Here is a 54,399-nt window from a genome sequence, read left to right on the forward strand (position 1 = left end):
TCCCCCCCCCCCCCGGCCCGGGGCGGCCCGGGGGGGGGGGGGGGGGCGCGGGGGGGGGGGGGGGGGGGCGCCCCGGGGGGGGGGGGGGGGGGGGGGCGGGCCCGGGGCGCGCCCCCCCCCCCCCCCCCGCCCCTCGCGTGGCCTAGACGGCGAACTCGACCGGCAGGCTGTCCAGCCGGGACTCCCACGTGGAGGCGGTCGAGCCGAGTTCCTCCGGCGCCACGGCCAGCCGCAGGCCCGTCAGCCGGTGCAGCAGGACGTTCACACCGACCTCGATGATGGACTGGCCGATGCTCTGCCCGGGGCATTCGTGCGGACCGGAGCTGAAGGCCAGGTGCGACTGGTTGCCCTGGACCGCCACGCCCTCGTCGGGCCGTATCTCCGGGTCGGCGTTGCCCGGGGCGAGACCGAGGAGGAGCAGGTCGCCCTCCTCGATGCCGTGCCCGCCGAGCTCCAGCTCACTGGTGGCGAACCGCCCCGGCAGGACGGCCAGCGGCGGGGTGTTCCACATGACCTCCTCCACCACGGCGGACACGTTCAGCTGACCGCTGATCAGCCCGGACAGCCGCGCGGTGTCGGTCAGGACCAGCTGGAGCACCCTGGCCAGCAGATTGCTGGTCGTGGTGTGGGCGGCGATCAGCACCAGACGCAGATGGCTGACGACCTCGTCCGCGTCCAGCGCCGCCGGGTGTTCAAGGAGGGCGGTGGTGAAGTCCGAGCCCGGCTCGGCCCGCTTGCGTTCGGCGAGTTCGCCCAGGATCTGCATGATGCGGTCGTTGTGCACGAGGGCGCCCTCGCCGCCCTTGAAGACCTGGGCGCACGACTCGATCAGACGGAGCCCGTCCGCCTTGGGAAGGCCCAGGATCCGGGTCAGCACGAGCATCGGCAGGTGCTCGGCGTAGTCGGCCACCAGGTCGGCGCGACCGGCGTCGGCGAACAGGTCGATCTGCTGGTTCGCGAAGTAGGCGGCGTGCCGCCGGATGCCGCGGCTGGAGGCGGCCAGCAGTCCGTCGGTGACCGCGCCGCGCAGCCTGCGGTGCGGCTCTCCGTCCTGGGAGACGCAGTCGGGCCGCCAGCCCAGCATCGGCAGCAGCGGCGAGGTCTCCGCTATCCGGCCCTCGCGCCAGTCCCGCCAGATGCGGGCGTCCCGGCTGAACTGACGGGGGTTGTCCAGCACCCGCCGGTTGTCGCGGTAGCCGAGCACCAGCCAGGCGGGAACGTCACCTTCGAGGAGCACCGGTGCGACGGAGCCGTGCTCCTTGCGCAGCCGCTCGTAGATGGCCTGCGGGTCGGTGGCCGCGTCCGGGCCGTACAGCCGGGTGAGTTCTGGCCCGCCGTGTGCGACGGGGCACCCGCGGGGCGCGTCGGGACCGCTGGGGGTCTGGTCGTTCATCGGGGCTCCAGGGCGACGACGGAGCGGTCCTTCACATGACGTATCAGGGCGATCAGTACGTCACGGCTGGAGGCCCGGTCACGGGCGTCGCAGGCCACGACCGGGATGTGCGGGGGGATGTCCAGGGCGTCCCTGATCTCCTCGACCGGATAGTGCCGGGAGTCCGGGAAGATGTTCAGGGCGACGACGAAGGGGACGTTCTGGCGCTCCATCTCCTCGATCGCCCGGAAACTGGAGGCCAGCCGCCGGGTGTCGACCAGGACGACGGCACCGAGCGCTCCCTTGAACAGGCCGTTCCACAGGAACCAGAACCGCTCCTGGCCCGGGGTGCCGAACAGGTACAGCATCAGGCTGTCGTTGAGGCTGATCTTGCCGAAGTCCAGGCTGACGGTGGTCTCCGTCTTGTCGGCGACCCCGATGAGGTGGTCGTCGGCGGCGCTGGCCTCGGTGAGGGTCTCCTCGGTGGTGAGCGGCTTGATGTCGCTCACCGAGCCGACCAGCGTGGTCTTCCCGGTGCCGAATCCGCCGGCGATCATCACCTTGACCGAGCGGGTCTCCCCGTCGTCCGGCCGGGCGAGCCGGTCAAAGCCGTTCAAGTCCACTGAGTACCTCCTCAAGGAGCGCGAGGTCGGGCCCGCGACGGGCGTCGTGCGCCGGGACGGGGTCACGGGCTTCCACGCGGTCGGCCTCGAGCAGGTCCGTCAGCAGCACCGCGAGAATGTTGAAGGGCAGTCCCAGGTGGGCGCCGAGTTCGGCCACCGACAGCGGTTCGCGGCAGCGCCGGAGGATCTCCTCGTGCTCGTGCTGCAATCCCGGGACGAGGGCGGTGCGGGAGACGATGAGGGTCGCCACGTCGAGGCTCGACGCCGAACCGCCCGGTCCGCTGCGCCCTTTGGTCAGGACGTAGTAGCGCTCCAGACCGGACGGGTCGGCGGGCCGGCGGGGAGCACTCATCCAGAGTGCTCCTCCAGGCGCGGAGAGGTGCCCAGGAGCTCGCCCATCCTGCGGGCCAGGTCCCTCATCTGGTGTCCGAGCAGGCCCTGGTCCAGGCCCTCGCGGGCGAGCACACCGAGGTACGTCTCCACGCCCGCGCGGACGACGAAGAGGTGTCCGCCGTCGACCTCGATCATCGCCAGCCGCAGCTGTCCCCGTTGTCCGGCGGGGCGGGTGAACTGCTCGGCGACCGGCTGGGCCAGCGCCTGGAGACCGGCCACGACCGCGGCGAAGCGGTCCACGTCGTCGGGGTCCTCGGCGCCGAAGGAGGTGATGGCCTTGCCGTCGCTGGAGGCCACGAGCGCGAAGCGGATCTCCGGGATGGACTCCACGAGGTCGCGGAGCGCCCAGCTCACGTCGGTTCCCTGTTGCGTCATGTGGACTAGTCGCTCTCTTCAGTGCGGTGCTCGGTGGACTCGCGGCCGTCGGCCTGGCCGGCCGCCTCCTCGGGCTCGCGGCCGGCGGTGGCGAACGCGGCGAGACCGGCGAACGACGCGTCCGGGGGGATGTCGAAGGCGCTCGCCGCCGTGGTCCGCTCGGCGGGCTCGGCGGGCTGCCGGCGGGGCTCCTCACCGCGTCGGCTGCGGCGCCGGGGCAGTCCGCCGGGCGTGGTGTCCGCCGTCTCCTCGGCCGTCGCCCGCGGGGCCGCTCCCGCGGCGGGGGCGCTCGGGGAGGGCTGCGCCGCCGGTACGGCCGCGGGCAGCGGGCTGAAATACTTGTGCGGGACCACCACGACCACCGAGGTGCCGAGCCAGGGCGAGTCGGCGAAGGTGACGCGGATGCCGTAGCGGCGGGCCAGGATGCCGACGACCCTGAGGCCGATGGTGGCGTCCTCGGTGATGCCGCCGAGACCCGGTCCGGCTCCGGTGCCGGCGAGCGCCTGCTCGGCCTCGTGCTTCTTCTCCTCGCTCAGGCCCTTGCCGGAGTCCTGGATCTCGATGCCGACGCCGTTGGGCACCTCCTTGCCGGAGACGATCACCGGCTCGGTGGGCGGCGAGTAGCGGGCCGCGTTGTCCAGGAGGTGGGCGAAGATCAGCGTGAGGTGGTCCACCAGGCCGCCGTCGACGCCGAGTTCGGGCAGATGGCGTACGTCGACCCGCTGGAACTCCTTGATACGGCCGATGCCGCCGCGGACCACGCTGAGCAGCCGCTGGGGCTCCTGCCACTGCCGGCCGGGACGGTCCGAGCCGCCCAGGACACCGATGCTGGCGGCGAGACAGTCGGCGGGGCCGATCTCCTGATCGAGCTCCATCAGGCCGCGTGCCACGGAGGGCAGCCGGCCGTGCTCACCCTGCATCTCGTGCAGTCGGCCACGGAGCTTGCTGGTCAGCACATGGATACGGTTGCCGATGCTGATCACGGCCTGCTCGGCGGAGGTCGAGCGGTCGAACTCCCGCTCCACACCGATCAGCGAGGTCCTGAGGACCTTGCGCAGCTCGGCCTGGAGCTCGGCGCTCACCTTGGCGCACTGGTTGGTGGCCGGCAACAGGTCGTCGATGGCATCGCCGGCCCGCAACTGCTCAAGCGCCCGCGGGAGTTGCTCGTCGGCGAGCCGGGCGACCGCGGCCAGCTGGTGGGCCAGCTGCTCCTGCCAGATCTCGGCCCGGTCGGCGAGCTGGGACTCGTACGAGGCGGCCTGGTCGGTCAGCCGCTGCTCGTAGGCGCGCGCCTGCTCGGCGAGCTGGGACTCGTAGGCGGCGGACTGTTCGGCGAGCCGGAGGTCCTGGGCGGTGTACTCGGCGGCGAACTTCCGCTCCAGCCCGGCCACATGCTGCTGCCACTGCTGGGAGTGCTCGGCCTGCGAGGTGCGGAAGGACGCCTCGGCGCGCTTCACCTGTCCGCGGGTGCGGATCAGGAGCCGGACGCAGACGGAACTCGCCGCCGTCGCGGCGGCGCCGGCCACGGCCGCGGTGATGCTCTCCGAGCTCATGAACGTGGCGGCAACCGTCCCGCCTCCCAAGGCCAGTGGCATCAGCCACCAGCCGTACCAGGCGACAGGGGCCCGCGCCGCCGGTGGCGGAGTGGCGAGTTCCATCTGCATCCTTCGAAGCAACACAATCGAACAACGGGGGGTGCGCAAGGGGAATCGCACTGAGGAGGACGCGTCACGGGACGACCGATGGTGATCGGGTCAACTCGCGGCGTCGGAGGGGAGCTTATCGGGTTTGAACACCAAAAGATCAACCTCACGGCGCTGCGGAAGTGAGGGTTCCGTCACGCTCAGCCAGCACGCACACATCGACAAATTTCCATACTGACCAGCGCAGTTGTGAAATCGGACGTTGTCGGCGAGTGACAAGCCGGCCCGCCACGCCTGTTCGCCGGTGATAAGCCCTGACGTGTTACTGACGGGTATCGTCGCCGCCGTGTCGAAGAGAGCCGCGATGGTGACCGACGAACCGGGCGGGCCGTTCAAGGCCCTGCCCCCGGGTCTGCACCACCACCTCAGACCGTTCCTCACCGACATCACCGAGGAGGTCGTACGCGCGATCAGAACCGAGATCCCCGAGTACGCGCGCCCCGCCGACGACACGTACATGCAGGCCGTGCGCCGGGGCGTGGACCACGCGTTGCAGGGGTTCCTGGAGCGGATGGCCAAGCCGGACACCGACTGGGAGCCGGTGCAGGAGACCTACCGGCGCATCGGACGCGGGGAGGCGGAGGAGGGGCGCAGCCTCGACTCCTTCCAGTCCGCGCTCAGGCTCGGCGCCCGGGTGACCTGGCGGCGGGTGAACGCGCTCGTCGACGCCGAGCTGCTGCCGCGCAATGTGCTGGGCGCGTTCGGTGAGGCGCTGTTCCTGCACCTGGACGAGATGGCGGCCGCGACGACCGCCGGGTACACGGAGGCGCGGCTGCACGCCGCCGGTGAGCTCCAGCAGCGCCGGACGCGGCTGATCGACCTGCTCACCGCCGATCCGCCCGCCTCGGCCGAGGCCATCGCCGAGCTCGCCCACAGCGCGCGCTGGCCGGTCCCCCGGACCCTGGCGGTGGTCGCGGTCGACCACGGACCACCGACGGAGGGCGGCCCCTTCGCTCCACACCCGGGAACCGGCCCGACCGAGCCACCGGCGAACGGCGACTCCCACGCCGGCCCGCCGGCCACACCACCGCCGAGGGGCGGGCTCCTCGCACCCCCGCCGGAGACGGGCCCGTTCACACCACCGCCGGGCAGAAGAGCCCAGGCAGCCTCGTCAGGAGCCGACCCGGTCGCAGGGTCCGGACGCCCCGGGCCGCCGGAGGAGACAGGCCCCCTCGTACCGCCGTCAGGCGGCAGGTCCCTTACGGCCCTGTCAGGAGGCGACGCGATCGTGCCACCGTCGGTCCGCGGGCCCATCGTGCCGCCGGAGTTCCTCGCCCGGTTCGATGTGCGGCCCGCGGTGCTGATCGTGCCCGATCCCGAGGGTCCCGGCCGGGCCCGGGCCGTCGCCGGAGCGCTCCAGGGCCGGCGCGCGGCGATGGGGCCGACCGTCGCCCTCCAGGACGGGGCACGGTCGCTGCGCTGGGCGGGCGAGGCCCTGGAGCTGACGCGCCGCGGTGTCCTGCCGGACAGCGAACTGGTGCGCTGCCAGGATCATTTGGCCACGCTCCTGCTGCTGCGCGACGACGCCCTGGTCGACGCGATGGCCGAACGCCGGCTGCGGCCGCTGGACCAGGTGCGGCCACCGCAGCGCGAACGGCTCGCGGAGACCCTGCTGAGCTGGCTGAACTGCGGGCACAACGCGAGCGAGGTCGCCGTCCGGCTCGCGGTGCACCCGCAGACGGTGCGCTACCGCATGCGCCAGCTGGACGAGCTGTTCGGTGGTCAACTGCACGATCCGACCGCCCAGTTCGAGATGCAGCTGGCGCTGCGGGCCCTTCAGTTGCGCAACGGCGTCAGCCGGTGAGGACGACGAGCTGCTGGGTGGCCCGGGTCATCGCGACGTAGTGGTCGACCGCTCCCTCGACGCCCTCGCCGAACTTCTCCGGGTCCACCAGGACGACCAGGTCGAACTCGAGTCCCTTCGACAGCTCCGGGGTCAGCGACCGCACCCGGGACGTCGCCCGGAACGCGGGGTCGCCGATGACGCAGGCGATCCCGTCGGCGTGCGCGTCGAGCCAGGTGCCGAGGACCGACTCCAGCTCCGCGACCGCTCCGTGGACGACCGGGACACCACTGCTGCGGATGGAGGTCGGCACGTTGGCGTCCGGGAGCGCGGCCCGGATGACCGGCTCGGCCTCCGCCATGATCTCCTCCGGCGTCCGGTAGTTGATGCTCAGGGAGGCCATCTCGATCCGGTCGAGCCCGATCCGCTCGAGGCGTTCCTGCCACGACTCCGTGAACCCGTGCCTGGCCTGCGCCCGGTCCCCGACGATGGTGAAGCTCCGGGACGGGCACCGCAGCAGCAGCATCTGCCACTCCGCGTCGGTCAGTTCCTGCGCCTCGTCCACGACGATGTGCGCGAACGGGCCCGCGAGCAGATCCGGGTCGGCGGTGACCAGTTCGGACTCGTCGACCAGACTGACCTTGGCGTCTTCACCGCGCAACATCGTCACCAGGCCCTCGCCGTCGTCCCCGTCGGCGCCGGAGTTGGCCACGGCCTCGATCAGACTGTCGACGACCCTCGTCATGTGCTCGCGCTGCACGGCGAGGGTGGCCTTGTGCCGGACCTGGCGCCGGGCCGACTCCGGGTCGCCGAGCCGCTGCCGGGCCGCGTCCAGGAGCGGCAGGTCGGACACCGTCCAGGCCTGCGCCTCGGCGCGCTGGAGGCTGCGCACCTCGTCGGGGGTGAGCCAGGGCGCGCACATCCGCAGGTAGGCGGGTACCGTCCACAGGTCTCCGACGAGGTCGGCCGCTTCGAGCAGCGGCCAGTGACGGTCGAAGGTGGCGCGCAGCTCCCGGTTCTGCCGCAGCGACTTGCGCAGCAGGTCGGGCGACACGTCGCCCTCGTGCTTGTCGATCAGGATGGTGAGCAGTTCCTCCCAGACCTGGTCGCGCGCCTCGTTGTGCGCGGTGCCGGGTTCCGCGGCGTCGAACGCCACCGCCCACTCGTCGGCGCTCAGCGGGATGTCGGACCAGTGGGTGGTGACCGTCATCCCCTTGGCGGGCGGTTCCTCGTAGAACCGGACGGCCTTCTCGATGGCCCCCACCAACTCCGCGGACGACTTCAGCCGGGCCACCTCCGGGTCGGCCTCGATGCCCGCCGTGGCTCCTTCGGCGACGAGGTCGCGCAGGATGCAGGTCTGCACGCCCTCCTCGCCGAGGCTGGGCAGGACGTCGGAGACGTACGACAGATACGGCCGGTGTGGACCGACGAAGAGCACGCCGCCGCGACGGTGCCCGAGGCGGGGGTCGGAGTGCAGGAGGTAGGCGGAGCGGTGCAGGGCGACGACGGTCTTGCCGGTGCCCGGGCCGCCGTCGACGACGAGTGCGCCGCGTGATCCCGCGCGGATGATGGCGTCCTGGTCGGCCTGGATGGTGCCGAGGACGTCCCGCATCCGGGGCGAGCGGTTGCTGCCCAGGCTGGCGATGAAGGCGGACTGGTCGTCGAGCGCGGCGTGGTGCTCCAGCCCGTCGGCGGTGAACACCTCGTCCCAGTAGTCGCTGATCCGGCCGCCGGTCCAGCGGTACCTGCGGCGGCTGGTCAGCCCCATCGGGTTGCCGTGGGTGGCGCCGAAGAACGGCTCGGCGGCCGGCGAGCGCCAGTCGACCAGCAGTCGGCGGCCGGAGCTGTCGGTGAGGCCGAGCCGTCCGACGTAGAGGGGCTCGGGGTCGTCGGCGGAGACCATGTGTCCCAGGCACAGGTCGAGCCCGAAGCGGCGCAGGGTGCGCAGACGGGCGGTGAGCCGGTGGATCTCCGTGTCCCGGTCCATCGCGTGCCGGCCCATGCCGCCGGGTGCCCTGCGCGCGGCGTCGAGCTGTCCGGACACCTCGGCGATGGACTGCTCCAGGCACTCGGCGAGGGCCTCGAAGTGCTGCTCGTCGCCGGCGATCAGCGCCGGGTCGGCCTTGGACGAGAGACGGTCGGGGAGGTCGAACGCGCTGGTGGGCAGGGTGTTCAAATGATCAGCTCCGATATGAGGTCGCGTATGACCATGGTGCACGGCAATGGGTGCGGACCGGCCCGGCGGGCCTGGTGGACGCCCCGGGCGACGCTCGGTCGCGTGGGGTTCAGGCGGAGACGGTGGGCTTTCCCTCGCCGACGCTGTCGAGGATGAGCTTGGCGGCCACCGCCGCCCCGTCGGTGCGGACGGCCTCCCCCACGGCCCGCGCCCGCTCGCGGGTCTCGGGGGCCAGGGCGGTGCCGAGCGCGACGGACAGGGACGCGAAGGTCGGTGTCGGACCGTCGTGTGCCGCGCCGATGCCCAGCTCGGCCACCCGGCCCGCCCAGTACGGCTGGTCCGCGAGCTGGGGCACCAGCACCTGGGGCACGCCGGCCCGGGCGGCCGTCGTGGTGGTGCCCGCGCCTCCGTGGTGCACGACGGCGGCGACCCGGGGGAACAGCGCCTGGTGGTTGGTGTCGCCGACGGCGAAGCAGTCGTCCTGGCCGTCGATCAGGCTCAGGTCGGCCCAGCCACGCCCGAGGAGTACGCGGTGCCCCTGTGCGCGGACCGCGTCGACGGCCACCTGGGCGACGTCCGTCGACTCCCGCATGGGCATGCTGCCGAAGCCCACGAACACCGGCGGTTCACCGGCTTCCAGGAACGCCGACAGGTCGTCCGGCAGCGGGCGTTCGTCCGGCATCGCCCACGCGCCGGTCTGTACGACGTCGAAGTCCGGCGTCTCCTGCCACGGGTCCAGGACGGGGTCCGTGGCCAGCCACGGCCGGTCGCCGATCACATAGTCGCGGACGTCGGCCACCGGGGGCAGGCCGATGGACGCCCGGGTGGCGTTGAGCGCCTCGCCGAACAGCGCGTTGATGTTCTCGGCGTCCAGCTTCCACAGCACCCGGTTGTCGGTCTCGTCCGCCGGCAGTGGCTTGCCCGGATACGCCAGCGGGCGGCGCAGCGGGGAGGGCAGGGTGAGCTGCTGGAAGGTGACGGACACGGCGGGGATGCCGAACTTCTCGGCCACCGACAGCGCGCCGGCCGCGGCCGAGATCATGCCGGTCGCCACCACCAGGTCACACCCTTCGGCCGCCGCGGTGACTCCCTCCAGCTGGCCGGCGAGCACGGCGGCGGCGCGCTGGGGGAGGTTCGCGGCCGACGGCGGCGGCGCCTGGGTGGTCAGGGCACGCGCCGACGGGCCGACTGGCACCAGCGGCACGCCGATCCGGTCCAGCAGCTTGGCGAACTCCTCGTCCGCCGGCGCGCACACCCGTACCTCCGCGCCGAGCGCACGCAGCTCCAGCGCGAGCGCCGCCATCGGCTGGACGTCCCCGCGCGACCCGTACGTCGACAACACAACACGCACGTCGTGACTCCCCGTTCTCCGTTTTCCGGCTTCGAGCGGAGATTCTGCGGTACGGACGGGGCCTTGCCGCAAGCCCCCCGGTGCGCTATATGTTGAACATGGCAAGGAGGGACCACTCCCCTTGCCCTTTCTTTTTGCCGCCTCAGAGCGCCTGCCGCAACGTGACCAACTGCGGTGCGAAACCGCCCCGTTCATAGAAGCGGATCGCGTCGCCATTGGCCGCGTACGCCGTCACCTCGGCCTGCTCGGCCCCCTGTCCCCGAGCCCAGCCGAGGAACTCCGCCACCAGAGCGGCTCCGGCCCGGGCCCGCCGGTGCTCGGGGCGGACGTACATGCTGACCAGGGTCGCGGACCTGACCAGCCGCATCGCCGTGGGCTCGCTGACCGAACCCATCAGGTGTCCCACCACCCGCCCTTGATGGTCCACGACGAGCACGAGGCGCTCGGGGTCCTCCAGGGCCGCCGCGAACGACGCCGCCCCGTGCTCGTGCGGCCAGTCGACATTGATGGTCGTGTCCCGGGTGCCGCCGTCCTCGGCGAAGAGCCCCGCGCTGGAGGCGACCAGTCCCGGTATGTCCTCGGCACGGGCCCGCCGCACCGTCACGTCCTGATCAGTCATGCCCGAAGGCTAGCGGGGGCCACTGACATCCTGGACAGATGTCCAGCTATAGTGGACGCCTGTCCAAGAGACTGAGGGAGATCATGGAAGCGGTCGCGAACGTGCTGGTGGCTCTGGTGGCCGTGCTGCACGCGTACATCCTGGTGATGGAGATGTTCCTGTGGCAGAAGAAGCCGGGGATGTCCTTCCACGGTTTCGACCGGGAGATGGCCAAGGCCACCGCGGCGATGGCCGCCAACCAGGGTCTCTACAACGGATTTCTCGCGGCGGGCCTGGTGTGGGGTCTGATCGCCGCCGACCCGACGGGCTTCCGCGCCCAGGTGTTCTTCCTGTCCTGTGTCATCGTCGCCGGCGTGTACGGAGCGGTCACCGCCAACATCCGCATCCTCGCCGCGCAGGCCCTGCCCGGTGCGCTCGCCCTGGGCGCGGTCCTGCTGGCCCAGTGACCCGCACCGCACCCGAGGACCCGCGCGCGGCACGCACCCGGGCGAAACTCCGCGAGGCGCTGCTCGCGGAGTGCGCCGAGCGTCCGCTCGCGGAGGTCGGCGTGGCCGCGCTGGTACGCCGGGCCGGGGTCGGACGGGCCACGTTCTACGTCCACTACGACGGGCTGGAGGCGCTGGCCGTCGACGCCTGCGCGGACGTCGTACGCGAGGCCGTGGAGGCGCTGCACGCCTGGCGCGGACGACCCGACCCGGTGCACGCGCCGCCCGCGCTCCCGGCGTTCTTCGCCTCGCTCGCCCCGCATGCCCCGCTGTACCGGGCCCTGCTCGGCCCGGGCGGCGGCGGCCCGCTGGGCCTGGTCCTGCACCGGGACCTGCGGGCCTACAGTCTCCGCGAGCGCGAACTCGCGGGTGCCGCCGACGCCCCGCTGGTGGCCTCGGCGGTCGCCGCCACGTTCGCGGGCGTGCTGGCCGACTGGCTGCACGGCCTGCTGGAGGGCGGCCCGGACGACATCGCCGACCAGGTCTGGCAGTTGCTGGTCGCCCTGCACGCCAGCCGCTGACGCCTCACGCGCATGCCATGCCCTCCTTCACTCGCGGCCAGGCCTCCACGCCGTCGGAAGTGCGGACGTAGGCCGTCTTCTTGTCGTCCGTCAGCCACAACTGCCGGTCCCGCAGCCGGTATCCGGTGTCCTTGGCGTCCGCGGGCATGGCGACGTCCCCCTGGTACGGGGCCTCCAGCATCTCGTCGCCGAGCACGCCGTCCGGATCACGGGCGTACAACACCCTGTCCCTGCCCTCGCCCGTGACCAGGAAGTGCGCCTTCTGCCAGTCGCAATGGGCGGAACCCTCCGAGCTGCTGATGACGGTGATCGGCACCCGCTTGCCGTCGCGGTCGGTCCAGACCTCGTAGTCCTTGGAGTCGGTCCAGCTCGCCGGGAACTCGGCCGGGTCGCAGGACGCGCTGGTCTCCGGGCCCCAGCCGGGCCTGTTCTTCCGGTCCTTGGCGACGATCACCGCCACCTTGGTCCGGCCGTCGACGTCGTAGGAGAAGAGGACACGGCCGCCCTCCTCGCGCTCCACCCGGTAGCCCTCGCGCGGTACCTCGGGCTGCTCGATCTCGAAGTAGGCCTCAAGGCCCTCCTCCGGCGTCTCTCCTGCGTCGCCCTCGCTCCACGGTTCGCTGCCGCCCGCCGAGGAGATCTCCCAGTCGCACTCAAGCGCGCGGGCCGCGGCCGCCGTGTCGATGAGCTCGGAGCGGTCGTCCTTCTCCTCGTCCCACGCCTTGATCGGGATGTACAAGGGCCCGCTGTAGGGCGACGGCGGCGGGCTCGCCCCCTCGACGATCAGGTCCCCCTCGGTCCCGCACCCCACCGCGGCCACCGCCACCAGTGCCGTCAGTGCCACGAAGCCTCTGCGCATCCCGCCACACCCCCTGTCCCCCCGAACCGTCCTGGTCCTCCGACGCCGGAGGCCCGGGAAAGGTTCAGTGGGCCGACTGGAACGTGCGCCGGTAGGCCTGCGGCGACACCCCGATCGCCGCGTGCAGATGCTGGCGCAGCGACGCGCCGGTGGCGAAGCCGACCTGGCCGGCGATCTGGTCCACCGGCAGGTCGCTGGACTCCAGCAGATGCCGGGCCCGGGCCACCCGCTGCTGGATCAGCCAGCGGCCGGGGCTGAGCCCGACCTCGTCGTGGAAGCGGCGGGCGAAGGTGCGCAGGCTCATCCGGGCGTGGGCGGCCAGGTCGGTCAGGGTGAGGGGTTCACCGAGCCGGTCCAGGGCCCAGGTGCGGGTCGCCGCCGTGCTCGCGGCGCCCTGTTCGGGGACCGGCCGCTCGATGTACTGCGCCTGGCCGCCGTCGCGGAACGGCGGGACCACACAGCGGCGGGCGACGCAGTTGGCCAGTTCGCTGCCGTGGTCCGTGCGCACCACATGCAGACAGACGTCGACACCGGAGGCCGCTCCGGCCGAGGTGAGGATGCGGCCGTCGTCGACGAAGAGGACGTCCGGGTCGAGGGCGATGTGCGGGAACATCTCCCGGAACCGGTCGGCGAGATGCCAGTGGGTGGTGGCCCTGCGTCCGTCGAGCAGGCCCGCGGCCGCGAGGACGAAGGCGCCGGTGCAGATCGACACGATCCGCGCGTCGGAGGGGATCAGGGCGAGGGCGGACCGCACCTCGTCGGGGAGGTCGGCGGTCACCCGCTCGGCGGAGACGGGTGCGATCACCACCGTGTCGGCGGTGGCCAGCATCTCGGGGCCGTGGTCGACCGTGATCGTGAAGTCGGCGTTGCTGCGTACCGGACGGCCGTCGACCGTGCAGGTCAGCACCTCGTACCGGCCGTCGGCGGCGCCGAAGATCCGACTGGGCATGCCCAGCTCGAAGGGGTACACGCCCTCCAGGGCGAGGACGACGACTCGCTCGACACGCTGCATGGCACGATTCTATCGGAGGTTGGCAATCATGCCATTTTCCGTTCGGGCGGACCCGGGCAGGCTGGTCCACCATGAGCACTGTGAACACCATGCGAGCCATCAGCCAGGAGACTCTCGGCGGACCTGAGGTCCTCGGGGAAGTGGAGCTGCCGCGTCCCGAGCCGCGCACGAACGAGGTACTGGTCCGGGTGCGGGCCGCCGGGGTCAACCCCACCGACTGGAAGCACCGGGCCACCGGCGGCTTCCTGGGTCAGCCGCCCTTCGTGCTGGGCTGGGACGTGTCGGGCGTGGTCGAGGCCGTCGGGATCGGCGTCGCCCGGTTCCAGCCCGGCGACGAGGTCTTCGGCATGCTGTCGTACCCGTACGGCCACGGGTCGCACGCCGAGTACGTCACCGCGCCGGCCCGGACGTTCGCGCACAAGCCGGCCTCGATCGACCACATCGAGGCGGGCGCGCTGCCGCTGGTCTCCCTGACCGCCTGGCAGGCGCTGGTGGAGTACGCCGACGTCCAGCCGGGACAGCGGGTGCTGGTCCATGCCGCGGCCGGCGGGGTCGGGCATGTGGCCGTGCAGATCGCCAAGGCGCGGGGCGCGTATGTGATCGGCACCGCGAGCGCGGGCAAGCACGAGTTCATGCGCGGGCTCGGCGTGGACGAGGCGATCGACTACCGGGAGACGGACTTCGCGCAGGCCGTCAAGGACGTCGACGTCGTGCTCGACACGATCGGCGGCGACACGTCCGTCCGCTCGCTGCGCGTACTGCGCCCGGGCGGGCTCGTGGTCTCGATCCTGCCGGTCGGATCGCAGGAGTTCTTCGAGGAGGCCGAGCGGCTCGGCGTCCGGGCGCTGCGCATGCTGGTCGACGCCTCCCATTCCGGGATGAAGGCGATCGCGGAGCTGGTGGAGGCGGGGAAGCTGCGCCCCGCGATCGCCGGTACCTTCCCGCTGGCCGAGGCCGCCGAGGCGCACAGGCTCGGCGACACCGGCCGGACCACGGGGAAGCTGGTCCTGACGACGGACTGACCGGGGTCAGAAGGTCAGCACGGGCTTGATCGCCTTGCCCGCGCCCATGTCCCGCACCGCCTGGTCGATGTCCGCGAACGGATAGGTGCTGATCAGGCGGTCCAGCGGGAGCCGCCCCGCCTTCACCAGGTCGACCAGGGCGGGGATGAAGGACTGTGTCTCGGCGTCGCCGAGGGTGAGTCCGACGATCCGCTTGCCGCCGAGCAGTCCGTTGACGTCGAGGGCGACCTCGGAGCCGAACGGCGGGGCGCCGACGACGACCAGGGTGCCGCGGGCGCCGAGCGCGTCGACGCCCTGGCGGAGCACGGTGACGTTGCCGGTGGTCTCCACGACGCCGTCCGCGCCCTTTCCTCCGGTGATCGCGGCGAGGGTCTCCGCGAGGTCCTCCGCACCCGCGTTGACGGTGTGGGTGGCACCCAACTCCCTTGCCAGGGAGAGGCGTTCGCCGACGCGGTCGACGGCGACGATCGTGGTGGCGGGGGTGAGGGCGGCGGCCATCACGGCGGACAGGCCGACCGCTCCGGCGCCGAGGACCACGATCGTGCTGCCGGTGACCGGCTTCAGCACGTTCCACACGGCGCCGACGCCGGTCTGTACGCCGCAGCCGAGGGGGGCGATCGACTCCAGCGGCACGTCGGGGTCGACCTTGACGAGGCTGCGCTCGTCGACCAGGGCCTTCTCGGCGAAGGAGGACTGGCCGAAGAAGTGGCCGCCCAGTGGCTCGCCGTCCCGGCTGACGGTGCTGGTGCCGTCGGCCCGGCGGCCGCCGATGAGGTTCAGCGGCAGCCAGGTCGCGCAGTACGCCGGGTGGCCTCCGTTGCAGTTGCCGCACTCGCCGCAGGACGTGAACGACAGCACGACGTGGTCGCCGGGCTCGACGCCGGTGACGGCCGAACCGACGGCCTCGACGACACCGGCGCCCTCGTGCCCGAGGATGCCGGGCAGCGGGAAGGGCAGTCCGCCGCTCGCCACACCGAGGTCCGTGTGACACAGCCCGGTGGCGACCATGCGGACGACGGCCTCGTGCGGCCCGGGCTCGTCCAGTTGGACGTCGGCGAGGGTGAAGGGTGCTCCGCCGGACTCGACGACGGCGGCGCGGGTGGTGATGGGCATCGCGGTAACTCCCTTTGATTTCAAGCGCATTGAGTCGACCGAGAGAGCGGCTCAGTCGAGCGAGACGACGACGGACTTGGTCCTGGTGTAGGAGGCGAGGGCCTCGGGACCGTACTCCCGGCCGAAGCCGGAGTCCTTGACGCCGCCGAAGGGGACCGCGGGGTCGAGCATCGCCCAGTCGTTGACCCAGACGATGCCCGCCTGGAGCTTGTCGGCGATCCGGTGGGCGCGGGCGAGGTTGGTGGTCTGGACGCCCGAAGCCAGGCCGTACGGCGTGGAGTTGGCGAGCCGGATCGCCTCCTCCTCGGAGTCGAAGGGCTGCACGGTGAGGACCGGGCCGAAGATCTCCTCCTGGATCACCCGGGAGTCGTTCGGCAGGTCGGCGATGACGGTGGGCTTGTAGTAGTAGCCGCCGTCCAGATCGAGGCGTTCGCCGCCGCAGACGATACGGCCGCCCTCCTTGCGGGCCAGTTCGACGTACTCCTCGACCTTCTTGAGGTGCTTCTCCCCCGCCATCGGTCCGATGACGGTCTCCGGCTGCCGCGGGTCGCCGAGCGGAACGCCGGGCACGGCCTGTTCCAGGATGCCCAGCAGGGTCTTGTAGACCGAGCGGGCCACCAGCAGTCGCGGGCCGCCCATGCAGAACTGACCGGAGTTGAAGACGAAGCCCTTGATGATCGCGCCGACGGCCTTCTCCAGGTCGGCGTCCTCGAAGACGACGTGGGCCGCGTTGCCGCCCAGCTCCATGGTGACCGGCTTGAGGTTCTCCCCGGCGACGCTCGCGGCGTGCCGGCCGACCGCGGTGGAGCCGGTGAAGGCGATCTTGTCGACGCCGCTGTGGCGGAGGAGGGCCTCGCCGGCGACCGGGCCCGCACCGGTGACGACGTTCACCACACCGTCGGGGACACCTGCCTCCTGGAACAGCTTCGCCATGTAGAGCGCGCTGAGCGGGGTCTCGTCGGCCGGCTTGTGCACGACCGTGTTGCCCGCCGCGAGCGCCGGGGCGATCTTCGAGCCGGCCAGGATCAGCGGGAAGTTGAAGGGCGTGATCGCGGCGACCACTCCGAGCGGCTCGCGCCGGGTGTAGGCGAGGGCGTTCATGGGGGTGTCGCGGTGGGACCCGTGCAGGCCGTGGGCGAGGGCGGCGAAGTGCTCGTAGTCGTTGGCCGCGTTCGTCACGTCGACGGCGTGCGCGAGCGTGATCGGCTTGCCGACGTCGAGGCTCTCCAGACGGGCGATGTCGTCGGCGTTCTCGCGGATCAGTTCCGCGACGCGCTGGAGGATGCGACCGCGTTCCCGACCGCTCATCGCGGACCAGGGGCCTCCGTCGAAGGCCTCGCGCGCGGCCCGCACCGCCGCGTCCACGTCGGCGGCGCCCGCCTCCGCGACGGTGGTGACGACCGCGCCCCGGGACGGGTCCACCACCTCGGTGCGCGCTCCGTCGGCGGCCTCGCGCCACCGTCCCCCGATGAACAGCCGCCCGGGTTCGATCTCGAAGGTGGTCATCACCGCTCCTCAGCTCCATCGCCAAGATTTCAACAAACAGGATTCCTGTTGGTCCGCAGTCTCTTTACAGACAGGATTCCTGTCAATGCTCTAGGCTGAACTCATGCTCGACACCCAGGCGACCAAGGCGGCCCCGTCACTGCTCTACATGGTCAAACAAGTGGAACTGGTGGTCCGTTCCCACCTGGACGAGCTGGTCAAGCCGTCCGGAATCACCGCACTCCAGTACACCGCCCTGACGGTCCTGGAGCGACACGACGGACTGTCGGCGGCACAACTGGCCCGCGACTCGTTCGTCACCGCCCAGTCCATCGCCGATCTCGTACGGTCGCTGGAGAACCGCGGGCTGGTGCGCCGGGAGCGGAATCCGCGCAACCGCCGGGAGCTGCTGATCCTGCTGACCGACGCCGCCCGCGAGCTGCTCGCCCGGCACGAGGAGCCCGTGCGGGAGCTGGAGGAACGGATGGTCCGCGATCTCACGGCGCACCAGACCGAACAGTTCCGCCAGGCGCTGACCCGGGCCTGGCACGCACTTTCCTAAGAGCCCTCGCAATTCACAGACATATGTCAATCGAACATGCTCAAATTCACTCCATCGAGGGTAACTTGCAGTGCGGGGCAAGGATTTGCGCTCACTGAGGACCCGGGGACACGGCTGCGCTCGTACGCTCGCTGCACGACGTCACCCCGGCCCCCGGTGACCTGCGAACCCGCCACTTGAGGAGCTGGTTGGAGGCGATGTCGTCGTGCAGCAGGAACCTGCACCCCTGAGTCGGCATCTGCGTATCCACCAGGACCGGGGACACACGGTGCTGGAGTTCCGCGGCGAGATCGACATCGCGGCGGCGCTGGAGATCATCCCGTCTCTGGACCGGGTGACCGGACGCCACGGCTCCCGGATCGTGATCGACCTCGGACAGGTCGAGTTCTTCGACTGCTCCGGGCTGCGCCTGCTCTACCGCGCCCGCGCCCGGGTCCTGGACCACGGCGGCCAGTTACACCTGGTCTGCGACCATCCCCTGACCCTGCGCATCATGCGGGTCACCGGACTGCACCGGCTGCTGCCCCCGCACGCGACGCTGGACGCGGCCCTGGGACAGTCCGAGGCCGCGTCCGGCTCGCTGTGACGCCGTCTACTTGAGGATCTTGGTGACCTGACCGGCGCCCACGGTCCGCCCGCCCTCCCGGATGGCGAACTTCAGTCCCTCCTCCATGGCGATGGGCTGGATCAGCTGCACGAGCATCGTCGTGTTGTCGCCCGGCATGACCATCTCGGTGCCCTTGGGCAGGGTCACCACACCGGTGACGTCCGTCGTGCGGAAGTAGAACTGCGGGCGGTAGTTGTCGAAGAACGGCGTGTGCCGGCCGCCCTCGTCCTTGGACAGGATGTACGCGCGTGCCTCGAACTCCTTGTGCGGGGTGACCGTGCCCGGCTGGATCACGACCTGTCCGCGCTCCACGTCCTCCCGTTTGATGCCGCGCAGCAGCAGCCCCACGTTCTCCCCCGCCCGGCCCTCGTCGAGGAGCTTGCGGAACATCTCGATGCCGGTGACGGTGGTCTTCGTCTTCTGCTCGTGGATGCCGATGATCTCGACCTCCTTGTTGACGTGCAGGACCCCGCGCTCGATCCGGCCGGTGACGACCGTGCCGCGCCCGGTGATCGTGAAGACGTCCTCGATCGGCATCAGGAACGGCTTGTCCACGTCCCGCTGCGGCTCGGGGACCGCCGTGTCGACCGCGTCCAGCAGTTCGAGCACCGACCGGGTCCACTTCTCGTCGCCCTCCAGCGCCTTGAGCGCGGACACCTGGATCACGGGCACGTCGTCGCCCGGGAACTCGTACTCGGTGAGCAGCTCGCGCACCTCCAGCTCGACGAGTTCGAGGATCTCCTCGTCGTCCACCATGTCCGTCTTGTTCAGGGCGACGACGATGTACGGCACACCGACCTGCCGGGCGAGCAGGACGTGCTCCTTGGTCTGCGGCATCGGCCCGTCGGTGGCCGCGACGACGAGGATCGCGCCGTCCATCTGGGCCGCGCCGGTGATCATGTTCTTGATGTAGTCGGCGTGGCCCGGGCAGTCGACGTGCGCGTAGTGCCGGTGCTCGGTCTGGTACTCGACATGGGCGATCGAGATGGTGATGCCGCGCTGCCGTTCCTCGGGCGCCTTGTCGATCTGGTCGAAGGGCGTGAACGGGTTCAGGTCGGGATACCTGTCGTGCAGCACCTTCGTGATGGCCGCGGTGAGCGTGGTCTTGCCGTGGTCGATGTGCCCGATGGTGCCGATGTTCACATGCGGCTTGGTCCGCTCGAACTTCGCCTTCGCCACTGGGGCCTCCAGGTCACCTGAGTGATACCGGGCGTCGCCCGGCTACCCCTCCATGTCTATTCGCTCCGCGGCGCGTCGAACAGGGCACTGACGGACTCACCGTTGTGAATGCGACGCACGGCCTCGGCGAGCGCGGGCGCGATGGACAGGATCCGCAGCTTCTCCGTGCGCTCCTCCTCGGGCACCGGCACGGTGTTGGTGCAGACGATCTCCAGAACGTCCGGCTGCTCCCCGATCCGCTTGAGCGCGCCCGCCGCGAACAGGCCGTGCGTACAGGCCACCCGGATCGAGCGCGGCTTCAACTCCCGCAGCCGGTCCAGGAGTTCGAGGACGGTGCTGCCCTTGGCGATCTCATCGTCCAGCACGATGACGTCCCGGTCGGTGACCTCGCCGATGACGGAGTTGATGCTGACCCGGTCGTCGGCGAAGCGCTGCTTGGCCCCCGCCGCCACCTGGGCGCCGATCAGCCGGGCGAACGCGGCCGCCTCCTTGGCGTTGCCGAGGTCCGGGGAGACGACAGTGGTGCGGGAGAGGTCGTACTGCTGGAAGTGCGCGGCCAGTTCGCGCAGCGCGTGCAGATGGTCGACCGGCACCGAGAAGAAGCCGTGGACCTGCGGTGAGTGCAGGGTCATGGCGAGCATACGGCCGGCCCCGGCCGCCACCATCAGGTCGGCGACGAGCCGGCCGCCCAGCGAGATGCGCGGGGCGTCCTTCTTGTCGGAGCGGGCGTAGGAGTAGTGCGGCATGACGACGGTGATCCGGCGGGCCGAGGCGCCGCGGGCCGCGTCGCACATCAGCAGCAGCTCGACGAGGTTCTCCTGGACCGGCTTGACCAGCGGCTGGACGAGGAAGACGTCCCGTTCCCGGCAGTTGGCCTGGAGCTGCACCTCCAGACAGTCGTTGGCGAACCGGCTGACCCGGGTGGGGCTCAGGGGTACGCCGAGGTGTGCGCAGACCTCCGCCGCCAGCTCGGGGTGGGCACTACCGCTGAACACGGCGATGTCTCGCACGATCCGCTCCTAGCATGATCACTTCGGGCTGCCGGGGCTCATGCTACTGACCTGGAAATTCGGTTGCGGCCCCGCACCCGGCACCCGCCATGATGGCGACGTCCGTGTTCCCTCACGTCAGGATCACCCGCATGCGCCGACTCCTCGGAATCCCTCAGCCCTTCCACAGGCCCACGGTTCTCGAGGACGCGACCCCGTATGCACACCCTGAACATCGGAATTCTGGCCCACGTCGACGCCGGTAAGACCAGCCTCACCGAGCGGCTGCTGTTCGACCACGGCACGATCGACCGGCTCGGCAGCGTCGACGCCGGTGACACCCGAACGGACGACGGCGCCATCGAGCGGCAGCGTGGCATCACCATCCGCTCCGCGGTCGCCGCGTTCACCGCCGGCGACACACGGATCAACCTCATCGACACCCCCGGGCACTCGGACTTCATCGCCGAGGTCGAACGCGCCCTGGAGGTCCTGGACGGGGCGGTCCTGGTGGTGTCCGCCGTGGAGGGCGTCCAGGCGCAGACCCGCGTCCTGATGCGCACCCTGCGCCGGCTGCGGCTGCCCACGCTCGTCTTCGTCAACAAGGTCGACCGGCCGGGGGCCCGCGCCGAGGCGTTGCTCGACGACATCCGCCGCAAGCTGACCCCGCATGTCGCGCCGCTCAGCGCGATCCAGGGGATCGGTACGCCGGACGCCCGCGTGACGTCTTTGCCCTACGGCGTCGAACTGGCCGAATCCCTGGCCGACGTCGACCCCGGTCTCCTCGCGGCGGTCGTCGACGGCCCCGCGCCCACGCCGGACGATCTGCACAAGGTCCTCGCCGACCGCACCGCCGACGGCTCCTTCCACCCCGTCCTCTTCGGCTCGGCCCTCGGCGGCCAGGGCGTGGCCGACCTGGTCGAGGGCGTGGTCCGGCTGATCCCGCCCGCACCGACGACCGGGGGCTCCGCCCCGCGCGGCACGGTGTTCGCGGTCCGGCCGGGACCCGGCGGCGAGCGCACGGCGTATCTCCGGCTGTACGACGGTGAGGTGACCAAGCGTCAGCGACTGACGTTTCTGCGGCGCGAGGCCGACGGCCGGACCACCGAGGTCTCCGGCCGGGTGACGCACCTCGACGTGATCGGCGGGGACGGTCCGCTCACCGCCGGGAACATCGCGGCGCTGACGGGCCTCGCGAACGTCCGCGTCGGCGACCGGCTCGGCGAACTCACCGAGCGTGCCCCGCACTTCGCGCCTCCGACCCTGGAGACCGAGGTCAGCGCCCGGCACCCGGAGCAGGCGGCCCGGCTGCGCTCCGCCCTCCTCACCCTCGCCGACCAGGATCCGCTGATCCACGCCCGCCCCACCGACACCGGCACCACCGCGCTGCTCCTGTACGGCGAGGTCCAGATGGAGGTGCTGGCGGCGACGCTGGCCCAGGACTTCGGTGTCCAGGCGGACTTCGAGCCGGGCCGGGTGCGGTTTCTGGAGCGGCCGCGGGGGGTCGGTGAGGCCTGCGAGGAGCAGCCGTGGCACGACGGCACCCGCCACTGGGCGACCATCGGGCTGCGGGTGGAGCCGGGAGAGCGCGGCTCCGGCGGGGTGTTCACGTACGAAACCGAGCTCGGCGCGCTCCCCCGGGCCTTCCACTCGGCCATCGAGGAGACGGTCCGCACGAGCATGCGGGCCGGGCTCTTCGGGGCGGCCGTGACGGACTACCGAGTGACCCTCATCCGGTCCGGCTTCGTCGCCCCCGTGAGCACGGCAGCGGACTTCCGCGGACTCACCCCGTACGTGCTGCGCCAGGCCTTGGAGCGGGCGCGGACCCGGCTGTACGAGCCGTATCACGCCTTCGAGGCGGAGGTCCCGCTCGACGCGCTCGCCCCGGTCACCTCCCAACTGGCCGCACTTGGCGCCGAGTTCACAGGGACCACGGGCGGGAGCGCGGCGTGGGTGATCACGGGCGAGCTCGCCGCCCGACGGGTGCGCGAGGCCGAGTTGCGGCTGCCGGGGCTGACGCACGGGGAGGGGGTGTGGTGGTCGCGTCCCTCCGGGGACCGCGAACTTCGGCCCCGGTAGGGCGCGTGGTCACCAGGACACCGGCAGATGCAGCGGGCTGCGCGTCATCTGCCCCACCCGCCACTCGATCGTCTCCGGTGTGAACTCGGCCCGCAGTCCCGGGAAGCGTGCGGCGAGGTGGTGCAGGGCGAGTTCGAGTTCCAGCCGGGCGAGCCAGGCACCGAGGCAGTGGTGGGGGCCGGCGCCGAAGGTGATGCTCGGGGCGGTCAGGGGTGCGGACAGATCGGGCGGGCCCGGCGGGAAGACGTCGGGGTCGCGGCCCGCGGCGTTGGTCTGGAGGGCGACCACACCGCCCGCGGGGATCAGCACCCCGCCGACCTCGACGTCCTCGACGGCACGCCGGATCAGCCCGGGCAGCACCTTCCCCTCGCTGAGGGGGACGGTGCGCAGTAGCTGTTCGGCCGCGACCGCCGCGGACTCCTCGTCGCGGGCGAGCAGGGGCCAGCCGTCCCGTCCGTCGGTGAGGAGGTAGACGACGGCGTTGCCGAGCGAGGTCATGGTGGTCTCATGTCCGGCCACGACCAGCCCGCAGACCAGGGTGATCAGCCGCCGTTCCTCGATCCCCAGTTCGTCGCCGGCCGCCACCAGACCGCTCACCAGGTCGTCGCCCGGTTCCTTGCGCCGCTCGGCGATCAGCCCGGCGGCGAACACGCCGAACTCCGTCATCGCCTCGACCACCTCACCCGCCTGGTGCGCGCCGCCGGACAGGGCGTGGTCGGCCCAGTGCCGGATCCGCTCGCGGTCCACGTGGTCCAGGCCCATCAGCCGGCAGATCACCGACACGGGCAGCGGCCGGGTGAACCCCTCGACGATGTCGGCCGGTTGTGGCTGTGCGGCGAGGTCGTCGAGGAGCGCGGCGACCACCGAGCCCACCCAGGGCCGCCAGCGGGCGATGGCCCGCGGGGTGAACGCCCGCTGGACGGTGCCGCGCAGCAGCTGGTGGGCGGGGCCGTCCTGGTTGAGCAGGCCGTTGGGGTCGTCCAGGAGATTCGGGACGACGAGCAGGGGCGGGGCGTTCGGGGCGTGCAGGGAGCTCCGGTCGAAGCGGGGGTCCATGAGCACCTGACGCACCTCGGCGTACCGGGTCACGAGCCATACGGGGGTGCCGGTGGCGAGGGTGCCGAGCCGGGGCGGCCCGTGCTCGGGGAGGCTGATGCGGTGCATGGGACAGAGCGGCCGGGATGTGCTGTCTGGACTCATCCGGTTCTCCAGAAGCGCCGGTTGGGAAGGCTTTCCACGCTAGTGCGCCGTCCGTGCCTCCGTCAGCGGTGGCAATCGGCCAACGCTGCGGTCTGACAAGGGTTTTGGAGGGCATTCGAACAGCAGGAAGGAGGGCCGTCGCATGACGACTCCCATCAGGCGCATGTCCAAGCGCATGCCGGGCTGGGCGAAGTTGGTGAGCGCCGTCGTACTGGTGCTCATCGTGTTCTTCGCCGGTATCCGGCTGAGCGTGCTCCCGGGCCTCAAGGACCTGTTCGGCACCGAGACCAAGGACCGCTCGGGTCCCGCACTCCTCCAGTCCATCCAGGACCTCAGCCGCTACGACGCCGCCTCCGGCAACTTCCAGGTCGTCGTGGACCTGGAGAAGGACGCCAAGTACCTGCCCGACGCGATCCGCGGCAGCCGCACCCTGTATGTGGGGGCGGGCACCGTCGACGCGTATGTCGACCTCGGCAAGGTGGCCAAGAACGACGTGACGGTCAACGAGGACCGCACGTCCGCCACGCTGCACCTGCCGCACGCGCAGCTCGGCAAGCCCGCCCTGGACGCCGACCGCTCCTACGCGGTGTCCAAGCAGCGGGGCCTCCTCGACCGGCTGGGCGACCTGTTCTCGGACAATCCGAACGGTGAACAGGCCGTGCAGAAGCTCGCGGTGAAGCACATCGGTGACGCGGCCAAGGAGAGCGGGCTGACCAAACGGGCCGAGACCAACACCACCGACATGCTCGAAGGCCTGCTGCGCTCCCTCGGCTTCAAGGAGGTGCGCGTGTCGTTCGGGACCTGAGCGTCTCGTCCGCGAACCGACCCCGGACCCGGCTTCGTGCCCGGCGTGGGCCACCACGCCGGGCACGAAGGAACCGCGGGTGCTCCCGGTCCGCCGGGGGCGTGACCGCATTGTCGGCTCGATCGCGGGTAATCGCCTTACGACGCAGGGAAGTTGAAGACTGGAGGACCGCATGGCCCGTACAGCCTTACGTCCGCGATCCGCGTTCCGCCTGCGCACCGGCAAGGCGGCGCAGAGCGAACCCGGGACCGCCAGGACGGAGTCCGCCAAGTCCGAGACCACCCCCAAACCGAGGCGCAGTCCCCTGGCCTTCCTGCGCCGGCTGGTGGCGATGGTTGCCGCGTTCGCGTTCATGGTGGCGTTCGCCGTCGTGCTGGCGCGGCTCACGCTGGAGCCCTCGCCCGCGTCGGAGGCGCTGACCCACACCAATCTGCGCCCGGGCCGCTCGCTGCGGGCCTATCTCGATCAGCCGGAACTGCGGGACGCCGCCAAGCAGATCGGCGGCAACCTGCTGCTCGGCGTCCCCTTCGGCGTCCTGGTCCCCGTGCTCGCCCCGCGGACCCGGGGGGTCCTGCGGGTGCTCCTGCTGACGGCGGTCGTGATGCTGCTGGTGGAGTTCGCCCAGGGCGCGATGATCACCGGTCGGGCCTTCGACATCGACGACGTCATCCTCAACACCACCGGGGCGCTGATCGGCTACGTCCTGCTGGGGCGGCGGCTGAGCCGGGCGGTGCACCGCTGACGTCAGCGAACGGACAACTGGACGATGGCCGCCGTACCCACCACGACGATGAGTCCGCGCAGGACCGCCGGGTGGAGACGGCGGCCCGCCGCCGCTCCGGCCTGTCCGCCCACGGCGGAACCGACCGCGAGCAGGGCGACGGCCGTCCAGTCGAAGTCGGCGACGGCCAGGAAGAAGAGCGCGGCGACGGTGTTGACGACGGCGACGAGGACGTTCTTGACGGCGTTGAGGCGCTGGAGGCCGTCGTCGAGGCGCAGTCCCATCAGGGAGACGTAGATGATCCCCTGGGCGGCGGCGAAGTAGCCGCCGTAGACGCTGGCCAGCGTCAGTGCGACGATCAGCGGCGGGCCGCCGTCGGCGGGCACGGAGCGGCCCTCGCGGGTACGGCGTTCACGCAGCCGTCGGCCGATCAGGGGCTGGAGGACGACCAGCACCAGCGCGAGGCCCACCAGGGCCGGCACGATCCGCTCGAACGCGGAGGCCGGCAGGGCGAGCAGGAGCGTGGCACCCGTCAGGCCGCCCACCAGGGCACCCGCGCTCCACTTGAGGATGCGTCGGCGCTGGCCGGCGAGTTCCCGTCGGTACCCGACGGCCGCGCTGATCGAACCGGGGATCAGGCCGAGCGCGTTGGAGACCGCGGCCGTGACCGGCGGCAGGCCGACGGCCAGCAGCACCGGGAAGCTGATCAGCGTCCCGGACCCGACGGCGGCGTTGACGGCGCCGGCGCCCAGGCCCGCGGCGAGGACGGCGAGCAGCTCTCCGGGATCTTCCATGAGGGGAGCCTAGAAACCGAACGCTTCGGCGCGGACCGAAACGTCCCGCCCACCCTCGGTCCTAGTGCAGGTGCCAGGTGAACTTGTCTCCGCCCACCCAGCGCACCACGTCCGGGTCGTCGAGGTCGTGGACCGTGATGCCCCACGCGGCGGCGGCCTCCAGGACGTCGGTGACGGCTTTCGCCTCACCGACCACCTCTCCGTCGATCTCCACGATCCGGAACGGCGGTGTACCGGGCTGCACCCCGAGCACCAGGATTCGCGGATTGGAGATGTACGGGCTCGCGATTTCGGTCATGCAATAGAGCGTAGAGCGCATTTCGCAAGAGGGACATGAGAGGGCAAAGGCATCCTTCCGTCCGCCGTGCGAGGCCCGTACGGCTGGGGAACCCTGGAGGAGGAGGTGGCGATGGACCCCGTCGAGGCACTGGACCGGATCGCCTTCCTGCTGGAGCGGTCCCTGGCGCCGACGTACCGTGTGCGCGCCTTCCGTACGGCTGCCCGGGTGCTGGCGGCACTGCCCGAGGGGGAGGTGCGCGAGCGGGCGGAGGCCGGGACGCTGGAGTCGCTCAAGGGGGTCGGGCCGAAGACGGCGAACGTGGTGCGTGAGGCGCTCGCCGGTCAGGTGCCGGGCTATCTGGACAAGCTGGAGGGCGAGGCGCCCGCCGGGCCGGCCGCGGAGGGCGGACAGCGGCTGCGGGCGCTGCTGCGGGGCGACTGCCATGTGCACTCCGACTGGTCGGACGGCGGCAGCCCCATCGAGGAGATGGGCCGGACGGCGGCGGAGCTCGGGCACGAGTGGGCGGTGCTCACCGACCACTCCCCGCGGCTGACCGTGGCCCGCGGGCTGTCCCCGGAGCGGCTGCGGGAGCAGCTGGACGTGGTGGCGGAGCTGAACGCGACCTGGGCGCCCTTCCGGCTGCTCACCGGCATCGAGTGCGACATCCTCGACGACGGTTCGCTCGACCAGGAGGAGGAGCTGCTCGGGCGGCTCGACGTCGTGGTCGTGTCCGTGCACTCCAAGCTGCGCATGGACCCCCGCTCGATGACCCGCCGCATGGTGGCCGCCGTACGCAATCCGCACGCGGACGTCCTCGGGCACTGCACCGGACGGCTGATCACCGGGAAGGGGCGGCCGGAGTCGGAGTTCGACGCCGAGGAGGTGTTCGCCGCGTGCGCCGAGTCGGGCACGGCCGTGGAGATCAACAGCCGGCCCGAGCGGCTCGATCCGCCCCGGCGGCTGCTGCGGCGGGCCGTGGCGGCGGGCGTGCTGTTCTCCGTGGACACCGACGCGCACGCGCCCGGCCAGCTGGACTGGCAGATCCTCGGCTGCGCCCGGGCCGAGGAGTGCCAGGTGCCCGACGAGCGCGTGGTCACCACCTGGTCCCTGGAGGAGCTGCTGGCCTGGACCCGGGAAGGCCGTGTGCCCGCCGGAGTGACCGGTCCCTGACGTGGTACTCGTGCGTTGCGCTGTGCTGTGTGTGCGAGGAGGACGGGCCTATGGAACGCGCGGCCGTGTTCGACGTCGACGGAACCCTGGTCGACACCAACCATCTCCATGTGGCGACCTGGTGGGAGGCGTTCCGCCAAGCGGGTCACCACGTGCCGATGCACGCCATCCACCGGGCGGTGGGCCTCGGCTCCGAGGACCTCGTCGCCCGTCTGATCGGCGAGGACCGGGCCGAGCGGGAGGCGGACGGGCTGAGCTCCGCCCACAAGGCCCTCTACGGCCAGTACTTCGACCGGCTGCCCGCACTGCGCGACGCGGGGCGGCTGCTGCGCCGCCTGGACCACGAGGGCTGGTCGGTGGTGCTGGCGACCTCGGCGGGCGGTGCGGAACTGTCCGCGCTGCGCCGTGCGATCGGCGCCGACGACGTGATCACCGCCACCGCGAGCGCCGACGACGTCACCGAGGGCAAGCCCGCGCCGGAGCCGGTGGAACACGCCCTGGAACTGGCGGGCGTACCGCCCGAACGCGCGGTGTTCGTCGGCGACACCGTGTGGGACATGAAGGCGGGCAGTCGCGCCGGGGTGCGCTGTGTGGGCGTGCTGTGCGGCGGCATCCCGCGCGCGGACCTGGTGGAGGCGGGCGCGGCGGCGATCTACGACGACCCCGCCCAGCTGCTCGCGTCCCTCTCGGAGAGCCCGTTCGCCAGGGTGCCGTCCGAGCGGTGACGCAGATCACGCCATAACGCGACAGGCCGGGGAACACCCAGGGGTGGTTGCCCGTTGAACGACACGTGGGTGTGGATGGGACAGTGTCCCCGGGCCTCACCTTTTGCCCACAGGGACGATCGTTCGGCTGAAGCCCTGTGGAGCCTTTCGCCGAGAGGCGACCGCCATCCGCGCCCACACCCAGGCCGCCCCGACCGTGATTCCCCCGTCCGGTCGGGGCTTTCCTTTGTCCGGGCTCCGCCGCGGAGAGTTCCGCTTGACTTCGAGAGCACTCCAATTCGTAGCGTTCCCGGCATGAGCACTGCACAGCACAAGATCGGATCGGGCTTCGACGCCCGCAGCACCGCCGACGACGTCCTCGCCGGCCTCGACCTCACCGGCAGGCTCGCGGTCGTCACCGGCGGCTACTCGGGGCTCGGCCTGGAGACCACGCGCGCGCTCACCAAGGCGGGCGCCCGGGTCGTCGTACCGGCCCGCCGGCCCGCGGTCGCCCAGGAGGCGGTGGCGGGCATCGACGGCGTCGAGGTGGACGAGCTGGACCTCGGCGACCTGGACAGCGTGCGCGGCTTCGCCGAGCGGTTCCTCGCCTCGGGCCGCCGTATCGACTTCATGATCGACAATGCCGGGATCATGGCCTGTCCGGAGACCCGGGTCGGCCCCGGCTGGGAGGCGCAGTTCGCCACCAACCACCTCGGTCACTTCGCGCTGGTCAACCGGCTGTGGCCGGCGATCGAGAGCGGTGGCGCCCGGGTGGTGTCGGTGTCCTCGCGAGGCCATCACTTCTCCGGCATGCGCTGGGACGACGTCCACTGGCAGCGCGGCGACTACGACAAGTGGCAGGCGTACGGCCAGGCCAAGACCGCGAACGTCCTGTTCGCCGTCCACCTGGACCGGCTCGGCCAGGAGCACGGCGTCCGGGCCTTCTCGCTGCACCCCGGCGGCATCATGACACCCCTTCAGCGGCACCTGCCCAAGGAGGAGATGATCGCGAACGGCTGGATCGACGAGAACGGCAACCCGATCCCCCAGGTCGGCTTCAAGACCCCGGAGGAGGGCGCGGCCACCCAGGTGTGGGCCGCGACCTCGCCCCAGCTCGACGGACTCGGCGGTGTGTACCTGGAGGACTGCGACATCGCCGAGCCCGCCCCGGCCGACGGCGAGCGCAGCGGGGTCAAGGACTGGGCGGTCGACCCGGAGCAGGCAGCCCGCCTGTGGGAGCTGTCGGCGGAACTGACCGGCGTGAACGCGTTCCGCGCCTGAGCCGAGCGCTGCCCGGCCCGGCAGCAGACGCCCCGCTCGCGACGTCGATCGCGGTGCTCACCGTCAGTCGTCGTCCTCCTCCCCCGCGGCCGCGGGGTCGACGTCCTCACCGACGATGTACGTCTCCTTGACCTTCACGTCGGAGACCCCGCGGCCCTCCGGGAAGACCCGTCGCCAGTCGCCGATGACGTGCAACTCGTCGGTGCCCATTGCGCGGACCACCATGAGGCCCTCCTCGTGGGCCTTGTAGGCCTTCATCCAGAGGTTGGCGAAGGCCTGGGAGCGGATGAGGTGCATCCAGTCGGGGCGGTAGAGCTCCCGGTTGTAGTTCGACTCGCCCATGGTGGAGACGAACTTGGAGTACATCGCCTTCACGTACTCCAGCGTCACCTCGTCGTTCTCGGCGATCGCCCGGTCCCGGGCGTCCTTCAGCGCGACCCGGAACTTCTCCAGGAGGCTCTCGGTCGCGCCCGAGGTGAACGACTCGTGGATCTCCGGCGGTTCGCACAGGCCGTACTTCGGACCCGACAGGCGCAGCAGCAGACGCAGGGTCGGTTCGGTGACCCAGAGGGGGCCTGGCTCGTCGCGGTTGCCGATCGGGTTGGGCAGATGGGCGTCGTGGTCCCACGCGGAAGGGGTGATCAGATGGACGCCGGCCCGCCGGCGGTCGTGGTCGAAGCCGGTGGAGTGCTCCAACTGGCCGATCGGCAGATGGGTCTTGAGCGCCGACAGATAGGCGCCGTTGATGTCGAGGGCGGTCACCTCGTGGGCGCCGGAGGGGAGTTCGGTCCGCGCCCACTTGGGGCGGGCCTCCCAGATCCGGTCGGCGCCACGGGCGGACTGCTTGCGCAGGATGTCCGGGATCCACGGGTGCGCCACGACGTCGTAACGACCGCCCTTGCGGGTCTGGTCCAGCAGCGCCATGGCGTCCGGGATGGCCCGCTTGACCAGGGCCGCGGTCGCCGCCTCCAGATCGCCGCTGTGCTTCTCCAGGGCGGCCGCCACCGCGGCACCGATCAGGTCGGGCTCCTGCGAGGCGGTCTGCATACGCCGTCCGACGGGGACGACCCGGACCGACTCGGCGGCGCGCTCACGCCGTGCGGGGGCCGGCTTGCGGCGCTCGGCCGGGGCGGGTTCCTCACGCCGGGGAGGAGCGACCGGGGCCGCCTCCGGCTCCGCGGGCGCCGCCGTACCGCAGTCGGCGGGGTCCAGATGCTGGGGGAAGCCGGCGACCTGGTGCCGGGCGGGCATACCGCACAGGACGCACGGCTGGGGGGCCGAGAGCGCCTCGACCTCGTCCGCCTCACCCGTGTCACCGGTCCCGTCCGAGGACGCGTCGGCGTCGTCGGCGTCCGTCTCCGGCTCTACGACGGGTTCGGCGGCCGCCTCTTTTGTCCGCGCCGCCAGTTTGGCCTGCGCCCCCTCCAGGAAGTACGCGTACTTCTCGCGCACGTCCCCGCTCGGGTCCCGCCCGGCCTCCCAGCCGCCGACGGTGGACGGGCTGACGCCGAGCGCCTGGGCCACCTGGGCACGGGAGAGGTTGAGGCTCTCCCGCAGCTCGCGCCGCACCTCGGCCGGGGGCAGCGGCACCTCCTGGCGGGCGGCGGCCAGCAGCGCGTCGATCGCCTCGAAGTCCGTCATGGGGTCACCGCCGTCGGCCCCGAGGCCCGGCGCCGCCGCACGGGCAGCGTCTCGCAGGCCCGGGTCGGTCCGGCGAGCAGATCGAGCACATCGATGCCGAAGTGCGCGGCGAGCGCGTCGCAGTCGGCCAGGCTCCAGGCGGCGCTGCCGGACTGACGGCGGCTCACCTGCGCCTGGCTCACCCCGAGCGCGACGGCGACCTCCGCCTGCGACTCACCTGTCGCGTGCATCAGCGCGGCGACCGAAGACCTCACACGTTCTCCCAAGGACAGTCCCACCCCGCCAACCCTACCCGGCCCCATGCGTCAACCGTATGAACCATGCTGAGGGCGCAAGACTGCGTTGCATCCTCGCCGCCCGGGTACTCGGTCGACCCCGTCGCGGGGCATGCCCGAAAGGAGCCGAACGTGAGCAGGATCGTTGTCACGGGCGCCACCGGAAACGTCGGCACGAGTGTGGTGCGACTGCTGTCGGAGGATCCGGAGGTCGACTCCGTACTGGGGCTGGCGCGCCGGGTCCCCGAGTGGTCGCCACCGAAGACGCAGTGGTCGGCGGTGGACCTGTCGTCCGAACAGGCGGATCTGGGCAAGGAGTTCGCGGGAGCGGACGCCGTGGTGCATCTGGCCTGGGCCTTCCAGCCGACGCACGACCCGGCGGCGACCTGGCGGACGAACGTGCTGGGCTCCATCCGGGTCTTCGAGGCGGTGGCCGCCGCCGGGGTGCCGGCGCTGGTGCACGCCTCGTCGGTCGGCGCGTACTCCCCGGGCCCGAAGGACGAGGCCGTGGACGAGTCGTGGCCCACGCACGGCTGGCCGGATGCCGCGTACTGCCGGGAGAAGGCGTATCTGGAGCGGACTCTGGACATCTTCGAGCGGGATCACGCCGAGGTGCGGGTGGTGCGGATGCGGCCGGCGTTCCTGTTCAAGCGGGAGTCGGCGAGCGAGCAGCGCCGGATCTTCGGCGGCCGCTTCCTGCCGGGTCCGCTGGCCCGTCCGGAGCTGCTGCCGTTCCTCCCCGACATCCCCGGACTGCGGGTCCAGGCCCTGCACACGGACGACGCGGCCAAGGCGTACCGCCTCGCGATCCACTCCGATCTGCGCGGCGCCTTCAACCTGGCGGCCGAGCCGCCGGTCGACGCGGAGCTGCTCGGCGAGATGCTCGGCACCCGCCGGGTCCGGCTGCCCCGCACCGCGGCCCGCTCGGCGCTCGCCGCCGCCTGGGGACTCCACCTCCTCCCGGCCTCCCCGCATCTCTTCGACGCGGTGCTGCGCCTTCCGCTGATGGACTGCACGCGGGCCCGTACGGAACTGCGCTGGAACCCGGAGCACACGGCGAACGAGGTCCTGGAGGAGTTCCTCAAGGGCTTCCAGCAGGGCGCGGGAGCGAGCACGGAACCGCTGCGGGGGCGGAAGGTGGGCTGACACCGACGCCTGTGCCGTCCAGAGGACGGCACAGGCGCGGGTGCGGGCGGTCGAGCGGAATCAGCCGGTGGGCTCCTGCGGTACCGGCTGTTCGGACTGGGCGCCCGCCTGGCGCGGTGCGCCCTCGCGGCCGGTGCCCGCCTCGTCGGTGTCGGGGACCTCGGTGTCGGGTTCTTCCTTGTCCGCCGCCTCGGGATCGCCGTCCCAGGGGTCCTCACCGTCGCCTGCCTGCTGGTCCGGCATGTCCCGCGGTACGGGTTCGTCGCCGGGGCCCTTGCCTTGGTAGTCGGCCATGGCGTTCTCCCTTCGCGTGGTGGTCCGGGCGACTCGCGAGTACCTCCGCGCCCACCGGCGAAACCTCAGTGCGGAGCCCGCTCCTCCAGCGCGGTGCGCCAGGCCGGGTGCGGTCCCTCGGGCGCGGGCTCGGGGCGGCGGCCGCCGCGGGCGAAGAAGTCGGCCAGCGGGAGGATCGCGGCGCCGACGGTGACCGCGTCGGGGCCGAGCCGGCCGAGGTCGATGGTGACCTTCTCGGCCGGGTGGCGCAGGGCGTAGGAGGAGGCGTGGCGGCGTACGGCGGGCAGGAAGCGGGTGCCGAGCTGGAGGCCGGCCCAGCCGCCGATGAGGATGCGCTCGGGCTGGAAGAGGTTGATCAGGTCCGAGAGGCCGGCGCCCAGGTACTCGGCGGTCTCCTCCAGCACGGCCAGCGCCACCGGGTCGGGCGCACCGCCCTCGGCCGGGTAGGCGGCGGCCAGCATCGCGGTCAGCGCGGTCTCCTCGTCGGCGCCCTCGGGCGGCCGTCCGCCCTCCTCGCGCCAGCGGTCCAGCAGCGACTCGGCGCCCGCGTACGCCTCCAGGCAGCCCAGCGCACCGCACCGGCAACGGCGTCCCCTGACCCGTACCGTCAGATGACCCCATTCGACCGCCCGCCCGTTGTCCACCTCCGGCGTGACGAGACACGCGCCGACGCCGGACCCGAAGAGGACGACGACCGCGTTGCGCGCACCGCGCCCGCCGCCGAACCACATCTCGGCCTGGCCCAGCGTCTTGGCGCCGTTGTCGATGAAGTACCGGACGGTGTCGGGCAGCCGGGAGGTGGAGCGGAGCAGCTCCTCCAGCGGGACCGCGTCCCAGCCGATCGTCTGGCCGTGGACGACGGCGCCCCGGTCCGGGGTGTGCTCGACGATGCCGGGGACGCCGATGCCGACGCCGAGGAGCTGGTCGGGGGCGATGCCGGCGGTGTCGAGCACCTCGGCGACGCCGTCGCGGATGTGGCCGACGATGACCTCGACGTCGTAGCCCTGCCGTGTCAACGGTCGTTCGGCGCGGGCGAGTTCGGTGAGGGTGAGGTCGAACAGCTCGATGCGCACCCGGGTCTCGCCGACGTCGACGCCGATCATGTGCCCGCTGCCGGGCGCCACCCGCAGCAGGGTGCGGGGGCGGCCGCCGTCGGAGTCGACGCTGCCGGCCTCCTCCAGCAGGCCGTCGGCGACCAGGTCGGCGACGACGTTGCTCACCGAGCCGGAGCTCAGGCCGGTCGCCGGGCCGAGCTCGAAGCGGCTGAGAGGGCCGTCGAAGTAGAGCCTTTGCAGCACGGCCGTGCGGTTGGCCCGCCTCAGATCGCGTACCGTGCGCCCGTTCCGCCCCGCCATGTATGGCCCCCTTCGAACCCTGTCCGACCTGCAACATACCGCTGCGGGAGCACTTTCCACGACCCCTTAATTCACGATGTGAACTATGAGAGCTCCGCGATCTCGGTCAATGCGGCGACCAGTTCCGGTGCAACCGCTTCCTGTCGCCAGCGCCGATCCCCCTCGCCCATCTCCCTCGGGACCGTCTCGGCGAGCATGATCAGGTAGAGGTAGGCGCGGTAGAGGGCGTACCGGAGACGGGCCGCCGCGTCGAACTCGGCGCGGCCGCCTTCCTCCCGGTAGCCGGCCAGGAACGCCTCGTCGGTCCTGATGTCGCCCAGCAGCGCGAGGGAGACGAAGTCGGCGAGGGGGTCGCCCCAGAACATGCGCTCGCCGTCGATGAGCCCGCCGATCCGGACGCCCCCGGCCACGCGCTCCACCAGGATGTTGCCGGTCCACAGGTCGAAGTGGACGAGGCTCGGGACGCTCACCTCGTCGAGAGCTCCGTAGGCGGGCCGGAGCGCGTCCGCCACCTCGTCGACGGGGCGGGGCAGTTCGGCGCCGTAGCGGCGGGCGTCGTCGAGGACCGCGTCGAGCATCCCCGTGAACGCGGTCCGCCAGTCGGGGGCGAGCGGGCCGAGGGCGCCGGACGGATAGCCGAAGGCGGTGCCGGTCACGCGGTGGAGGCGGGCCACCTGGCGGCCCAACTCCGTGCGCAGGACGTCCTGTTCGGCGCCGGTGAACTGTCCGTCCCAGGCGTCCCCGGGGACGGCCGTCATCAGCAGATCCTCCCGCCCGAGGATCACGACCCGGGGCGCGGGCACGTCCACTTCGGCGGCCCCGCGGTAGAACTCGGCCTCGGACACCAGGAGTCGGCGCTCGTGGCTCAGTGCGGGGACGGTCTCGGCGGGCGGCACCTTCAGCACATAGCGGCTGCCGTCGGAGAGGACGAGCTCCTCGACCGTGTTGTAGGTGCCGCCGGTCAGCGGGCGCAGGTGGGCGAGACGCTCGGGCGGCAGGCCCGCCTCTTCCAGGATGCGCCGAGCCCGTGCCCAGGAGTCCACCACCGTGCGCCCACCTCTCCCCTTCGCCACGCTTCGGTCAGCCGGCCGCGTACACGTCCTCGACGTAGCACCCGTCCGCGATCAGCCCGTCGAGCCACTTCTCGGCGGCCGCCTCGTCGGCGTCCGCCGTGTGCTTGCGGTACAGCGTACGGAACGCCTCGCGGACGCCCGGCGCCATCCGTGATCCGTCGCCGCAGACGTACACCCGGGCGCCCGCGGCGAGCAGGCCCCAGACCTCCTCGGCCTCGGCGGCGACGCGGTGCTGCACGAAGCTCACCTCGCCCTGCGGGGCCGCGCTGAAGGCGGGGCGCAGGGAGACGGCCCCGGCGGCCTCGGCCGCGCGCAGTTCCTCGGCGTGCAGGAAGTCGGCGTCGGGGGCGTCACAGCCGAAGTAGCAGAGGGCGGGGGCGAGTTCGGCGCCTGCGGCGAGCGCTGCCGCGCGGTCGGCGATCGCGCCGCGGAACGGGGCGAGCCCGGTGCCGGCGGCGATCATGACGACGGGCGTGGAGTCGTCGACACGGAAGGCCTCACGGCAGGGCTGGACGCGGGCGTACACGGTGTCGCCGGCTTCGACGGTGGTGAGGTACCCGGACCCGGTGCCCCGGTACTCACCCTTGCCCGAGCGGGCGGGAGCGGCCAGCAGGGAAACCATCAGGTCCACGTGCCGGGGGTCGGTCGCGGGCGAGGAGGAGACGGAGTAGTGGCGCGGGCGCAGCGGGGTGAGGATCTCCAGGAGCCGCGTCCAGTCCAGGGCGCCGCGCAGGGCGGGGTTGTCCTCGATCACCTCGACGAGGGTGCGCGGGTCGTCGGCCGCCGTCGCCAGCAGGGCGGCGCGCTCGGGCGGGCAGGGGTTGGCGGCGGCGAGCACGGCCAGTTGGCCGGCGTTCGGACGCTCCTGCAACTCGACGTGGTGGGTGAGGAGTTGACGTACCGTCACAGGCCGGTCCACGGCGATGCCGTCGCGGCGGGGGCGAGTGGCCCGGATGTCCAGGACGGTGTCCGGGTCGACACCGAGAGCGGCGGCGGCGCGGTCGACGAGGGCCGGGGCGTTGGCCGGCAGGACGGTGAGGTGGTCGGCCGTACGGTACTCCGTGCCCTCGGGCAGGGCGACGCGCACGAACCGCTTGCGGCGCGGATAGCCCGATGCCGTGAGGTCGTACGCCTCGGTGACCTTCATCGGGACCAGTCCGTGCCGCTCGGCGAGGGCGTCCAGCGGGCCGCCGGTCAGGGTGCGGACCTCGTAGGCCGCCGTCGGCTCGGTGGCGGGGGCGGTGGCGTCGGGGTCGCCGTAGCGCTCCAGGAGGGCGGTGCGCAGTCGGGTGGTGAAGTCCCTTACCGCGCCGGTGAGATCGCCGGAGGCGTCGGCGGCCGTGCGGGGGATGAGGCGGGTGGCGCCGAGTTCGGCGAGGCGGTCGTCGACGCGGGTCGGGACGTGCTGGTAGGTGGCGGCCCAGTTGCGGTCGCCGACGCCGAGAAGGGCGTAGGTGACGTCCGCCAGGTCGTGCCCGGAGTCCAGCCAGGTGGCGAAGGCGGTGGCGTCGTCCGTGGGACGGCCGTTGTAGGAGGCGGCGGTGATGACGACCGGTCGGTCGGTGGGCAGGCCGTCCGCGTAGGCGTCCAGCGCGGCGACCTCGGTCTCGCAGCCGATCCCGGCGGCCTCGTCGGCGAGTTGGGCGGCGAAGTCGCGGCAGGTGCCGTAGTTGCTGCCGTGCAGGAAGAGGGCGGCGGTGCCGGGGCGGACGCGGGCGGGCAGGGCGGCGGTGTCGAAGGCCGCTTCCGCGGGGACGGTGACGGCCCCTGGCAGCACCCCGTGCGCCCGGTCCGCCGGTGTGCGCGGGGTCAGAGTCAGGGTGAAGCCCTCGGGCTTGAGGGTGAGGGTCTCCTTGACCGTGAGCCGGTAGTCGGCGTGGTCCTGGAGCCGGTAGCGGTGGACCAGCATGGCGAGCAGCATGGTCGCCTCGTGCAGCGCGAACTGCCGTCCGATGCAGGCGCGTTCACCGGTGCCGAACGGTTTGAAGGCGTGCACGGAGCGGGCCGCCTCCGCCTCGGGCGTGAAGCGGGAGGGGTCGAACCGCTCGGGGTTGTCTCCCCAGACGGGCTGCCGGTGCAGCATCGGGGCGAGCACGGTCACGAACTGCCCTGCGCGCAGCGGGATCCGGCCGCCCAGGACGGTGTCCTCCAGGGCGTGGCGGCTGAAGGCGGCGGCCGTCGGCCACAGCCGCAGCGCCTCGTTGAGGACCTGACGGGTGTAGGTCAGCCGGCCGACCTCGTCGTACGTCGGCTCCGGGTCCGCCTGGTCGCCCCACAGGGCGTCCACCTCGCGCCGTACGAGCTCCAAGGCGGTGGGGTGTTTGGCGAGGTAGTACAGGGCGAAGGACATCGCGCCGGAGGTGGTCTCGTGGCCCGCGATCAGGAAGGTGATGACCTGGTTGCGGATGTTGGCGGTGTCCAGGGTGGTGCCGTCGGCCGGGTGCGCGGCGGTCAGCATCAGGCCGAGGAGGTCCTGGGCGTCGGCCTGGTCGGTGCCGGCGCGGGAGGCGATGACGTCGTCGACGACCTGGGCGAGATAGGCGGCGTCGGCACGGAAGGCGGCGTCGGCCTCGGAGTGGTCCTGGCCCGGGACGCGGGCCAGGCGCTTCATGCTCCACTCCAGACAGCTGACCATCGACTCGACGAAAGGGTGCGGCTCGGCCCGTTCGAAGGAGCCGAAGTCGTGGTCGAAGCCGGCGAGGCCGATGGTGTCCAGGGTCATGCGGGTCATGTCGTCCGGCACGTTCACCGGCTGTCCGGTGCGGGCGCCGCGGTCCCACGCGTCGATGAGCCGCCGGGCCACCTTCAGCATCACGGGGTGGTAGGTGCGCATCGAGCCGAGCGCGAAGGCGGGCATGAGGATGTCGTGCGCCTTGGCCCAGTTGGGCTCGTCGTTGTACGCCGTGAACAGTCCGTCGGCGGCGAACTCCCGGACGTTCTCCAGGGCGGGCCCGATGTGCTTGGCGAACCGGTCCTCGTCGGCGAGGTCGGCCACCAGGTCCAGGTCGGCGACGAAGAGGGTGTCCCGTCCGTGCAGCCGTCGCACGAGGACCGGCCCGTGCTCGCGCATCAGATCCATGACCTGCTGGATCGGGGCGAGCCCGGGACCGGTCGCCGAGATGTCGACGACGGGGACACCGGGGTGGGTGTCGGGGGACTGCGGATGCGGCGCGGTGGGGGGCATGGCGCGACAACTGCCTTTCGCGGTACGGGAGTACTGCGTTCCACATTGAGCGAGGGACCCTGGCCGCCCGTACCGCGGCACTACATGATTGTGTAGTGCACCTACGTGCGTCGCCCTTGCGCTCAGGGGCTCGGAGGTGCTGGTGGACTGGTCGGACCCGGAGGCGGTGGTGTGGCGCAACCGCGCTCTGATGCTCTTCGACCGGGTCTCCGTGCCGGTCGCGGTGTGCGATGTGTACGGCGCGGTCCAGCTCGCCAATCCGGCGATGGCCACGGAGTGCGGTACGACGCCGGGGCGGCTGCGCGGCCGGGATGTGCTGGAGCTGTTCCGGCCGCAGGAGGCGACGCAGGTGGAGCGGATCGCCGAGGCGCTGCGGCTGCGGCACCGGTCGCGCTACCAGGTGTCGGTGTGCTGGCGGGCGCCCGGCGGTGGGGAGCGGTTCGGGGAGCTGACGGCGGACCCGGTGAGCGACAGCGTGGACGAGACGCCCGCGCTGCTGGTGATGCTGCGGATGCTGGGTGAGCGTGAGCGGCCCGCGGTGGACCCGGTGCGGGTGACGCCGGTGGAGGCCCGCGTCCTGGCGCTGCTCGCGGGCGGCGCCACCACCGCCAGGGCCGCCCGGGAGACCGGGCTCAGCTCGGACGGCGTCACCTATCACCTGCGGCGACTGTCCGCGCGGTGGGGCGCGGGCAACCGGACCGAACTGGTCGCCCGCGCCTACGCGCTGGGGGTGCTGACGCCCGGGGTGTGGCCGCCGACGCCCTCGGCGGCACCGGAGTAGACATCCGCGCCGGTGTCACGGGCGGTGCCCGCGCCCTCCGGGGCGCCGAAGCGGGCCAGGGTGTGCCAGACCATCTTCAGGTCCTGGAGTCCGTAGCGACCGGTCCGGGCGGCGTCCCCGATGATCCGCGGGTCGATCCGGCCGTCCTCGGCGATCCGGGCGCCCAGTTCGGCGTACTCCTCGCCTCGGTAGTCCGCGTGCCGGCGCAGCCGCTGCACGGTGATCCGGTACCCGGGATGCCACTCGACGGGGCAGGGCAGCAGCCGTGCCGCCGCCTCGACGGGTGTGCCGCGGTAGCAGGCGTCCAGGACGAGCGCCGCCACGTCCGTGGTGAGGGAGACGCCTCCGTGGACCTGTGCCTCGATGTAGTCGTTGAGGGCGTCCTGCTCGTCCGCCTCCGCCAGGGCGATCAGCGACATGCCGGCGGCGACGCCGAAGTGGGCCGGCTCGGCGGCGCTGTCGGGGTAGCAGAAGGTGGCCCGGGACAGGGCCGCTCTCGTCAGCCGGAAGTGCGAGGAGCCGAAGCGCGGGGCGGCGCCGACGACCTGGCGCCGGAAGTTCAGCGCGCCGTACACGGGCCGGTCGTCCGGGGCCGCCTCGTCGTAGGCGCCGCCGAAGATCCGGCTCTCCCAGCGCCAGCGGTCGCCGCCGGGGTGCGCGGTGAGGCCGCCGTTGCTGGTGCCCGTCACGAACTGCGAGTGGTAGGAGCCGTCCCGCGCCAGCGCCTCGAGGATGCCCATGCCGCCGGTCAGCCGGTCGGGGTGGAAGTTGAGCGTGATGCGTGTGTCCGGGGCGACGGGCGGCCCCGCCGACCGCTCCGCCACATGACGCAGGGCCGCTCTCGCCCGGGGTGAGCGGACGCTCTGGAAATTCACTGGTTCCTCCTCGCCGGGACCGTCTATCCTGACTGAACCTAGGGGCACTAGTTTTTTCACCCTCAGGTTTCGGCAACAACATGACGCCCCCAGGAGGCTCCCCCATGAGATCACTGACCGAGCACGACATCCGTGACTCTTTTGTGAACTGTTCCAAGGGGGAGGCCAAACGCGTGTCCGTGCCGCGCGATCTCGACGAACGCCCCTGGGACGATCTCGACTTCCTCGGCTGGCGAGATCCCGGGGCGCCCGACCGCAGCTATCTGGTCACCGAGCGGGACGGCCGGCTCGTCGGCCTGACGCTGCGCCTGACGTCCGGGCATCGGGGCTTCCTGCACCGCAGCATGTGCTCGCTCTGTCTGACGACCCACCCGGGCGGCGGCGTCTCGCTCATGACCGCCCGCAAGGCGGGCGCGGCCGGGCGGGAGGGCAATTCCGTCGGTCTGTACATATGCACCGACCTGGCCTGTTCCCTCTACGTCCGGGGCAAGAAGGTCCCGCAGAGCACCCTGCGGATGGAGGAGAGTCTGACGCTGGAGGAGCAGATCGCCCGCGCGACGGGCAATCTGTCCGCCTTCATCGACCGGGTCCACGCCTGACCCGGTCCACGGCGAGTGACTCAGCCCACGGAGAGCACGATCTTGCCCCGGTTCTCGCGCCGCTCCAGCTGCTCGTGGGCGGCGCGCGCCTGCGCGAGGGGCAACACGGTCTCGACCGGTACGCGATAGGCGCCCGCGGCGACACGCTCGGCCAGTTCACGCAGGTCGGCACGGGGATCCCAGCCGTGGCGCTGCCGGTTGGTGAGCTGGAAGCCGAGGATCGCCGCGTTCTTCGGGTAGAAATCGCGGGTGTCGACGGTGCTGGGCGCCAGGGCGACGTTGGCGAGCGCGACGACCCGGCCGCCGTGTCCGACCTGGCGCAGGCTCCGCGCGAAGGCGGCGCCGCCGACGGTGTCGAGGACGACGTCGGCGCCGCGCCCGTCGGTCAGTCGCAGCACCTCCTCGACCTCGGCCTCGTCGGGGTACGCGGAGGTGTCGAGCGTGATGTGGGCCCCGAACTCCCCCGCCCAGGCCGCCTTTTCCGCCGACCCGGCGAGCGCGATGACACGGGCCCCGGACTCTGCGGCGATCTGCACGGCCGCGGTGCCGACCCCGCTCGCGGCGGCCTTCACCACCACGGTGTCCTCCTTGGTGACCTTGGCGAGATGCCGTACGCAGCACCAGGCGGAGAGCCAGGCGATGGGCAGTGTCGCCGCCTCGGTGAGCTCCACTCCGTCGGGCAGGGCCACCACCTGGGTGACGGGTACGGCGGCCAACTCGGCATAGAACCCCGGTGACTTCACCCCGTCCAGCGCGACCACCCGCTGCCCGACCGCGAAGTCGGTCACCCCCTCCCCCACCGCGGCCACGACACCGGCCGCCTCGGCGCCCGGGATCAGCGGGGGCCGACCGGCGTTGTGGTAGACGCCGGCCCGCCGCAGAGCGTCCACCCGGTTCACACCGGCCGCGGCGACCCGTACGAGCACCTCCCCCGGCCCCGCCACCGGATCCGGCACCTCGGCCTCCACCAGCACCTCGGGTCCGCCGAACTCCTCGATCCGCACCGCGCGCATACCCCACCCGCTCTCGTCGTGACTGACACCGCTTGAACCGGTGTCACTCTGCGACACCTGTTCAAGCGGTGTCAAGGGCGCCGTACGGCAGGTAAGCTCGCCCCCATGACCAGCACCGACCCCGAGCTCGCCTTTCCGTTCGTCGGCGGCCGCCCCTGTCTGGACTTCGTGGCCACGCTCGGCAAGCGGCACGCCACGCCCAAGGAGCGACTGCCGGACCCGGCGGCACTGGCCCGCTGGCTGACGGAGGCGGAACTGGCCGTGGGCGAGGAGCCGGCACAGGTCACCGCGCGGGACCTGGCCGACGCGCGCGTCCTGCGCGAGGCCGTCAACCGCCTCGTACGCACCGCGATGGCCGGCCGGGAGCCGGAGGCGGCCGACGTCGAGCTGGTCAACGAGGCGGCCGCAAAGCCCGATCTGGCACCCCAGCTGGGCGAGGCACGCTGGACGGCCCGGCATCCGGCCCGGGCCGCCCTGGCGACGGTGGCCCGGGACGCCGTACTGCTGGCGGGCGGGCCCCTGATCGAACGGGTCAAGGAGTGCGGGAACCCGGACTGTTCCCTGCTGTTCCTCGACGACTCCCAGGCCCGGCGCCGCCGTTGGTGCTCGATGGAACGCTGCGGCAACCTCGCCAAGGTCTCCGGCTACCGCTCCCGAAGCCGGGCCGCCGCCACCCGGTGAAGGCGGACCAGGACGTCGTGAACGCCGGCCGGCGCGGTGTCGCTTCCCCCAGCGCGAGCCCGGACCGTCGCGCCGTCCTCCGTCACGGCGTGCGGAGATCCCCCGGCCGCCACTGCGGGTCGCGGCCGAGGAAAGCGAGCAGCGCATCGGCCCTGCCGGAGCCGTCCGGCGCCTTCCGTGCGGGTGCGAAGACCCGGTAGGAGTCCCGGAGACGGTCCACGAGCCGTTCCGCGAGCGGCCAGATCCCCTCGGCCAGCTCCTCCGTCAACGCCGCGTCCTGGCCGGTCGCGACCGCGATGTCCCAGGCGTGCACGGCGGCGTCCATCGCTGCCGCCGCGGCGGCGAGCCGTGGCGGCAGCGGCCCGAGCGGGGTCGGTACCTCGTCCGTGTCGGCGGGCAGACCGGCGTACGCGTCCGCCACCATGCGCAGCACCTCGTCCAGCTCCGCCGACGGGTCCGCGGCGAGGGCGTCGGCCGGGGCGAAGGGGTCGGAGTCCGGACGGCCGCCGGTGATCGCGAGGCCGTAGCCCTGCTGGTCGATACGGGCGTGGTTGAGGACCTGCCGCGCCGTCCATTCGGTGCAGGGCGTCGGCACTCCCCAGGCCCGCGCCGGGACGGCCGCGACCACCTCGCGCAGAAAGTCGTGCGCTCCCGTGAGAACCTCAAGACCTCGGGTGTCCGCCATCACTGTTCCCCCCTCTTGCCGTCGACGGGTTTGTACGGACAATCTAAGCGTCGTTGCGGACAGTTACGTTCCGCAACGTAGGGAACGAGTGCGATGTGGAAGTGGGACAGCCTGAGGATGCGAGATGTACGTGAGTGGACGGCGTCCCTCGTGCGGTTCGTGAAGCGACGCAGGGACCCGGTGGTCGTACAGACGCTGCGGTCGGCGGCCGCGGCGACGATCGCCTACGTCATCGCGCTGCGCCTGAGCCCCGAGGCGGCCCCGCTCACCGCGCCCCTGACCGCGCTGCTGGTCGTCCAGGTCACCCTCTACGCGACGCTCACCAACGGCATCCGCCGGGTGAACTCGGTCGTGGCCGGCGTGCTCGTCGCCATCGCCTTCAGCCTGCTGGTGGGGCTCACCTGGTGGAGCCTGGCCCTGCTCATCCTGGCCTCGCTCGGGGTCGGGCATCTGGTCAAGGTCGACGAGTACGTGCCCGAGGTGGCGATCAGCGCGATGCTGGTCCTCGGGGTCACGACCGTCGGGGACACCGCGTGGGCGCGGATCCTGGAGACGCTGATCGGGGCGGTCGTCGGGCTCGCCTTCAATCTGCTGTTCGCGCCGCCGGTGTGGGTGGACGAGGCGGGCGAGTCGATCGAGGGGCTGGCGCGCCGGGTACGGCAGTTGATGCTGAGCATGGGCGAGGAGGCAGCGGGCCGCACCCCCGTCGAGCACGCCACCGAGCGGCTGTACGAGGCGCGGCGCCTGGACCACGACATCGTCGAGGTGGACGCGGCCCTCAAGCAGGCCGAGGACAGTCTGCGGCTCAATCCGCGCGTCCGCGAGGGCCTGTTGCACCGGGTGGTGCTGCGCACCGGTCTGGACACGCTGGAGATCTGCACGGTCGTGCTGCGGGTGCTCGCGCGCACCCTGACCGACCTCGCCAAGGAACGTGAGTCCGAGCGGCTGTTCGAACGGCAGACGGGCGCCGCCGTGGAGCAGTTGCTCTCCGAGATCGCCGACGCCGTGGTGAGCTTCGCGGTGCTGGTCACGACCGACGTCACCCGTAGCGCCGAGTCGGCGGAGGAGCGGCTCGCCTCCCAGCTCCGGCACGCCGCGGCCACCCGCGACAAGCTCGCCCAGCTGCTCCTGGAGGAGGTCCAGCGCGACGCCCGCCAGTGGCAGCTGCACGGCGCGGTGCTCACCGAGGTGAACCGCATCCTGGACGAGCTGGACACCGAGCACCGCTCGCGCCGGCTCCTGGAGGAGCTGGACCGCACCTCCCGGGAGCAGCGCGAGCGCATGCCGCGGCTGACCCGGCTTCAGGAGCGGCTGCGCAGGAACCGTCCCGCCCTCGCCCGTCGTTCTAGGTGACGTAGTCACCAGGGCCGACCGAGGGGGCGAGCGGGATGACCGGTGTACGCATCGACGGGAGCACGCTGAGGCTGCCCGGCGGAGTGGCGGTGCGGTTCATCCGCACCCTGCGCCTGCCGGAGACGGGCACGCATCCGCTGCCGCCGGGGCTCGGGGAGTTCCCGCTGCGCCGGGTCGCGGACCACGCGGGCAGGGTGCCCGAGGCATGGCGGGCGCGTGGCGGGGTGATGCTGCCGGTGTATCTGCGCGAGGCGATGTGGCTGAGCTTCGGCGGCACCACCGAGCCGGCCGCGCTCCAGGTCGGGGTGGGCAAGATCTGCGCGGTCTCGGGCGGGCCGTGGAGCGACCGGCTCGCGCGCGACCCGCAGAACTACGTCACCGTGCCCCGGCAGCCGTGGCTGGACGGCATCAACTCCGGGACGGGTACGGTCAAGCAGTTCGTGGCGGTGCCGCTCGGTCTGGGTGCGACCGTCGAGGGGCAGGTCACGGGTGAGGAGGTGTGGGGCGGCGTACAGCTTCAGTCGTTCCCGCTGAAGGCGGAGCCGCTCGCGCGGTGGCGGGAGGCGCGGAAGCGGGAGCGGACCACCAGGGCGCCGATGCACGCGCTCGCCTTCGGGGCCGCCCCGCAGATGATGGCTGCCCCTGCCCCCGCCGCCCCGGCCGGTATGGGCCTCGGTGTCGGCGGTTCGATGCGCCAGGAGGTCTACAAGGACGACCGCCCGCTGTCGGACTGGTCGCGGGAGCCCGCCGGGCGGGTCTTCGTGCACCTGGTGACGCCTCCGCAGTGGCGCCGCATCACCGGCGAGGAGCCCCCGCCGTCGCCCGTGGACCGCGCCGCGTACACCCAGGCGGGGCTGCCTTGGTACGACTACTACGACCAGGACGCGGAGGATCTCGCCGCCACGGGCCCCCTGGAGGGTGTGAAGCCGGTCGGCGACTGGCTCGGCGACGATCACGAACCCTGGCACGAGCCGCACCCGGCGCAGGTGCTGCCGCTCAAGGACGCACCGGGCAAGCCGGTGGAGGACGGCGACTGGTAGGGGCCGTTTGCACGTGAGGGGTGGTCCACGTCAAGGTGGTGACGGCTGAGGCAACCGACCATCCGAGGTGCGTGCATGGGCAGGGGTGACTGGAGCAGGCGGCGATTCGTCGCCGCCCTCGCGGGGACGGCGGCCGCGGCGGCGGGCTGCGGCGAGTCGCCCGGCCCTACGGCGTCGACGCCCACGAAGCCCTCCACGAGACCCTCCACGACCTCGGCGCCTCCGGCGGCCCGGGCGCCAGGGGCAGCCACCCCCAGCTCCTCTCCGGCCCCCACCGGCCCTCGCCCCCTCCACCTGGGCACCTACACCTCCGCCGAGGACGGCGGCACCGGCATCGGCTTCGCCACGTACGACCCGGCGACGGGCGAGGTCACCGTCGGTAAACCTCTCACTGGTGTCACCGACCCGTCGTATCTCGCCGTGCATCCCGACGGCCGCACGCTCTACGCGGTCAACGAGCGGGAGCAGGGGGCCGTGACCGCGGTGCGGCTGTCCGACCGCAGGGTTCTGGGCAGCCGGGGCACAGGCGGCGGCGCTCCCTGTCATGTGTCGGTGCATCCGGGCGGACGCTGGCTCCTGAGCGCCAACTACGGGTCGGGCAGCGTGGCCGTGCATCCTCTCGACGACTCGGGGGCGATCGGTGAGCGCGCCGACCTCGTCACCCACTCCACGCCGGAGCCCGGGCCAGGCCAGGAGGGCCCGCACGCCCATCAGATCGTCACGAGTCCGGACGGCGGCCATGTCCTCGCCGTCGACCTGGGCACGGACACCGTCTACAGCTACCGGCTCGACGAGCGGACCGGGAAGCTCACCGAGGTCTCGCGGGCGCACACCCGGCCGGGCGCCGGACCGCGCCATCTGACCTTCCACCCCGGGGGCCGGTACGCGTACCTGGCCAACGAGGTCGACAACACGGTCGCCGTCTGCGCCTACGACACGAAGACCGGCCGCCTCAGCGTCGGCGGGGCACAGTCCACGGGGACGGGGTCGGGCACCAGCTACCCGGCGCAGATCCTGGTGACACCGAACGGCTCGTACGCCTATCTCGCCAACCGGGGCCACAACAGCCTCACGCGCTACGCGGTCGAGGCGGACGGCGCCCGGCTCCGGCTGCTGGACACCGTGCCGGTGTCCGGGGACTTCCCGCGGCAGATCGCCTTCTCGCCCGACGGGGCGCTGCTGTTCGCGGCGAACCAGCGCTCCAGCACGGTGAGTGTGTTCCGGGTGGACGCCGACAGCGGTGAACTGCGGCTCGCGGGAAAGCCGTTCGCGTCACCCGTCGCCGTCTGTGCGCTGCCGCTGTAGGGCGCGCGGGCAGGACGCGGCGCTGGCCTGGGTGAGCAGGACGTGCATCCGCTCGGTGAGCTGCGCGACGTCGTCGGCGGGGCGGTGGAAGGGCAGGCGGACGTCGCCGTGGGCGCGGGTGCGCTCGATGCGCAGCGTCAGTCCGTGCCGGTCGACGGCGATCGGCTGGACCTTCACCGCGCCGTGCAGGCTGTCGGGCTCCACCAGCCGGGTGAGCCGCTCGACCGCGTCGGAGTGGCAGTCGGCGAGGTGGGTCAGCAGCCGGGCCTCGGCGGTGGCCAGCGGGTCGGGTGCGGCGGCGGCGAACTCGTCGAGGTCGACGACCACGGCACCGGACGGCCGGCGCAGCACCACGCGCGTCGCCCGGAACGCCAGGTCGCCCTCCTCGGGGACGAACCAGCCGGCGAGCCAGAGGCGGGCCCGGATACGGTTGCGCACGGGGACGGGCGAGACGTCGGCGAACTCCAGCACGGCGGACGGCTCTCCGCGCGGCGCGCAGATCGCGGCCGCGAGCAGGGCGCTGTCCTCGGGCACCTGAAGCAGTACCCGGCCGTCCTCGGCCACGGTGTGCGCGCCGACGAACTCCTCACGGCCGCCGTCCGCGGTCACCGCGCAGGACCACGCGGTGGCGAGCACCGAGCGCGCCCGCTCCGCCGCGGCAGGCGAGGCCGCCCAGCTGTGTTCACCCATCCCAGCACCCATCCCAGAACCTCCTTAGGTAAGCCTTGCCTAACCTATCCGAGATCGGGGTGTACGCCAACCAGCGCCCTGATTCCTTTGCGGGTCCTTTCAGCGCACGCGGGCGCCCTCAGGGGGCGATGACGCCCAAAAGGGCACGGGCGCACAGGTCCCGCACCTGCTCGCGCGAGAGGTCCGAACCCCTCAGCCACTCCAGGCAGACGGCGGTGGTGAAGGCCAGCCAGCCGCGCACGGCGAGCCCGGCGTCCGCCCGCGCCTCGAAGACCGCGCCGAACTCCGGGTCCGCGGCCAGCGCCGCCAGGATCTGCCGCTCCTGCGCGGCGAGCGCCCGCTGGTAGACCTTGCGCACGGCCTGGTCTCCCGCCGCGTCGGCCCGATGGAAGGCGCGGTAGCCGTGCGCGTGGGCCTCGACGTACTCCAGGAACGTGTCGAGTCCGGCGGACAGTTGCTCGCGCACCGGCATCCCGGGCACGGCCGCGGTCATCCGCAGCATCCGCGCGCTCTCGCGCTCCACGACCGCCGCGAAGAAGTCCCGTTTGGTCGGGAAGTAGTGGTAGAGCAGCCCGCGCGAGACCCCGGCGATCTCGGCGACACGCTCGATCCACACGTCGTCGTACGGACTCTCCGAGAAGAGCCGCGCGCCGACGGCGAGGAGCTGCTCCCGGCGCTCCTCGGTGCTGAGCCGACGGCGTGTGCGTTCGCCCTGCTTGGCGGCCATGCCAGCACTTTACTTGACGCCGGTTCAACAACGCCGCCAGACTGAAGCACGCTATTGAACCCACGTACAACACGCGCAACCCGCAGGTGATTCAAGGGAGATGGCGTCATGGCGGAGACAACGACCGGGACCGCGCTGCCCAAGGGGTTCCGCAGCGCCGAGCACGGCTGGCCCGAGCTGCACCGCATCCCGCATCCGCCGCGCCGGGTCCCGCTCCTCGGCGATGTGCTCGGCGCCAACCGGCGCACACCGCTTCAGGACTCCCTCAGGTACGCCCGCATGCTGGGGCCGATCTACCGGCGCAAGGCCTTCAACCGGGAGTTCGTGTTCGTCTGGGGAGCCGATCTCGCGGCCGACCTCGCCGACGAGACGCGGTTCGCCAAGCACGTGGGGCTCGGTATCGCCAATCTGCGGCCGGTCGCCGGGGACGGGCTGTTCACGGCGTACAACCACGAGCCGAACTGGCAGCTGGCGCACGATGTGCTGGCACCGGGCTTCAGCCGTGAGGCGATGGCGGCCTACCACCCGATGATGCTGGCCGTGGCCGAGCGGCTGACCGACCGCTGGGACCGGGAGACCGCGGCGGGCCGCGCGGTGGACGTGCCCGGGGACATGACCAAGCTGACGCTGGAGACGATCGCGCGGACCGGGTTCGGGCACGACTTCGGTTCCTTCGAGCGGGACCGGCCGCATCCGTTCATCACGGCGATGGTGGGCACGCTGACGTACGCGCAGCGGCTGAACACGGTGCCCTGGCCGGGGTTGTTGCGGGAGGCGGCGCGGCGCAACGAGGCCGACATCGCCTATCTGAACCGGACGGTCGACGAGCTCGTAAGGGAGCGTCGTACCGCGAGCGGCGGCGGGGACGGCGACCTGCTGGACCGGATGCTGGAGACGGCGCATCCGGAGACCGGGGAGCGGCTGTCCGCGGAGAACGTCCGACGCCAGGTGATCACCTTCCTGGTGGCGGGCCACGAGACCACCTCGGGCGCGCTCTCCTTCGCCCTGCACTACCTCTCCCGCCACCCGGACGTCGCGGCACGCGCGCGTGCCGAGGTGGACCGGGTGTGGGGCGACACGGCCGTGCCCGGCTACGAGCAGGTGGCCAAGCTGCGCTACGTGCGCCGGGTGCTGGACGAGTCACTGCGGCTGTGGCCGACGGCGCCCGCCTTCGCGCGGGAGGCGGTCGAGGACACGGTGCTGGCCGGGCGGCATCCCATGCGGCGGGGCGCGTGGACGCTGGTCCTCACACCGATGCTGCACCGCGATCCCGAGGTGTGGGGCGCGGACGCCGAGCGGTTCGATCCGGACCGCTTCGACCCGAAGGCCGTACGGACCCGGGCCCCGCACACCTTCAAGCCGTGGGGCACGGGGGCGCGGGCCTGCATCGGGCGGCAGTTCGCCCTGCACGAGGCCACGCTGGTGCTGGGGCTGCTGCTGCGACGGTACGAGCTGGGCGCCGACCCGGACTACCGGCTGCGGGTGACGGAGCGGCTGACGCTGATGCCGGAGGGGCTGCGACTGCGGCTGGAGCGGCGGAGCGGGCCGGCACCGGTGGGGCGGACGGCCGTGGCGGAGGCGGAGGCCGCGGCTTCAGAGCCTCGGTGCCCGGTGCACGGTGCCGGTGACTGAGCCGGGCTTCCTCAGGGGCGCGTCCAGTGCTCGGGGCGCGTGACCGATTCCGGCAGCCTCGTGCCCGCGCTGCCCCTCGCCGCGTTCAGCTGCGGCTGGGTGAGGAAGAACGCGTCGGTGAGGTCGGCGTCCGTGAGGTCGGCGTCGCGCAGGTCGGCGCCGATCAGATCCGCGCCGCGCAGATCGGCGCCGGTGAGGTCGGCGGCGATGAGGTAGGCGCCGCGCAGGTTCGCACCGCGCAGGTCGGCTCCCTTGAGGCGGGCGCCCATCAGGTCGGCGCCCCGGCGGTCCTTCTTCTTGCCGCGGGTGCCCGCGCGGACCAGTTCGCTGGTCTTCAGCAGGAGCACGTTGACGTCCTGGCGGTGCGCGGCCACGTCCAGCGCGCCCAGCTCGTCCGGGGTCCGGCGGGTGAGCTCGTCCGTCTCCTCCAGCAGCCGGCGCAGCTCGGCGTGGACCGGGCGGGCTGCGGGCAGGGTGAGGGCCTCGGTGAGGTACCAGAGCAGCTCGTGCAGTTGCCGGACGACCGGGAACACGTCGAACATGCGGCGGGCGTCCTCGCGCGGACCGGTGCGCCAGTCCCGGCCGCCGAAGGTGACCTGCGAGACCTTCTGTCCGGCGCCGAAGCAGTCGTAGACCGTGCAGCCGGTGAAGCCCTTGTGCCGAAGCCGGGCGTGGATGCCGCAGCGGTGGTCGTCCCGGAGGTTCGAGCAGGGCTTGCCGGCCGGCTTGTCCACGGCGAAGTCCCTCGACGCCGTGAAGGGCAGAGCGACGCAGCACAGCCCGAAACAGCTCGCGCAGTCGCCGCGCAGGTCGGCGGGGCCGGCTATGTGATCTTGCATGGTTTCCAGCATACGGAACGAAAACTCACCGATGAATTTTCCGCTCTGTGGGGGTCTCCACATACAAGAGAAAACAAAGTCGGCTACCACTGGAGACGCAGGCCGACGGAACCAGGAGAACCACCCCGCCCAAGACCGTGGAGAGACGTCATGTGCAGCCACCAGCCCGCGTGCCCCACCGCCGACAGCACGGACCACGACGCCGCACGCATCGTGTCGTCCCACCCCGAACAGGGCTGGCATCTGCTGTGCAACGGCACGATCGTCTTCGACGACACCGGTGAACTCCTCCCGGACGGGCGGGTGGTGAGCCCGCACCGCGCGGTCGGCACGCTTGTCGTGGCCGCCTGACCTATCTGCCGAACACCTCGAACGCCACGGCCGGCTTCCCGCCGAAACGCTCCCCCGTCGCCGCGGCGTTCCCCGTGAGAAAGCCCCTCGCGTACGTCTCCGGATCCTCGCTCGTCAACGCCTCGATGTACGTGCGGTGTTCGAGGAGCGAGCGCACCGCGCGCTCCAGACCGGCCGAGGCGTCCGCCGCGTGGGTGGGGGTCGACGAACCCGCGACGGCGACCCAGCGGACGCCGTTCCAGGGCTCCAGGCCCTGGTCCCGCAGCTCCGGGAAGATCCAGCGGTTGCCGGCGTCGGCGGCCGCGTCCAGGGTCGCGCGGCCCACCGCGACATGGTCCGGGGTGTTCCAGGCGACGCCGCCCCAGGTGTCGCGGTGGTTGAGGGTGATCACCAGTTCCGGCCGGTGGCGGCGGATCGCGGCGGCGATGTCGCGGCGCAGGGCGAGGCCGTACTCGATCACGCCGTCGTGGTGATCGAGGAACTCCACCGTCGACACCCCGACGACCGCCGCGCTCGCCCGCTGCTCCTGCTCGCGCAGCGGACCGCACTTGTCGGGCTCCAGCGTGTCGATGCCCGCCTCGCCACGGGTCGCGAGGACATAGGCGACCTCCCGGCCGCCGTCGGTCCAGGCGGCGATCGCGGCCGAGCAGCCGTACTCCAGGTCGTCCGGGTGGGCCACGACCGCGAGGGCGCGCTGCCAGTCCTCGGGCATGGGCAGAAGCTGAGTGACCGTCGGCTCTGTCATGGTCCGAGACTAGTCCGCGCCACCGACATCACACCTCGTCACGGGTGAGTGCCAGCAGTCGGTCCAGGACACGGGGACCGCCGGCCCGGACGCCGTCGTGCTCGAACTCGTCGGTCACCCAGGTGCGCAGACCGCGGACCGCGCGGGCCGTCTCCAGGGAGTGGGCGGTGTCGACGTACATGTCGTCGTGGTAGACGGCCGCGGCGACCGGGACCTCGTTGGCGGCGAGCCGGGCCCTGTCGTACAGCGGTGTCCAGTCGGTGCGGGCGGCGAGGAGTTCGGCGGTCTCGCGCAGCGGGCGCAGCGCCGGGTCGTTCTCGAACATCCAGGGGTGGACGGACTCGCCGGTGAACAGCAGCGGTCCGTCGCCCGTGAGCGTCTTGGCGGCGTCGAACTGCGGGAACTCGGTGCGGACGCGTTCGGCCGACCAGTTCGTGGGGCGGGCGTCCTGGCCGTAGATCGCCTCGTGGACGAGGGCGTAGAGGGGGTGGCCCGCGTACGAGAGGAGGCCCTGGACCTCTTCCTGGAAGGCGTCGGAGAGCGCCGGGCCGGTCGGGGTGCGGACGAAGGCCTCTTCCAGGAGGAAGTGCAGTCGGTGGCTGCCCTCGCCGCCGCCGAGGAGGATGCCGAGGGACTGGAAGGCCTCGACGGTGAGGCGGTAGCCGTTCGGCAGGGTCACCTCATGGTGGAGGAGGTGGTCGGCGATACGGCGGGCGCGCTCGACGTCCTGGGGGTAGCGGGCGTAGTGCGCGGCGACCTTGCGCTCGATGCGGGGGTAGGCGGCGCGGTAGACGTCGTCGGCGTGGGCGTCGAGGGAGGGCAGACCGCCGGTGATCACGGCGGCGCTGAGGCCCTCGGGGGCGCTGGAGAGGTAGTTCACCGCGCAGAAGCCGCCGAAGCTCTGGCCGAGGACGGTCCAGGGGGCGCCGCCGGTGACCGCCGGGCGGATGGCCTCGCAGTCGCGGACGATCGCGTCGGCGCGGAAGTGGGTGAGGTAGTCGGCCTGTTCGGCGGGGCCGCCGCGCAGCGGGAGCGTCTGCCGGTTGGCGGGCGTGGAGTGGCCGGTGCCGCGCTGGTCCAGGAGCAGGACGCGGAACTCCTTGAGGGCACGGCCGAGCCAGGCGGGCCTGCCGACGAAGCGGTTGGCGCCGAAGCCGGGGCCGCCCTGGAGGTAGACCAGCCACGGCAGGTTCTGCCGCGCCTTGTCGCCGGCGACCACCTCACGGGCGTAGAGCTCGATCGTCTCCCCCGTGGGGTCGCTGTGATCGAGGGGCACGGTGAAGCGGCGGTCGGTGAGGACGACGCCGGGCTGGCGGTAGGTCGCGGTCAACGGGGCTCCCGGGACGGACGGATACGGACGAGCGCGTCCCAGTTCAGCACATGTCCGTCCGATATCCGATCCCCGGGATCATGAAATCGGACTGAACGGCGAATCAGCGGGCGGAGAGACTCGAGCGCCGTACGACGAGTTCCGGCTGGAGCACCACCCGACGGTGCTCGTGGCGGCGCGGCGCGGTCTCCGCCTCCGTCTCCTCCAGCAGCAGCTCGGCCGCCAGGGCGCCCATGGTGACGGCGGGCTGGCGGACCGAGGTGAGGGGGACGGCCGCTGCGGCGGCGAACTCGATGTCGTCGTAGCCGACGATGGCGAGGTCGTCGGGGACGTTGATCCCGGCCGCGTACATCGCCTGGAGCACGCCGAGGGCCAGGAGGTCGTTCGCGCAGAAGACGGCGGTGGGGCGGTCGGTGAGGCCGAGCAGACGGGCGCCGGCATCCCGGCCCGCGGCGACGTCGAGGCGTTCGGTGGGCAGCTCGCGCAGCACGTCGGGGGCGAGGCCCGCCTCGGCGAGCGCGTTGAGGGCGCCGGTGCGGCGGTCGCGGACCTGGTTGAAGCCGGGCGGGCCACTGACGTACGCGATGTTGCGGTGTCCGGCGTCGATGAGATGACGCACGGCGAGGGCGCCGCCCGCGACGTCGTCCACGGAGACGGAGCACTCGGTGGTGCCCTCGGCGACGCGGTCGACGAGGACGAAGGGGATGCCGTGGCGCCGGAAGCCCTCGATGTTGCGGCCGGTCGCGTCGGCGGGGGTGAGCAGGACGCCCCGGACCCGCTGTTCGGCGAAGAGGGAGAGGTACTCGGCCTCCTCGCCGGGGCTCTGCGCGCTGTTGCAGACCATGACGCCGAGTCCGGCGTCACGGGCGGCCCGCTCGGCGCCGCGGGCGACGTCCACGAAGAACGGGTTGCCCATGTCGAGGACGAGCAGCCCCATGATCCGGCTGCGGCCGGCGCGCAGCTGGCGCGCGGACTCGCTGCGGACGTAACCGAGCCGGTCGATCGCGGACAGGACCCGGGCCCGGGTCTCGGTGGCGACGGAGTCCGGACGGTTGATCACGTTCGACACCGTGCCCACCGAGACTCCGGCGGCACGGGCGACGTCCTTGATACCCACCGACTGGGCCATCAGGCAGGGACCTCCAGGTGAACGAGGGGCGGCGGGCAGGCCCTCACAGTACCGGCCCGCCGTCCCCGGGCGACTTCTCTCACGCGGGAAGCGCGAAGTCGACGACGTGCAGTGCCGAGGGCGTGGTTCCGCTGGACTTCTGCTGGTACATGAAGGACAGGACGTGGTCGGCCTTGATCCGCATCTCGTCGATCACGACCTCGCCGAAGGCGTTGAGGCCGCTGCCGTCGAAGAGGATCTTCCAGTCGGTGTATCCGGAGGCCGCGGACGCTCCGGCGATCCTGCCGAACGGGAAGATCGCGTAGGCGTTGTCGTACTTGTCGAGGACCAGTTTGGTGCGCTGGCTGGAGTTGAGCGGGACCGGGATCTCCGTCTTCTGCCAGGTGCCCGACG

Annotated in this window: 54 protein-coding genes (1 of these 54 cut by a window edge); 21 read left to right on the top strand and 33 right to left on the bottom strand. The window is 72.1% G+C overall.

Features of this window, described 5'->3' with window-relative positions; all coding sequences use genetic code 11:
- Window positions 1–142: 142 nt before the first annotated feature.
- From ACFY0U_RS22375 to ACFY0U_RS22395, 5 genes are read right to left on the bottom strand one after another with little or no spacing between them, the layout of a single operon-like run.
- Window positions 143–1,393, bottom strand: coding sequence for a cytochrome P450 (locus ACFY0U_RS22375; RefSeq protein ID WP_388638425.1), 1,251 nt, complete (start codon window positions 1,391–1,393; stop codon window positions 143–145).
- Window positions 1,390–1,995 carry an ATP/GTP-binding protein gene (locus tag ACFY0U_RS22380; RefSeq protein WP_388638427.1) on the bottom strand — a complete coding sequence of 202 codons (606 nt, stop codon included), beginning with the start codon at window positions 1,993–1,995 and terminating at the stop codon, window positions 1,390–1,392. Before ACFY0U_RS22380 ends, ACFY0U_RS22375 begins: the two co-directional genes overlap by 4 nt.
- Window positions 1,976–2,347, bottom strand: coding sequence for a DUF742 domain-containing protein (locus ACFY0U_RS22385; protein ID WP_388638428.1), 372 nt, complete (start codon window positions 2,345–2,347; stop codon window positions 1,976–1,978). The genes ACFY0U_RS22380 and ACFY0U_RS22385 overlap by 20 nt, the downstream gene beginning before the upstream one ends.
- Window positions 2,344–2,763: a roadblock/LC7 domain-containing protein gene (locus tag ACFY0U_RS22390; protein WP_171142866.1), complete on the bottom strand. Its 420-nt coding sequence runs from the start codon at window positions 2,761–2,763 to the stop codon at window positions 2,344–2,346. Before ACFY0U_RS22390 ends, ACFY0U_RS22385 begins: the two co-directional genes overlap by 4 nt.
- A 5-nt stretch (window positions 2,764–2,768) precedes the next feature.
- On the bottom strand, window positions 2,769–4,421 hold the full coding sequence (locus ACFY0U_RS22395; RefSeq protein ID WP_388638430.1) for an ATP-binding protein: 1,653 nt from the start codon (window positions 4,419–4,421) through the stop codon (window positions 2,769–2,771).
- A 331-nt stretch (window positions 4,422–4,752) separates the two neighbouring features.
- Between ACFY0U_RS22395 and ACFY0U_RS22400 the strand changes: the two genes are divergently transcribed.
- On the top strand, window positions 4,753–6,270 hold the full coding sequence (locus ACFY0U_RS22400; RefSeq protein WP_388638432.1) for a helix-turn-helix domain-containing protein: 1,518 nt from the start codon (window positions 4,753–4,755) through the stop codon (window positions 6,268–6,270).
- Here ACFY0U_RS22400 and helR read toward each other — a convergent pair.
- The 3 genes from helR to ACFY0U_RS22415 form a co-directional block, all read right to left on the bottom strand.
- The gene (gene helR / locus ACFY0U_RS22405; RefSeq protein WP_388638433.1) at window positions 6,260–8,425 is read right to left on the bottom strand and encodes an RNA polymerase recycling motor ATPase HelR; all 2,166 of its coding nucleotides are present in this window, start codon (window positions 8,423–8,425) and stop codon (window positions 6,260–6,262) included. The genes ACFY0U_RS22400 and helR overlap by 11 nt on opposite strands.
- 109 nt (window positions 8,426–8,534) lie before the next feature.
- Complete coding sequence (locus ACFY0U_RS22410; RefSeq protein ID WP_388638435.1) at window positions 8,535–9,776, bottom strand: glycosyltransferase; 1,242 nt, start codon at window positions 9,774–9,776, stop codon at window positions 8,535–8,537.
- Between the two features lie 142 nt (window positions 9,777–9,918).
- Window positions 9,919–10,395, bottom strand: coding sequence for a GNAT family N-acetyltransferase (locus ACFY0U_RS22415; protein WP_388638437.1), 477 nt, complete (start codon window positions 10,393–10,395; stop codon window positions 9,919–9,921).
- An 83-nt stretch (window positions 10,396–10,478) separates the two neighbouring features.
- Between ACFY0U_RS22415 and ACFY0U_RS22420 the strand changes: the two genes are divergently transcribed.
- Together ACFY0U_RS22420 and ACFY0U_RS22425 are read left to right on the top strand one after the other, a co-directional pair.
- Entirely contained in the window at window positions 10,479–10,841 is a 363-nt protein-coding gene (locus ACFY0U_RS22420; protein ID WP_388638979.1) for a DUF1304 domain-containing protein, read from the top strand.
- Window positions 10,838–11,401 carry a TetR/AcrR family transcriptional regulator gene (locus ACFY0U_RS22425; protein ID WP_388638439.1) on the top strand — a complete coding sequence of 188 codons (564 nt, stop codon included), beginning with the start codon at window positions 10,838–10,840 and terminating at the stop codon, window positions 11,399–11,401. The genes ACFY0U_RS22420 and ACFY0U_RS22425 overlap by 4 nt, the downstream gene beginning before the upstream one ends.
- A 4-nt stretch (window positions 11,402–11,405) precedes the next feature.
- Here ACFY0U_RS22425 and ACFY0U_RS22430 read toward each other — a convergent pair whose 3' ends face one another.
- Window positions 11,406–12,260, bottom strand: a complete 855-nt coding sequence (locus ACFY0U_RS22430; protein ID WP_388638441.1) for a hypothetical protein — start codon at window positions 12,258–12,260, stop codon at window positions 11,406–11,408.
- Window positions 12,261–12,324: 64 nt separating this feature from the next.
- Window positions 12,325–13,272: a GlxA family transcriptional regulator gene (locus tag ACFY0U_RS22435; protein ID WP_388638443.1), complete on the bottom strand. Its 948-nt coding sequence runs from the start codon at window positions 13,270–13,272 to the stop codon at window positions 12,325–12,327.
- Between the two features lie 71 nt (window positions 13,273–13,343).
- On the opposite strand from ACFY0U_RS22435, the gene ACFY0U_RS22440 reads away from it, so the two are divergent.
- Window positions 13,344–14,294 (top strand): NADP-dependent oxidoreductase, encoded by a 951-nt coding sequence (locus tag ACFY0U_RS22440; protein ID WP_388638444.1) that lies wholly within the window; start codon window positions 13,344–13,346, stop codon window positions 14,292–14,294.
- A 6-nt stretch (window positions 14,295–14,300) separates the two neighbouring features.
- Here the strand turns inward: ACFY0U_RS22440 and ACFY0U_RS22445 are convergent, their stop codons facing one another.
- Both ACFY0U_RS22445 and ACFY0U_RS22450 read right to left on the bottom strand, forming a co-directional pair.
- Window positions 14,301–15,407, bottom strand: coding sequence for an NAD(P)-dependent alcohol dehydrogenase (locus ACFY0U_RS22445; RefSeq protein ID WP_388638446.1), 1,107 nt, complete (start codon window positions 15,405–15,407; stop codon window positions 14,301–14,303).
- 51 nt (window positions 15,408–15,458) lie between these two features.
- The gene (locus tag ACFY0U_RS22450; protein WP_388638448.1) at window positions 15,459–16,913 is read right to left on the bottom strand and encodes an aldehyde dehydrogenase family protein; all 1,455 of its coding nucleotides are present in this window, start codon (window positions 16,911–16,913) and stop codon (window positions 15,459–15,461) included.
- Between the two features lie 103 nt (window positions 16,914–17,016).
- Here ACFY0U_RS22450 and ACFY0U_RS22455 point away from each other — a divergent pair, with 103 nt between their 5' ends.
- Window positions 17,017–17,454 carry a MarR family winged helix-turn-helix transcriptional regulator gene (locus ACFY0U_RS22455; protein ID WP_388638450.1) on the top strand — a complete coding sequence of 146 codons (438 nt, stop codon included), beginning with the start codon at window positions 17,017–17,019 and terminating at the stop codon, window positions 17,452–17,454.
- Between the two features lie 205 nt (window positions 17,455–17,659).
- On the top strand, window positions 17,660–18,040 hold the full coding sequence (locus ACFY0U_RS22460; RefSeq protein ID WP_388638452.1) for an anti-sigma factor antagonist: 381 nt from the start codon (window positions 17,660–17,662) through the stop codon (window positions 18,038–18,040).
- Window positions 18,041–18,046: 6 nt separating this feature from the next.
- Here the strand turns inward: ACFY0U_RS22460 and tuf are convergent, their stop codons facing one another.
- Window positions 18,047–19,240, bottom strand: a complete 1,194-nt coding sequence (tuf, locus tag ACFY0U_RS22465) for an elongation factor Tu (protein WP_388638454.1) — start codon at window positions 19,238–19,240, stop codon at window positions 18,047–18,049.
- Between the two features lie 56 nt (window positions 19,241–19,296).
- Window positions 19,297–20,250: a ribose-phosphate diphosphokinase gene (locus tag ACFY0U_RS22470; RefSeq protein ID WP_388638456.1), complete on the bottom strand. Its 954-nt coding sequence runs from the start codon at window positions 20,248–20,250 to the stop codon at window positions 19,297–19,299.
- A gap of 198 nt (window positions 20,251–20,448) precedes the next feature.
- On the opposite strand from ACFY0U_RS22470, the gene otr(A) reads away from it, so the two are divergent.
- Window positions 20,449–22,308, top strand: a complete 1,860-nt coding sequence (otr(A), locus tag ACFY0U_RS22475; protein WP_388638458.1) for a tetracycline resistance ribosomal protection protein Otr(A) — start codon at window positions 20,449–20,451, stop codon at window positions 22,306–22,308.
- Between the two features lie 9 nt (window positions 22,309–22,317).
- Here otr(A) and ACFY0U_RS22480 read toward each other — a convergent pair whose 3' ends face one another.
- A complete protein-coding gene (locus ACFY0U_RS22480; protein ID WP_388638460.1) occupies window positions 22,318–23,508 on the bottom strand; it encodes a cytochrome P450 in 1,191 nt (396 codons plus the stop codon).
- 142 nt (window positions 23,509–23,650) lie between these two features.
- On the opposite strand from ACFY0U_RS22480, the gene ACFY0U_RS22485 reads away from it, so the two are divergent.
- Complete coding sequence (locus ACFY0U_RS22485; protein ID WP_388638462.1) at window positions 23,651–24,313, top strand: DUF4230 domain-containing protein; 663 nt, start codon at window positions 23,651–23,653, stop codon at window positions 24,311–24,313.
- 172 nt (window positions 24,314–24,485) lie between these two features.
- On the top strand, window positions 24,486–25,055 hold the full coding sequence (locus ACFY0U_RS22490) for a VanZ family protein (RefSeq protein ID WP_388638464.1): 570 nt from the start codon (window positions 24,486–24,488) through the stop codon (window positions 25,053–25,055).
- A 2-nt stretch (window positions 25,056–25,057) separates the two neighbouring features.
- Here ACFY0U_RS22490 and ACFY0U_RS22495 read toward each other — a convergent pair whose 3' ends face one another.
- Together ACFY0U_RS22495 and ACFY0U_RS22500 are read right to left on the bottom strand one after the other, a co-directional pair.
- Window positions 25,058–25,828, bottom strand: coding sequence for a sulfite exporter TauE/SafE family protein (locus tag ACFY0U_RS22495; RefSeq protein WP_388638465.1), 771 nt, complete (start codon window positions 25,826–25,828; stop codon window positions 25,058–25,060).
- A gap of 61 nt (window positions 25,829–25,889) precedes the next feature.
- Complete coding sequence (locus ACFY0U_RS22500) at window positions 25,890–26,126, bottom strand: hypothetical protein (protein ID WP_388638467.1); 237 nt, start codon at window positions 26,124–26,126, stop codon at window positions 25,890–25,892.
- Between the two features lie 111 nt (window positions 26,127–26,237).
- Between ACFY0U_RS22500 and ACFY0U_RS22505 the strand changes: the two genes are divergently transcribed.
- From ACFY0U_RS22505 to ACFY0U_RS22515, 3 genes are all read left to right on the top strand, one after another.
- On the top strand, window positions 26,238–27,278 hold the full coding sequence (locus tag ACFY0U_RS22505) for a PHP domain-containing protein (protein ID WP_388638980.1): 1,041 nt from the start codon (window positions 26,238–26,240) through the stop codon (window positions 27,276–27,278).
- Between the two features lie 50 nt (window positions 27,279–27,328).
- Window positions 27,329–28,003, top strand: coding sequence for an HAD family hydrolase (locus tag ACFY0U_RS22510; RefSeq protein ID WP_388638469.1), 675 nt, complete (start codon window positions 27,329–27,331; stop codon window positions 28,001–28,003).
- A 294-nt stretch (window positions 28,004–28,297) separates the two neighbouring features.
- Window positions 28,298–29,263: an SDR family NAD(P)-dependent oxidoreductase gene (locus ACFY0U_RS22515; RefSeq protein ID WP_388638470.1), complete on the top strand. Its 966-nt coding sequence runs from the start codon at window positions 28,298–28,300 to the stop codon at window positions 29,261–29,263.
- 63 nt (window positions 29,264–29,326) lie between these two features.
- On the opposite strand, the gene ACFY0U_RS22520 is transcribed toward ACFY0U_RS22515, so the two are convergent.
- Both ACFY0U_RS22520 and ACFY0U_RS22525 read right to left on the bottom strand, forming a co-directional pair.
- The gene (locus ACFY0U_RS22520) at window positions 29,327–30,904 is read right to left on the bottom strand and encodes a helix-turn-helix domain-containing protein (RefSeq protein ID WP_388638472.1); all 1,578 of its coding nucleotides are present in this window, start codon (window positions 30,902–30,904) and stop codon (window positions 29,327–29,329) included.
- Window positions 30,901–31,206, bottom strand: coding sequence for a helix-turn-helix domain-containing protein (locus ACFY0U_RS22525; RefSeq protein ID WP_388638474.1), 306 nt, complete (start codon window positions 31,204–31,206; stop codon window positions 30,901–30,903). Before ACFY0U_RS22525 ends, ACFY0U_RS22520 begins: the two co-directional genes overlap by 4 nt.
- Window positions 31,207–31,311: 105 nt before the next feature.
- Between ACFY0U_RS22525 and ACFY0U_RS22530 the strand changes: the two genes are divergently transcribed.
- Window positions 31,312–32,325, top strand: a complete 1,014-nt coding sequence (locus ACFY0U_RS22530; RefSeq protein WP_388638475.1) for an SDR family oxidoreductase — start codon at window positions 31,312–31,314, stop codon at window positions 32,323–32,325.
- Between the two features lie 60 nt (window positions 32,326–32,385).
- Here ACFY0U_RS22530 and ACFY0U_RS22535 read toward each other — a convergent pair whose 3' ends face one another.
- The 4 genes from ACFY0U_RS22535 to ACFY0U_RS22550 form a co-directional block, all read right to left on the bottom strand.
- Window positions 32,386–32,619 carry a hypothetical protein gene (locus tag ACFY0U_RS22535; protein ID WP_388638476.1) on the bottom strand — a complete coding sequence of 78 codons (234 nt, stop codon included), beginning with the start codon at window positions 32,617–32,619 and terminating at the stop codon, window positions 32,386–32,388.
- A gap of 65 nt (window positions 32,620–32,684) precedes the next feature.
- On the bottom strand, window positions 32,685–33,974 hold the full coding sequence (locus ACFY0U_RS22540; protein WP_388638477.1) for an ROK family protein: 1,290 nt from the start codon (window positions 33,972–33,974) through the stop codon (window positions 32,685–32,687).
- 83 nt (window positions 33,975–34,057) lie between these two features.
- On the bottom strand, window positions 34,058–35,020 hold the full coding sequence (locus ACFY0U_RS22545) for a phosphotransferase family protein (protein WP_388638478.1): 963 nt from the start codon (window positions 35,018–35,020) through the stop codon (window positions 34,058–34,060).
- A 34-nt stretch (window positions 35,021–35,054) separates the two neighbouring features.
- Window positions 35,055–38,231 (bottom strand): cytochrome P450, encoded by a 3,177-nt coding sequence (locus tag ACFY0U_RS22550; protein ID WP_388638479.1) that lies wholly within the window; start codon window positions 38,229–38,231, stop codon window positions 35,055–35,057.
- A 190-nt stretch (window positions 38,232–38,421) separates the two neighbouring features.
- Here ACFY0U_RS22550 and ACFY0U_RS22555 point away from each other — a divergent pair, with 190 nt between their 5' ends.
- Complete coding sequence (locus tag ACFY0U_RS22555; protein WP_388638981.1) at window positions 38,422–39,012, top strand: PAS domain-containing protein; 591 nt, start codon at window positions 38,422–38,424, stop codon at window positions 39,010–39,012.
- On the opposite strand, the gene ACFY0U_RS22560 is transcribed toward ACFY0U_RS22555, so the two are convergent.
- Entirely contained in the window at window positions 38,949–39,887 is a 939-nt protein-coding gene (locus tag ACFY0U_RS22560) for a DUF3626 domain-containing protein (protein WP_388638480.1), read from the bottom strand. The genes ACFY0U_RS22555 and ACFY0U_RS22560 overlap by 64 nt on opposite strands.
- 104 nt (window positions 39,888–39,991) lie before the next feature.
- Between ACFY0U_RS22560 and ACFY0U_RS22565 the strand changes: the two genes are divergently transcribed.
- Window positions 39,992–40,486 carry an FBP domain-containing protein gene (locus ACFY0U_RS22565; RefSeq protein WP_388638481.1) on the top strand — a complete coding sequence of 165 codons (495 nt, stop codon included), beginning with the start codon at window positions 39,992–39,994 and terminating at the stop codon, window positions 40,484–40,486.
- A gap of 20 nt (window positions 40,487–40,506) precedes the next feature.
- Here ACFY0U_RS22565 and ACFY0U_RS22570 read toward each other — a convergent pair whose 3' ends face one another.
- Complete coding sequence (locus tag ACFY0U_RS22570) at window positions 40,507–41,499, bottom strand: zinc-binding alcohol dehydrogenase family protein (RefSeq protein WP_388638483.1); 993 nt, start codon at window positions 41,497–41,499, stop codon at window positions 40,507–40,509.
- A gap of 105 nt (window positions 41,500–41,604) precedes the next feature.
- Between ACFY0U_RS22570 and ACFY0U_RS22575 the strand changes: the two genes are divergently transcribed.
- A complete protein-coding gene (locus ACFY0U_RS22575) occupies window positions 41,605–42,180 on the top strand; it encodes a CGNR zinc finger domain-containing protein (RefSeq protein ID WP_388638485.1) in 576 nt (191 codons plus the stop codon).
- An 82-nt stretch (window positions 42,181–42,262) separates the two neighbouring features.
- Here the strand turns inward: ACFY0U_RS22575 and ACFY0U_RS22580 are convergent, their stop codons facing one another.
- A complete protein-coding gene (locus ACFY0U_RS22580) occupies window positions 42,263–42,865 on the bottom strand; it encodes a TIGR03086 family metal-binding protein (RefSeq protein ID WP_388638487.1) in 603 nt (200 codons plus the stop codon).
- A 117-nt stretch (window positions 42,866–42,982) separates the two neighbouring features.
- Between ACFY0U_RS22580 and ACFY0U_RS22585 the strand changes: the two genes are divergently transcribed.
- The 3 genes from ACFY0U_RS22585 (at window position 42,983) to ACFY0U_RS22595 (ending at window position 46,563) form a co-directional block, all read left to right on the top strand.
- On the top strand, window positions 42,983–44,218 hold the full coding sequence (locus tag ACFY0U_RS22585) for an aromatic acid exporter family protein (protein WP_388638488.1): 1,236 nt from the start codon (window positions 42,983–42,985) through the stop codon (window positions 44,216–44,218).
- 35 nt (window positions 44,219–44,253) lie between these two features.
- Window positions 44,254–45,258: a hypothetical protein gene (locus ACFY0U_RS22590; RefSeq protein ID WP_388638490.1), complete on the top strand. Its 1,005-nt coding sequence runs from the start codon at window positions 44,254–44,256 to the stop codon at window positions 45,256–45,258.
- 75 nt (window positions 45,259–45,333) lie between these two features.
- Window positions 45,334–46,563: a lactonase family protein gene (locus tag ACFY0U_RS22595; protein WP_388638492.1), complete on the top strand. Its 1,230-nt coding sequence runs from the start codon at window positions 45,334–45,336 to the stop codon at window positions 46,561–46,563.
- On the opposite strand, the gene ACFY0U_RS22600 is transcribed toward ACFY0U_RS22595, so the two are convergent.
- Complete coding sequence (locus ACFY0U_RS22600) at window positions 46,531–47,253, bottom strand: DUF2470 domain-containing protein (RefSeq protein WP_388638982.1); 723 nt, start codon at window positions 47,251–47,253, stop codon at window positions 46,531–46,533. The two genes, ACFY0U_RS22595 and ACFY0U_RS22600, sit on opposite strands and share 33 nt — an antisense overlap.
- Before the next feature lie 118 nt (window positions 47,254–47,371).
- Complete coding sequence (locus ACFY0U_RS22605) at window positions 47,372–47,980, bottom strand: TetR/AcrR family transcriptional regulator (RefSeq protein ID WP_388638494.1); 609 nt, start codon at window positions 47,978–47,980, stop codon at window positions 47,372–47,374.
- A 108-nt stretch (window positions 47,981–48,088) separates the two neighbouring features.
- Here ACFY0U_RS22605 and ACFY0U_RS22610 point away from each other — a divergent pair, with 108 nt between their 5' ends.
- Window positions 48,089–49,612, top strand: a complete 1,524-nt coding sequence (locus ACFY0U_RS22610) for a cytochrome P450 (protein WP_388638495.1) — start codon at window positions 48,089–48,091, stop codon at window positions 49,610–49,612.
- Between the two features lie 11 nt (window positions 49,613–49,623).
- Here ACFY0U_RS22610 and ACFY0U_RS22615 read toward each other — a convergent pair whose 3' ends face one another.
- Complete coding sequence (locus ACFY0U_RS22615) at window positions 49,624–50,451, bottom strand: pentapeptide repeat-containing protein (RefSeq protein ID WP_388638497.1); 828 nt, start codon at window positions 50,449–50,451, stop codon at window positions 49,624–49,626.
- 150 nt (window positions 50,452–50,601) lie between these two features.
- On the opposite strand from ACFY0U_RS22615, the gene ACFY0U_RS22620 reads away from it, so the two are divergent.
- Window positions 50,602–50,802 (top strand): DUF5999 family protein, encoded by a 201-nt coding sequence (locus ACFY0U_RS22620; protein ID WP_388638499.1) that lies wholly within the window; start codon window positions 50,602–50,604, stop codon window positions 50,800–50,802.
- Between the two features lies 1 nt (window position 50,803).
- On the opposite strand, the gene ACFY0U_RS22625 is transcribed toward ACFY0U_RS22620, so the two are convergent.
- From ACFY0U_RS22625 to ACFY0U_RS22640, 4 genes are all read right to left on the bottom strand, one after another.
- Window positions 50,804–51,547, bottom strand: coding sequence for a PIG-L deacetylase family protein (locus ACFY0U_RS22625; protein WP_388638501.1), 744 nt, complete (start codon window positions 51,545–51,547; stop codon window positions 50,804–50,806).
- A gap of 28 nt (window positions 51,548–51,575) precedes the next feature.
- Entirely contained in the window at window positions 51,576–52,877 is a 1,302-nt protein-coding gene (locus ACFY0U_RS22630) for an alpha/beta fold hydrolase (protein ID WP_388638503.1), read from the bottom strand.
- A 103-nt stretch (window positions 52,878–52,980) separates the two neighbouring features.
- Entirely contained in the window at window positions 52,981–54,006 is a 1,026-nt protein-coding gene (locus tag ACFY0U_RS22635) for a LacI family DNA-binding transcriptional regulator (RefSeq protein ID WP_388638505.1), read from the bottom strand.
- Between the two features lie 79 nt (window positions 54,007–54,085).
- Window positions 54,086–54,399, bottom strand: partial view of a BNR repeat-containing protein gene (locus ACFY0U_RS22640; protein WP_388638507.1) — the 3' end only. The gene runs 1,111 nt beyond the window's last position; only the last 314 of its 1,425 coding nucleotides appear in the window; its start codon lies off the right edge, out of view; it ends in the stop codon at window positions 54,086–54,088.

Origin of the sequence: Streptomyces sp. NPDC001536, assembly GCF_042894505.1 — a bacterium.
Taxonomy (GTDB): domain Bacteria; phylum Actinomycetota; class Actinomycetes; order Streptomycetales; family Streptomycetaceae; genus Streptomyces.

What these genes read in the sequence shown, in the direction of transcription:
- ACFY0U_RS22395 (WP_388638430.1), bottom strand. Translation starts at nt 4,421, where the DNA reads ATGGAACTCGCCACTCCGCCACCGGCGGCGCGGGCCCCTGTCGCCTGG.
- ACFY0U_RS22575 (WP_388638485.1), top strand. Translation starts at nt 41,605, where the DNA reads ATGACCAGCACCGACCCCGAGCTCGCCTTTCCGTTCGTCGGCGGCCGC.
- ACFY0U_RS22500 (WP_388638467.1), bottom strand. Translation starts at nt 26,126, where the DNA reads ATGACCGAAATCGCGAGCCCGTACATCTCCAATCCGCGAATCCTGGTG.
- ACFY0U_RS22390 (WP_171142866.1), bottom strand. Translation starts at nt 2,763, where the DNA reads ATGACGCAACAGGGAACCGACGTGAGCTGGGCGCTCCGCGACCTCGTG.
- ACFY0U_RS22605 (WP_388638494.1), bottom strand. Translation starts at nt 47,980, where the DNA reads ATGGCCGCCAAGCAGGGCGAACGCACACGCCGTCGGCTCAGCACCGAG.
- ACFY0U_RS22440 (WP_388638444.1), top strand. Translation starts at nt 13,344, where the DNA reads ATGAGCACTGTGAACACCATGCGAGCCATCAGCCAGGAGACTCTCGGC.
- ACFY0U_RS22580 (WP_388638487.1), bottom strand. Translation starts at nt 42,865, where the DNA reads ATGGCGGACACCCGAGGTCTTGAGGTTCTCACGGGAGCGCACGACTTT.
- ACFY0U_RS22445 (WP_388638446.1), bottom strand. Translation starts at nt 15,407, where the DNA reads ATGCCCATCACCACCCGCGCCGCCGTCGTCGAGTCCGGCGGAGCACCC.
- ACFY0U_RS22450 (WP_388638448.1), bottom strand. Translation starts at nt 16,913, where the DNA reads ATGACCACCTTCGAGATCGAACCCGGGCGGCTGTTCATCGGGGGACGG.
- ACFY0U_RS22570 (WP_388638483.1), bottom strand. Translation starts at nt 41,499, where the DNA reads ATGCGCGCGGTGCGGATCGAGGAGTTCGGCGGACCCGAGGTGCTGGTG.
- ACFY0U_RS22625 (WP_388638501.1), bottom strand. Translation starts at nt 51,547, where the DNA reads ATGACAGAGCCGACGGTCACTCAGCTTCTGCCCATGCCCGAGGACTGG.
- ACFY0U_RS22565 (WP_388638481.1), top strand. Translation starts at nt 39,992, where the DNA reads ATGAGATCACTGACCGAGCACGACATCCGTGACTCTTTTGTGAACTGT.
- ACFY0U_RS22600 (WP_388638982.1), bottom strand. Translation starts at nt 47,253, where the DNA reads ATGGGTGAACACAGCTGGGCGGCCTCGCCTGCCGCGGCGGAGCGGGCG.
- ACFY0U_RS22455 (WP_388638450.1), top strand. Translation starts at nt 17,017, where the DNA reads ATGCTCGACACCCAGGCGACCAAGGCGGCCCCGTCACTGCTCTACATG.
- ACFY0U_RS22495 (WP_388638465.1), bottom strand. Translation starts at nt 25,828, where the DNA reads ATGGAAGATCCCGGAGAGCTGCTCGCCGTCCTCGCCGCGGGCCTGGGC.
- ACFY0U_RS22520 (WP_388638472.1), bottom strand. Translation starts at nt 30,904, where the DNA reads ATGACGGACTTCGAGGCGATCGACGCGCTGCTGGCCGCCGCCCGCCAG.
- ACFY0U_RS22540 (WP_388638477.1), bottom strand. Translation starts at nt 33,974, where the DNA reads ATGGCGGGGCGGAACGGGCGCACGGTACGCGATCTGAGGCGGGCCAAC.
- ACFY0U_RS22490 (WP_388638464.1), top strand. Translation starts at nt 24,486, where the DNA reads ATGGCCCGTACAGCCTTACGTCCGCGATCCGCGTTCCGCCTGCGCACC.
- ACFY0U_RS22620 (WP_388638499.1), top strand. Translation starts at nt 50,602, where the DNA reads ATGTGCAGCCACCAGCCCGCGTGCCCCACCGCCGACAGCACGGACCAC.
- ACFY0U_RS22590 (WP_388638490.1), top strand. Translation starts at nt 44,254, where the DNA reads ATGACCGGTGTACGCATCGACGGGAGCACGCTGAGGCTGCCCGGCGGA.
- ACFY0U_RS22595 (WP_388638492.1), top strand. Translation starts at nt 45,334, where the DNA reads ATGGGCAGGGGTGACTGGAGCAGGCGGCGATTCGTCGCCGCCCTCGCG.
- ACFY0U_RS22525 (WP_388638474.1), bottom strand. Translation starts at nt 31,206, where the DNA reads ATGGGGCCGGGTAGGGTTGGCGGGGTGGGACTGTCCTTGGGAGAACGT.
- ACFY0U_RS22550 (WP_388638479.1), bottom strand. Translation starts at nt 38,231, where the DNA reads ATGCCCCCCACCGCGCCGCATCCGCAGTCCCCCGACACCCACCCCGGT.
- ACFY0U_RS22430 (WP_388638441.1), bottom strand. Translation starts at nt 12,260, where the DNA reads ATGCGCAGAGGCTTCGTGGCACTGACGGCACTGGTGGCGGTGGCCGCG.
- ACFY0U_RS22420 (WP_388638979.1), top strand. Translation starts at nt 10,479, where the DNA reads ATGGAAGCGGTCGCGAACGTGCTGGTGGCTCTGGTGGCCGTGCTGCAC.
- ACFY0U_RS22415 (WP_388638437.1), bottom strand. Translation starts at nt 10,395, where the DNA reads ATGACTGATCAGGACGTGACGGTGCGGCGGGCCCGTGCCGAGGACATA.
- ACFY0U_RS22610 (WP_388638495.1), top strand. Translation starts at nt 48,089, where the DNA reads ATGGCGGAGACAACGACCGGGACCGCGCTGCCCAAGGGGTTCCGCAGC.
- ACFY0U_RS22585 (WP_388638488.1), top strand. Translation starts at nt 42,983, where the DNA reads ATGCGAGATGTACGTGAGTGGACGGCGTCCCTCGTGCGGTTCGTGAAG.
- ACFY0U_RS22480 (WP_388638460.1), bottom strand. Translation starts at nt 23,508, where the DNA reads ATGAGTCCAGACAGCACATCCCGGCCGCTCTGTCCCATGCACCGCATC.
- ACFY0U_RS22505 (WP_388638980.1), top strand. Translation starts at nt 26,238, where the DNA reads ATGGACCCCGTCGAGGCACTGGACCGGATCGCCTTCCTGCTGGAGCGG.
- ACFY0U_RS22535 (WP_388638476.1), bottom strand. Translation starts at nt 32,619, where the DNA reads ATGGCCGACTACCAAGGCAAGGGCCCCGGCGACGAACCCGTACCGCGG.
- ACFY0U_RS22385 (WP_388638428.1), bottom strand. Translation starts at nt 2,347, where the DNA reads ATGAGTGCTCCCCGCCGGCCCGCCGACCCGTCCGGTCTGGAGCGCTAC.
- ACFY0U_RS22435 (WP_388638443.1), bottom strand. Translation starts at nt 13,272, where the DNA reads ATGCAGCGTGTCGAGCGAGTCGTCGTCCTCGCCCTGGAGGGCGTGTAC.
- ACFY0U_RS22555 (WP_388638981.1), top strand. Translation starts at nt 38,422, where the DNA reads ATGCTCTTCGACCGGGTCTCCGTGCCGGTCGCGGTGTGCGATGTGTAC.
- ACFY0U_RS22375 (WP_388638425.1), bottom strand. Translation starts at nt 1,393, where the DNA reads ATGAACGACCAGACCCCCAGCGGTCCCGACGCGCCCCGCGGGTGCCCC.
- ACFY0U_RS22515 (WP_388638470.1), top strand. Translation starts at nt 28,298, where the DNA reads ATGAGCACTGCACAGCACAAGATCGGATCGGGCTTCGACGCCCGCAGC.
- ACFY0U_RS22485 (WP_388638462.1), top strand. Translation starts at nt 23,651, where the DNA reads ATGACGACTCCCATCAGGCGCATGTCCAAGCGCATGCCGGGCTGGGCG.
- ACFY0U_RS22635 (WP_388638505.1), bottom strand. Translation starts at nt 54,006, where the DNA reads ATGGCCCAGTCGGTGGGTATCAAGGACGTCGCCCGTGCCGCCGGAGTC.
- ACFY0U_RS22510 (WP_388638469.1), top strand. Translation starts at nt 27,329, where the DNA reads ATGGAACGCGCGGCCGTGTTCGACGTCGACGGAACCCTGGTCGACACC.
- ACFY0U_RS22615 (WP_388638497.1), bottom strand. Translation starts at nt 50,451, where the DNA reads ATGCAAGATCACATAGCCGGCCCCGCCGACCTGCGCGGCGACTGCGCG.